Genomic DNA, 57,671 nt, shown 5'->3' with positions numbered 1-57,671 from the left:
CAGCTTCGGGCGCGACTATCTGATCCCCACGCCGTTCGATCACCGGGTTCTCTTCCACGTCGCGCCCGCGGTTGCCGAAGCCGCCATGAAGAGTGGGCTTTCGCGCATCGAGGTCGATCTCGACGAGTACCGAGATCGGCTCCGGGCCTCACTGGGCCCGGGCCGCGAGGTCATGCGCTGGATGACGACCCGCGCCCGCCGAAAGCCAGCCCGGGTCGTGTTCCCCGAGGGTCACAACGACACGGTTATCCGGGCTGCGGCGGCGCTGGTCGAGGACGGCGTTTGTCGGCCGGTGCTGCTCGGGAGACCACCACGTCTTTCGGAGAAGGCCGAGATGCTGGGCGTGAGCCTGGATGGCGTGGAGATCGTCTACGCCGCCGACCTCGAAGAGAAGAGGATCGAGTTCGCCGAGACGCTCTTCAGGCGCCGCGCCCGTAAGGGCCTGACGCTCGCCGAAGCGGAGTGGAATCTCTTCAAGCCAATCTTTTTTGCGGCCAGCATGGTCGAGGTTGGCGAAGTCGACGCTATGGTGGCTGGCATCGAAGCGAACTATGGCGAGATTTTGCGGCCCGCACTTCAGGTCGTCGGCCCCGCCGAAGACGCGAAGAGGGCGGCGGGTCTCTACATGCTCGCGTTCCCGAACCGTGAGCTGCTCTTCTTCGCAGACACGACCGTGAATATCGACCCGGACGCGGAGACGTTGAGGGATATCGCCCTTCAGACAGCTTCCTTCGTGCGTGAGCTGGGCATCCGGCCGCGGGTCGCTATGGTGAGTTTCTCCAACTTCGGATCCGCTCCGCACGAGGAGTCGAAGCGCGTGTCGGACGCCGTCGATCTGGTTCGAGCGTCCGACCCCGACCTCGAGATCGATGGGGAGATGCAGGCGGACACCGCCGTCGACGCGATCAAGCTCCGGGACACCTATCCGTTCACGCGCCTCAAGGGCCCGGCCAACGTACTCATCTTCCCTCGACTCTCGGCGGCCAACGCAGCCTATAAACTGCTCGACCGTCTGGGGGGGGCTGACGTCATCGGTCCAGTACTGCTCGGAATGGCCAAGCCCGTGCACATCCTCCAGCGCGGCTGTTCGGTCCAGTCCGTGGTGAATCTGGCTACGGTCGCATCTGTGGACTGGCAGGCCAGAAAGAATCAGATTTAGCTCGCCTGCCCCGGACGAGCGTCGTCCGGGGTGTTCGTATTGGAGCAGCATTCCGCGAGGGAGTAAACAGTTTGCAACAGCACGGCTTGGACCCGAAAAAGGCGGTCCATTGGAATCTGTCCCCGACCCTCCTCTACGAGGCGTCGTTCGCCCGCGGCGACGGACGACTCGTTCACATGGGTGCTCTTTCGGTAGGTACAGCGCCGCACACGGGCCGCTCGCCCAACGACCGCTTCGTCGTCCGGGACGAGGTGACCGAAAACGTCGTCGACTGGGGCAAGGTCAATGTGCCGATGACGCCCGAGCACTTCGATGCGCTGCGTGCCGACATTGTCGAGCACCTGAACGACTCGGACCTCTTCGTGCGCGACGCGCGAGCCGGCTCGGACGAGACGAACGGCCTGAATATTCGGGTGATCAGCGAGAGCCCGTGGCACTCGCTCTTCGTATACAACATGTTCCTCCGCCTGTCTCCGGAGGAGCGCGAAGGCTTCGAGCCGCAGTTCACCGTCCTGCACGCACCGCACTTCAAGGCTGACCCGGCGCGGCACGGTTCGAACTCCGAGACCGCGATCGTGGTGAACTTCGCGGCCCATGAGGTTCTCGTAGCCGGCTCGCGGTACGCCGGCGAGATCAAGAAGTCGATCTTTTCCGTGCTCAACCACATGCTACCTGAGGCTGGTGTCCTTCCCATGCACTGCTCGGCCAACGTCGGTTCGGGCGGTGACGTCGCGCTCTTCTTCGGCCTGTCAGGCACCGGAAAGACGACGCTGTCCGCCGACCCTTCTCGCGGCTTGATCGGTGACGACGAGCACGGGTGGAGCGACGACGGCGTCTTCAACTTCGAGGGCGGCTGCTACGCGAAGACGATCCGTTTGTCCCCTGAAGGTGAGCCGGAGATCTACCGCGCGACTCAGATGTTTGGGACGATTCTCGAGAACGTCGTGCTCGACGAAGACACGCGAGAGATCGACTTCGACGACGGCTCGATCACCGAAAACACGCGGGCGTCGTACCCGATCCACTACATCCCGAACGCTGTACTGCCCAGCCGTGGCGGACACCCGAGCAACGTGATCTTCTTGACCGCCGATGCGTTCGGAGTCCTGCCTCCGATCTCGCGGCTGACGCCCGAGCAGGCGATGTACCACTTCCTTTCCGGATACACGGCGAAGGTCGCGGGCACCGAGCGCGGCGTGACCGAGCCACAAGCGACCTTCAGCGCGTGCTTTGGGGCTCCGTTCCTGCCCCGCCACCCGAGCGTGTACGCCGAGATGCTGGGTGAGAGACTGCGTGAGCACAGTGCCAAGGTGTGGCTCGTGAACACCGGCTGGTCAGGTGGTGGTCACGGCGTGGGGAGCCGCATGAAGCTTTCCCATACCCGTGCCATGGTGAACGCCGCGCTCGCGGGTGATCTCGAGGGTGCAGAGTTCGCACCGGATCCGGTCTTCGGTGTCGACGTGCCGATCTCCGTTCCAGGTGTGCCAGCCGAGGTGCTACGTCCGCGCGACACCTGGACAGACGGTGCGGCGTACGACGCTTCCGCTGCTAAGTTGGCGGCGATGTTCAGGGCCAACTTCGAGCGGTTCGCGGACGACGTATCCGATGAGGTGAAGGCGGCAGGGCCGCGGTAGTTGATCACCCCTTCCACTGCGATACGGTCAGCGAGTATCCGTCCGGGTCGTGGAGGCTGAACTCCACTGAACGCGCCTTCTCGTTCAGGTGCGGCTCATCGATCAGCTCTGCGCCCATCGTCTTCGCCCGCTCGAAGACCGGGTGCACGTCTTCCACACTGAAGTACAGCACAACCCCACTACCGGGGGCTCCATCGGGAACTGCCAGGCCAGGGTGCTCTTCGATGTCGGTGTGGTGGAGCGTGAGCAGCAGGTCGTGGCCCGACATGATCATCTCGAACTCTTCGCCGCCGTGGCCGCTCGTCGCGCCCAGCAACTCCTGATACCACGTCGAGCTGGCGGGGACGTCACGGACGACGATCATCGGGTAGCATTTCATGTCGGTTCTCTGGTCGTGTCAGGCTACTTGGCGTCTTCGCGCCCACAGACCACCAAGCCCCGCAAGGAAGCTCACGGTCAGGAGGCTCAACCAGATGGCGCTGCCAGGAAGGTGTGGCCCGGCCTCCACCGTTCCCATCAAGCGCTGGACCCACGAGACGGTCCACGCTCCGAGCCCGACGCCGAATGCCTGCTTGAACGCCACGGGGACTTCCTGCTCGGAGGTCCAGAAGCGTTGGAACGCATCGGCTCCAAACTCCTGCTCGAGGTCGAGAAACAGGTAGTCGTCGAACCCTGCGAAGGATGATCGGGCGCTGGAGCTCCCCAGCGACGTGACCGGCGAGCGATCGATGATCCGTTGATCTTCCCGGTTCACCGAGAGATGTGCGGGGTCCGTAATCAACGCGAGGCAAGCATCAGCTCGGCCCGCCATGCATTTCTTGATCGTCAGGCTACGATTGCCGCCATATCCTTGCGTCGTGAGCCAGTAGCTCATCCGGCGCCGATTCATCCACCACGGAGCGGCCCCCTGTTGAGCGAAGAACCGTGGAGATCCTGAAGCGAATCGCATCGCCCCGTTTTCCAGCCATTCCTGGATCTTCGGGCCGGCCAACCCGAAGCGTGCGTACGGCCGGCAAGCCGCCAGGAAGTTGGACCGGTCAGGATCCCTGCGTGAGAGGTCTTCCCAACTCGCGAGACTCCGCGTGAGCGTCGGTACGAAGTCGGTACCATCGACGACTCTCACCTGGAGGCAATACGGCTGTCCCTCGTAACTCCCGACGTACGTCTCCTTGGGGTCCCTCGCACGTCGCAGATCGGCCAAATCAGGGAGTCCGGCGTGCTGGAACGGTTGATAGAAATACCCCAACGTGACACGCGTATCACGGCGGTCGAGTGCGTCGACCTCACGTCGCACGTATTCGTGAAACGCCTGTCGGATCTCGTCTTGCAGGTCCTCATGAGAAGGGAACCCGATCGCGAGCTTGCCCTGGGCGGTCCTTACTGCCAACGCAGGCAGCGAGTCTGCCCACCGAATGCGCTGAAGAGTTCCATGCGCTACTCGCAGGTCGGCCGACGCAGCGTCCGCGCGAGTCTGGACCGTCTCCAGCCCGCCGCGACGTCCGGGACCAAAACCTGCCGGGGGCAGCAGCCATATCGTGATCGTCGCCGCACCCAACAGGAGCATCGCGACCCAATGTCTCATCCCAAGCGCCATCTCGTGCTCCTCACTGCTAGGGAGGCAAAGAGCAGAACCCACAGCGCCGTGAAGAGCTGAGTCATGCCGAAGCCTGCGTGGACGTTAGGACGGCTGGTGAGAATCAGGTCTCGCCACCGGGTCGACAACTCTCCGGTGGACAAACCGGATACGTGGCGAAGGACGTCCCCGGGAGTCTCGGCTGAGGTTCCGAGAAGCCGTGCCCAGGCGCCGGTCCCCCCGGCCTCCAAAGCCACCGACAGCATGATGGACTTGGCGCGCTGAGAACTCGGCTCCCAATAGAATCGAGGAAGGCTTTCGATCAATTCGTCACACGCTTCGATCGATCCCAGATCGGTGCACTGCCCTTGAAGGTCTTCTTCCCTTCGGTGGAACAGGTGCGCGAGCCGAACAACCATTGCTTGCCGCTCGGCGGGGGTGTACCAGACACGTTCGGGGTTTGGGCCCAGGTCCAGGCCGAGCACGGCCCAACACGCTGCGGGGTCCTCCTTCAGGCAGGAGCGAGCCGCCTGAACCGGCATCGTCGCCAACTCTCGGTACACCCTCGTGCGCCATTCCCTGGGCGCCTTGAAGTCGCTGGCGACCCTCCATCCGGAGAGTCCCGTTTCCGTTTCGATCACGCGATGCGTGAGCGCGAGCCACACCATGCCGTCGATTCGCTCTTTTACGCCCTGCCTCGAGAGGGCGCGTACGCTCTCTACCCGATATTCGGGGCCCTCGACGTGGATCGGCTGTAGCTGCGTCTGCCATTGGAAGGTGAACCACACGTCGTCGAACGCGCCGTGCCGCTCCACTCCGAGGTAGTGCTCCCTCATGACCTCGCCGAAGAGCTCTGATGCCATTTCGACCTGGTCCGGCAGTGTCACGATCCTCAGAGACGCGACGACAACCGTGTCCAGAGTGGTCGGAAACGCTTCGCGAGTGACCTCCAGGCGATGTTGCTGCGTCCGGCGAAGCGCTGCTCGGGCCTCACGGGACCGCTCCACAAGCGAGTCGATCTCAAGCAGAAGCTCATACTGCGTGTTTGCCGTTGGCGCCGTCTGAGCCTGCTGGGGCGTTGGCACCAGACACAGGAGGACCGCGCCGAGTGACACGCGTGCGCCGAGGCTAGACATCGATCAACGTCCAGTTGCCCATGAACACCTCGAAGGGGCCAGAGGCGTTCATCAGCCAGGAGACGGCTACCTCGACCACGTTGGTTCGGGCGAAGAACCGGTAGTACTCGTCGAGCACGCCCGTGGCGATGTTTCCGAGCACGACGAATACGAGGATTACCGCGCAGATGCGAAGCGTCGTCTTGACCGTGCCCGCCGCCATCGCGAAGAGAAGCGAGTAGGACAGCAGTACTGCGAGGAAGAATCGGAACGCGAGCTCGTTCGGATACGCATGCAATTCAGAAGGCAGGCTCAGCGAAGCAGCTGCCACATGCCCGCCGATCCACATTGCCACGGCCGGAAGGACCGCGAGCAGAGCACCCGCGCCCATCTTGAGCATGGCGTATTCCGTGCGCCGCAGCGGAAGGCTGAGCGCATACACGTGCTTCAATTGGTGATCCCAGTTCCAAGCCGAGAGACCGAGCGTCACTCCGATCACCCCGGCCAGTACCGGAAAGAAGGGAAGCCAGAACTGTGCTTCCGACAGCTGGCGGTAGGCCTCGAGCGTGCCCGAGTCCATGCCCGCGACGGTCCCCATTCCTTGCACGGTGAGCAGGGGAAGCCCAAAGGACGCGACCATGAAAGGAATCAAGGCCAAGCGGACCTGCTTCCAGTGTAGGTAAAGCATGGGCTGGTACACGGCTCAGCCTCCGTTCTCTTGTGTGGGTCTTGAGGACCGGAGCAGCTCCACGAAGCCTTCCTCCAAGTCCAAGTCCATGACGTCGCGCACCGTGGCGCCGACGGCGTCGAAGTAGTGCCGCATCGGTGGTTCCCAACCGCGGACGATCCACGTCTCCATGGACCCCATCCCGTTCGCGCGATCGCGGCTCAGAATCGTGAACGGGGGTTCGTCAGCCGACTCGGGGGCGTCCGCGATGCGGAGTCGTTTGATGCCGTTCTTGAATTGCTGCATGGGTAGCTCCGCGACGAGCTGTCCGTCGTCCATGACCGCGACCCAGTCACAGAAGCGCTCGAGCTCGTGCACGAGGTGGCTGGAGATGAACACTGTCGCGCTGACCTCCGACACGTAATCGAGTACGGCGGTGAAGACGTCGCGTCTCACCACAGGGTCGAGGCCGTCGGTCGGCTCGTCCAGGACCAGCAGTTCAGGGCGTTGTGAGAGGGCCAGCAGAATGAGCAGTTTGCCCGTCTCACCTTTGGACATCCGCGAGATCTTTCGGTCCGGGTCCAAGTGGAGGCTTCCCAGCAACTCCTTACACCATCCCTTGTCCCAGCTCTCGTAGAACGAGGAGTGGTACCTCACCTGCTCAGCAACGGTCAGTGCCGGGTAAACATGCGGCCTTTCCGGTACGTATCCGACCCTCGCGAGGATGGACTTCATGTCCTTGGGCACATCCCGACCGAGCACACGGATCTCGCCGTGGTCGGGCTTCATCATGCCCATGAACAATCGAATGGTCGTGGTCTTCCCGGATCCGTTCGGTCCCAGAAAGCCGTAGATCGAGCCAGCGGGGACGGAGAGCGAGACGTCCTTCAACGCGAACGACTTGCCCGCTTTCCAGCCGACTCCGGTGAGCTCGATGGCGTTATTCAATGATCTCGGCTCCAACTCCCAAGAAACTGCTCCGCCATTGGCGTACCTCAGATGCCTCGGAAGGGGCTCGCTGCGCAGTTTTTGACCTCATGTGGCCGGAGCCCGCGGGGCGCAGGTGGGTTGCTCCCAAGAAACTGTCCTTTTGTTCGGGGTTCCTTCGGGCCCCTAACAGCGCCGTAGATACGTGCCCAGTTTCTGACCCCATGTGGCCGGAGCCCGCAGGGCGCAGGTGCGGTGCTCCTAAGAAACTGCCTGGTTTGAAGCGGTTTTGGGGGTGGAAGGGGGTGATTCTAGAACGAGTCCGGAGTCGATCTGCACGAGGTCGAAGCCGAGGGACTGGGCACGTTTGCGGAGGCCGATGAGGGCGCGCTTGCGGTGGCGCTCGTCGTAGAGCGCAGCGGGCTGATCGCGGTAGGGCGTGTGGTCGCGGAGCATGCAGTAGATGATCACGGCGAGCTTACGGGCGGTGGCGGTGATGGCCTTGGCTTTGCCGATGCGTCCGGCGAGGCGCCGGTAGAAGGCAGCGAGGGCGTGGTCACTCCGGGCGATGCTCATGGCGGCGATGCGGAGGGTCTTGGCGGCCCGGTTGGCGGAGGGTTGGGTGGCAGACCCGAGGAGCTTGCCACCGGAGATCTTGTTGTGGGGGGCGAGGGTGAGCCAGGAGGCGAAATGGCCCGGGGAGGGCCAACGGCTCATGTCGAACCCGATCTCGGAGATAATCTGTAGCGCACCGTAGGGCCCGATGCCGGGCACCTCGGTGATGTCGACGCCGCCGGCGAGCACGAAGAGCGGTGATCGGATGTCGAATTGGGGTTCGTTCTTGCTGCGTTTCTTGGTGCTCGGTCGAGCGGCGAGTTCGCGGTCGGGGGTCGGGCACTGGGCCTGGAGCGCGCGGATGAGTGCTTCGATCTGCTCGTCACAGGCGCGGAGCTTGACCTGGTAGACGTCGTAGAGTTCGATGGACTGGCGCAGCGCGAAGACGAGTTCGGGTCGGTAGTGACCGGTGAGGGACGCGACGAAGTCCTTCTCAGGGGCCTTGCAGCGGTAGTCGCGATGGCGAGCGAGCACGGTGGGGTCGGTCTGGCCGGCGACGATGTCGCGCAGGATGGCCATGCCGGTGACGCCGGTGACGTCCGTGATGACGTTGTGGAGCTGGAGGTTCATCAAGGTCATCGACTTCTGCATGCGCTGGATGTGGGCCGCGCATTCCTCGACGAGCGTGCCGCGGTGACGCACGAGCGTGCGGATGGCCGTGATCTCGGGATCGGGTCGGAAGCTGCCGCGCAGGAGCCCGAACGTGTGGAGCTGCTGGAGCCACTGGCAGTCGACAATATCGGTCTTGCGACCCGGTACGCCTTTGACGTGACGTGCGTTGACGAGCAGGACTTCGAAGCCACGATCCTGGAGGATCTCGAAGAGCGGGATCCAGTACACGCCCGTCGACTCCATGGCGACGGTCTCGATGCCGCACACGTCGAGCCAGTCAGCGAGTTCGTGGAGGTCCGGCGTGAAGCTCCTGAACTCGCGCACCGGTTGATCGTCGCGATCCTCGGGGACCGCGACCCAGTGGCTGGCTGAGCCAATGTCGATGCCCGCCGCGTTCAGGTGGACCCGCTCGAGGAACTTCGCCTCCCGCTTCCGTCGGTTCCGACGACTTCTCTTCTTCGAGGCGGTGGGCCTGCGCTTCATGGGTCGCTCCTTGGCTCTGGGACAACGAAAGGAGCATCGAAGGACAGGAGTGCGTCTCGTCTACACTCTCCCAAACGGGATCACGACTTGCGTGTCACCAATGATGTATTCGCGACACCCCATGGACCATGCTACCTGAACGGGGACATGCCACCAGTGGCGGACCGGCCTCAGTCCTCCCATGCTCCGCTCAGGGTATCAGGTACTTAGCCCGCAGCCATAGTCCAGTTTCTGCCTCATGTCGCCGGAGCCCGCAGGGCGCAGGTGCTTTGCTTCTGAGTAGAAGGCGCGCGAAAGCTCCTCCGCATGGATCCCCAACCGCGCCCCGTCCTGGAGGAGCTTTCGCACCAACCGTTGGGCCGTCGCGGCCCGCTCCTCGTCCCGCAGGAACGAGGGCACTTCTTGAATGAACGTGCCCTGGCCGTGTCGCTTCTCGACGAAGCCGTCGGCGGCCAGGTCGCGGTACGCCTGGGACACCGTCGCAGGGTTCACACGCAGGCTCCTCGCGAGCACGCGGACGGAGGGCAATGAGTCGCCGGGACCCAGGTCACCCGCCGCGACCGCGATGCGAACGCGCGCGGCGATCTGCGCGTAGAGCGGTGTCGGGCTACGCGGGTCGATGTCGTCGAACAGCATGGGTGTGCTCAACCCCCCCCGGCGGTTGCGACGGTGCGCGCCTCCGGCGCGCAGATGACCATGCCGGGCACCCAACCGGGCGGCACCTCGGAGCCGTAGCCGAGTCCGCAGACGCGGTCCATCCCAGGGTGCGTGAAGACCGCCGCCCAGCCCCGTGTGTTGGCGATCACGAAGTTGACTTCGATGCCTTCCGGTTGCTCGAACTCGAGGGCGTCGAGTCGCGTCGTGTAGCTCATGTTCTTCGAGTAGTGGATCTCCTGGCGCGTCGCCATCTGCTTGATGGTCGACTTCATGAGCGACAGCAGCTCATCGGGATCGGGAGGGACCTCCAGCGTTACAATCGACTCGGCACCGGTCAGCCATGCGGGTACGGGTCGAGTCTCGTCCGTTTCCTGGAGCTGGTAGGCCCGCACGAGGTGGACGCCGGACTCGCCCGTCCAGCGCCCGAGCATTTCTCCGGCGTTGATGTCCATCGGCTCGAACCGGTCGGGCACGTGCACGACCGCCACGGCATCACCGGCTGCGTTGATTGCGGTCCACTCGCTGGTCCCGTCCGGGTCCGTGTCAGGCTCGCGGATGAAGAGCGTGCCGTCCCTCGCCATGCGCACGATTCGGTAACCTGGCGAGAGGCGAGGCTGCGGGAGTCGGTCCAGGGCTGCTTTCACACGAGCTCGCGCGCTTGCCGCGAGCGCACCGTCGACCCAGAACCGGCCATACAGCCAAGCGTCGAGAGAAAAGGTCGAGTCTTGCGAGAGGTCGTAGCCGTCCATCTGCCCGCCGTATTCGCCGTGCACATCGAAGGTAGAGACGCGTCTCGTCGACCGATCGAGCACGCGTAGCGAGTCCGTACCGTGCGCGTAGATGCGGGACAGGTTCCGGAACTCGCCCGGTCCCTGTCCGACCCGTCCGAAGGAACCGACGAACACACCGTCCGAATCGTAGAAGGACACTCTGGACGCTCCGCCGTCCGAGACTGCCACCCTTCCGTCCTCTAGCCGTAGGACGCTCTCGACGGAACCGAACAGGTACTCTTCGTCTCCATCGATCAGTCCGATCTCGAGCGTCGGCCCGGACAGGGTGAGCAGCGGGAGCTCTGCGGGCGCCGTCGCTTCGGTGGCGGGTTCAGACGGAGTGCAAGCGACGCCGAAGAGCCAGACGGAGAGCACGGCGTATCGCATCATTGAGAGTCCCTCTTTTCTCTTTCGACCCACGATGCCACTCGACCGAGCGGCGCGACGACGACCCTCACCCATCACGAACCTCCAAAAAAGTGCGCGCTCCATTGACGACACATGATTCGACGCCCTGCGGGCACTTTTCGATGCGGATCACGTTGGAGTTTCGGCGCGGGAGGTGTGTAGGTGTACTAGTGTACCAGTCCACTAATACACTAAGACAGTGCGCCGGGGACCGCAAGGGTTTCCTGGGTCGAGCATGAACGAGACGGATCGAGAACGGTTGTCGTGCGCGGCTTGCCAGTCTATCGTGCCGTCGTCATGAGCGACCAAGAACCCCTCCCCGCGGCCGCCCCGGATGATCCCGAGGTGCGTTCGGCAGACGCCTTGCAAGCGGCGCTCGGTGACGAGTTCGATATCAAGCAGAGTCTCGGCAAGGGCTCGATGGCCACGGTGTACTTGGCGAAAGAAAAAGGGCTAGGGCGGCTCGTCGCGATCAAAGTCCTCTCGCCGGTTCACGCGAAGGACCAGACGGCGCTCAAGCGCTTCGAGCGCGAAGCCAAGGCCGCTGCATCGCTGGGTCATCCGAGCGTGGTCCAGGTCTACCGCTTCGGTCGGCTGCCCGACGAAACGCCGTACTTGGTGATGCGCTTCGTCAAGGGCCGCACCATGGAGGAGCGGCTCAAGGCCGAAGGCCGCCTCTCTCCGGCGGTCGCGAAAGAGGTCCTCCATGACATCGCGTCTGCCCTAGCGGCTGCCCACGCGGCGGGCATCGTTCACCGCGACGTCCGTCCGGCCAACGTGCTCTGGGACGAGGATGGCCAAAAGGCGCTGCTCGCCGACTTCGGAATTGCCGCGCTGCTCGTGACCAGTGGCGAGGAGGCCACCCGCCTGACCAAGACGGGTCAGATGATCGGCGATCCGAAGTACCTCAGTCCCGAACAGCTACTTGACCAGGATCTCACCGAATTGGCCGACATCTATGCGTTCGGTGTGCTCGGTTACGAGCTCCTCACGGGCGAGGGGCCCTACGACGCACGCACGAATACGCAGTGGATCACGGCGCACCTCAACCAGGATCCAAAGGATCTGCAGCAAATGCGTCCCGAGGTCGATGCGGACCTCGCGGATCTACTTCGTCGCTGCCTGAACCGTGAGCCGAAACACCGGCCGAGCGCGGCGGACGTGGCCCGGGCGCTGTCGGTCGATTCGGGACCTGCCGTGCAGTCTGCCATCGCCACGAGTGGGAGTGTGGAGGCGGCGGCGGATATGCGGCAGCTGATCAGGCGGCGGGTGCCCCAGGTGGTGATTGTGACAGGGGGCATCGGGCTCGGCCTGATGTCTCTAGTGAACGAGCTCACTGCCGATCAGGGATTGTTGGATCGGATCTTCTACCTGTTGACGCTGCCGTTCGTGGCTTGCGGAGTCGCGGGAGCGACGGTTGTCGCGTGGTTCCACGGCGAACGGGGCAAGCAGCAGACGAACGTTCTCGAATGGATGCTGCTCAGCGTGATCGGCGGGATTTGGGTCACCGTGAGCGCCTGGATCTTGCTGGCGGGGTGAGCGGCCTCCCCGCCGCCTGATTCGCGCAAGCAGAGAAGAGTCCATTTAGCCCGGCTATCGCGGTCGGGTACGGGGGGCAAGTGGGGCTGATGGTCCGATGGCGGACGGTGCGGCGCGCCGGTAGCTTGGTGGGCTTCATCGATCAAAAGCGGCCCAGGGGGGGGAGCACATGAAGTCGAAGCTGGTTCTGATCGGGTGCTGCCTGACGCTGACCGTCGTGGCCCAGGTAGCCTCGGCGCAGGCTCCTGCGAACGTCCCCGAGCACGCACCAGCCCGCATCCACCCGCTGCCCACGTTGCGCGAGCAGGCGAAGGAGCAGCAGGCGTGGCTCGAGATGCGAATGGAGCGGATTCTGCCGGCGCTCATGGCCGAATACGACGTGCGCATGTGGATCCTGTCGATGCGCGAGTACGCCGAGGATCCGGTGTTCTGGTCCATCACCTCGCCGACGACGTTCGCCGCCCGCCGTCGTTCCATCTACGTCATCACGCGGCGTGACGATGGTTCGCTGGAACGGCTGGCGCTCGGTGGTACGAGCCAAGGGGGAGTGTTCGAAGCGTTCCGCTCGACGCGCCCCGCGCCCACCCAGCCCACGGCTGAGCTGGTAGGAAGCGAGCAGTGGAATCTGCTGCGGGAACTGGTGGAGGATCGCGACCCCGAGAACATCGTGCTCAACATCGACCCGGTGTGGGCCTTCTCTGACGGGCTGCACGCGGGTGAGGCGGAAGAGCTGCTCGAGGCCCTGGGCGACGAATACACCAAGCGGGTCAAGCGCGAGCCCCGCCTCGCGATGAACTACATCGGGCTGCGACTTCCCGAGATGATGCCGCGCTACCGCAAGATCGAAGAGACCGTACACGCCATAATCAGCGAGGCGTTCTCAAACTCCGTGATCACGCCCGGCGTGACGACCACGGAGGACGTCGTCTGGTGGATGCGCCAGAAGCTCAGGGACCTGGGATACACCACCTGGTTCCAGACCTCCGTCGACGTGCAACGACGGGGAGAGATCGCGCGGGGCGGACCGGTGGTCATCCAGAAGGGGGACCTGCTCTGGACAGACTACGGCGTGGTGGGTCTCAACCTCCACACGGACACGCAGCACCTCGGCTACGTGCTGAAAGACGGAGAGACCAGCGTTCCCGCCGGCCTGGAGCAGTGCCTGGCGAACTCCAACCGACTCCAGGATATCCTGCTCTGGCACATGGAGCCGGGACTGACAGGAAACCAAATCCTCGCGAACACGCTCGGTCAGATGCGCTCAGAAGGGATCGACGGGACCGTGTACACGCACCCGATTGGGGACCACGGTCATGGAGCCGGCCCGCTCATCGGACGTTGGGACGGGCAGGAAGGTGTACCCGTCCGCGGGGACGCGGTGCTGCTGCCCTCGACCTGGCACTCGATCGAGTTGCAAGCGACGACGCCGATCCCTGAGTGGGGCGGCAAGCCGGCCTCGTGCCGGCAGGAAGAAGAGGCGTACCTGGACGAGCAAGGCGAGCGCCATTGGGTGTTCCGTCGCCAGAACAGATTCCACCTGGTTTGGTAGGCCCAAGCTGACCTTCCCGCACCTGTGAGCGCACCCAAGACGGGGAAGGCGTTCGACCGCTCGATCGTGGAGGGGCCGATCAGGGGAGCCGTGTGGAAGCTCGCGTGGCCCACGATGCTCCAGAACATCATCGGCGGCATGCAAGGAATCGTCGATCACGTGATGGTCGGCAACTACGTCGGCTACACCGGCAACGCGGCGATCGGAGTGTCCTGGCAGATCTTTCTGGTCGTCATCGTCTTCATCAGCTCGCTCTTCACGGGCATGGGTGTGCTCGTCGCGCGATTCACGGGTGCAGACGAACCCGACAAGGTGAACCGCACGGTTTACCAGGCGTTCCTCACCGCGGTCATGCTCGTCGTGGTGATCATGGCTCCCATCGGATATCTCGCGTCCCCGTTGCTGCTCGACCTGGTCAACGCGGCCCCGGAGGTGCAAACGGAAGCGCTGCCGTACCTGCGCATCATGTTCGTTTTTTCGTTCGGCATGCTGCTCTTCTTCATGCTCGGTGGCGCCCTTCGTTCGGCGGGTGACGCCAAGACGCCGCTCCGACTCGGCATCGCGCTCACGATTCTGAACATCACGCTCAACGTGATCTTCATCCGAGGCCTGGGCCCGATCCCAGCCTTCGGCACCAGAGGTGCCGCGATGGGCACGGTCATCGCGGGGGCGCTCGTGAGCGGGTATGCGATGCTGCGGCTCTTCAGTGGCACCTGGGTCGTGTCGTTCCATAGAGGAATGAACTTGATGCCCGATTGGAAGATCATCCGGCAGCTCTTCAAGTTCGGCCTGCCCACGGGTATCCAGGGCATCGCGATGAACATCGGGGGAGTGTTCCTGCTGGCCTTCATCGGGTCGCTCTCGATGAGCGCACAGGCCCAGGCCGCGTATGTGGTCAGCTACACCCAGCTCTTTTCGTTCATCACGTGGACATCGGTCGGCATCATGGGCGCGACGGCGGCGGTCGCGGGCCAGAACCTCGGGGCCGGCAAGCCCGACCGGGTTAGCGAGGGGGTTCGCACAGCCGCCGTCTTCGGTCTCCTGCTCGCGGCGGGGATCGGTGCTTCATTCGTGATCATCCCGAGCGTGCTGCTCGGCATATTCGGCATGGACGATCCGGTCGTGCTGGGGCTGGGTGTCGAGTTGCTCCGGTATCTTGCCGTATCGGGCCTGTTCATCACGGTCGCGCTGGCGTACACCGGCGGGCTGCAAGGCACCGGCGATACCAAGAGTCCGATGTATATCTCGATGGTATCCCAGCTTATTCTCCCACTCGGCATGTGCTTCACCATCCAGACCTTTTCGACACTCGATCCCGTCGACATCTGGCTCGCGATCGTGCTCGGACACTTTACCCGAGCCCTGTTGAGCGTCCTCGTCTTCCGGCGCGAGAAGTGGCGGGGCATCAAGGTCGATCTCGGGGAGGCGAAGGCCTGATTCGTAGGGGTCACCCGGTCCAGGACCGAGAGCCCGACGAGCGCAGCCGCCGGTGGCTCGACCCGAAGCGGGCCGGCCCCCATTATAAAACCCCTTCCGTCCCTCGATCAGACCGTCCCTCGATCAGACAGCGACGCCGCGTATGGCTAAGCAATATTGGCTCATGAAGTCGGAGCCCTACGTCTACTCCATCGACGACCTGGAAAAGGACGGATCGACCTGCTGGGAAGGCGTACGCAACTACAGGGCGCGTAACAACATGCGGGATATGAGCGTGGGGGACGAAGTGTTGTACTACCACTCCAACGACAAGCCCCCTGCTGTGGTCGGCCTTGCGCGTGTCTGCAAGGAGGCGTATCCGGACCACTACGCCTTCGACCGGAAGTCGAAGTACTTCGACGCCAAGTCGGACTCGGACAACCCGCGTTGGTGGATGGTCGATGTCGAGTTCGTCGCAAAGTTCGACGAGTTCGTCGGTCTCCCGGAACTCAAGGCGGATCCTGCGCTCGCGGAGATGGAGCTCATCCGGTACGGGCGTCTCTCCGTGCAAGCGGTGACGAAGAAGGAGTTCACTCACGTGAAGAAAGTGGCAGGCTACAAGGGGTGAGGTCCGCGGGTGTGGAGGTCGGACACAGCACCATCATTCGCGGACAGGGGGCGAGGGAAACGCTGACCGACATCAAATCGTAAACCCCATCCAGGTGAAGACCCATGCGCAGCAACCTTCGTTCGATTCCCATTCTCGTGGCTCTGGCCGCGTCGCTGGCCGCGACGCCAGGCGCAGTGGATGCGCAGCGGTTGGCGACGGACGATCCCGTGCTCCGGCAGATCTGGGATCAGGCGATGGACAACTCACACTTCGAACAGCTCGGGACAGCACTACTCGACTCGATCGGCCCGCGACTGACCGCGTCGCCCGGTATGGAGCGCGCGCAGGACTGGGCGGTGAAGACCTTCCAGAGCTGGGGCATCGAAGCATGGACGGAGCAGTACGGCACCTGGGAGGGTTGGGACCGAGGAGTGAGCCACATCGACCTGATCGAGCCGCGCGTTCGCTCGCTGGAGGGGCGCATTCTGGCGTGGAGTCCTGGTACGGGTGGAGAGCCGGTCGATGGAGAGGTCACGTACCTGCCGACGATCGACTCGCCCGCGGACTGGGAGTCCTTCCTGGGCACGGTGAGCGGCAAGTGGGTGATGCTGTCGTTCCCCGAGCCGACGTGCCGTGCGGACGAGCAGTGGGCCGAGTTCGGAACACGCGCGTCCGTGCAGAGCATGTCGCAGGCCCGGCAACAGGGTCGGCAGGCATGGAATGCGAGCCTGAGTGCCACGGGCTCGACCGACGGTCGCAGGCGCGACCTTCACTCCGCCCTCGAAGGTGCCGGCGCTGCGGGCATCATCACATCTCAGTGGCCGGGCTCGTACGGGACGACGCGCGTCTTCAACGCGTACAACCGCGAGACGCCCACGTTCGAGTTGGGCTGTGAGGACTACGGTCTGGTCCACCGGCTCGCGAAGGAAGGACGGCACCCGATTCTGCGCGTAACCGCGGAGGCCGAGAACCGGGGCGAGGTACCGGTCTACAACGTGTTCGCCACGATTCCCGGGACGGAGCTGCCGAACGAGTATGTGATGCTCTCCGCGCACTTCGACTCGTGGGAGAGTGGCTCCGGCGCGACCGACAACGGTTCCGGATCGCTGCTCATGATGGAGGCGATGAGGATTCTGAAGGAAGTGTATCCGAACCCGAAGCGTACGATCCTTGTCGGTCTGTGGAGCGGCGAGGAGCAGGGCCTCAACGGATCACGCGCGTTCACCGAAGACCATCCCGAGGTGGTCGAGGGGCTGCAGGCGCTCTTCAATCAGGACAACGGCACGGGCCGCGTCGTGAACATGGGCGCGCAGGGCTTCACGAAGGCGGTGGGTTCGCTCGCTCGCTGGCTATCGCAGGTGCCGTCCGAGGTATCGGGTGGCATCGATCTTCGACTTCCCGGGAATCCGGGCGGCGGCGGCTCCGACTATGCGTCGTTCGTGTGTCATGGGGCGCCGGCTTTCAACCTCGGCGCGCTTTCCTGGGACTACACCTCGCACACCTGGCACACCCATCGCGACACGTTCGACAAGCTCGTCCTGGACGATCTGAAGAACAACGCGGTGCTTGCGGCGTCACTGGTCTACCTGGCTTCCGAGGATCCCGAGCGCGTGAGCCGCGAACGCCGTACGGTGATCACCGGTCGGGGTGGGGGTCCGGGTCAATGGCCCACGTGTTCCCCGGCGGTGCGCGCTTCAGGCGACAGCCCGCGCATGTAGCGCCGGATCGCGTTGCGTCCTTTACGGACTGCTAAGAGCACCGAATTCGATGATTAAGAACTACGTAGGTGGCGAGTGGCGCGACGCCTCTGCCACCGACTCGTTGGCCGTGACGAACCCCGCGTCGGGTGAAGAGATTGGACGGGTCCCACTCTCGACCGCGACCGACATAGATGCGGCGGTGCAGGCAGCTAAGGCCGCCTACCCGGCATGGCGCGACACCCCGGCGCCTGAGCGCGCACGGGTGCTCTTCCGGCTCAAGACCCTGCTGGAGGAGCACAAAGAGGAGCTCGCACGTCTGCTGGTGACCGAGCACGGCAAGGTGCTGCCCGAAACACGGGGTGAGATCCAGCGTGGCATTGAGAACGTCGAGCACGCGTGTGGCATCCCGACGCTCATGATGGGCGATACCGTAGAGCAGATCGCCGTCGGAATCGACAGCGCGTCTTGGCGCCAGCCGTTGGGAGTGTTCGGCATCATCACGCCGTACAACTTCCCGGTCATGATCCCACTCTGGTTCTGGCCGTATGCGGTCGCGACCGGGAACAGTGTCGTGCTCAAGCCGAGCGAGCAGGATCCGCTCACGCACCAGAAGATCGTCGAGCTCGTCGAGCAGGCCGGCCTCCCGCCCGGGGTGCTCAACGTCGTGCACGGGGCGAGGGAGACGGTCGAGGCGATGTGCGACCACCCGGACATCGTCGGCGTGTCCTTCGTGGGCTCGAGCGATGTCGCGAAGATCGTGCATGCACGCGCGTCGGCGTCCGGCAAGCGGGTGCAGGCGCTCGGCGGAGCGAAGAACTACATGATCGTGCTTCCCGACGCGGACATGGACGCCGCCCACGAAGCGTGCTCCGCTTCGGTCTTCGGCTCGACCGGGCAACGCTGCCTCGCCGGTAGCGTGATCGTGGGAGTCGGCGACGCGCACGCACAGATCAGAGACCGTATGCTCGATTCGGCCGCGTCCATTCGGCTCGGGGACGGGCTGGAGGCCGGGACCGACATGGGTCCGGTGATCTCGGCCGCGCACCGTGATCGGGTGAACGCCTTCATCGATCAGGGCCGATCCGACGGGGCCAAACTCTCGCTGGACGGGCGCGGCGCGACCGTCGAGGGACTCGAAGGCGGCTTCTGGGTAGGGGCTACGGTCTTCGAAGACGTGCCGCCGGACATCTCCATCGCGACCGAGGAGGTCTTCGGACCGGTCGCGGGCATCAACCGCGCCAAGGACGTCGATGAGGCGGTCCGCATGATGCACGCCAGCCGTTACGGCAACGCGTGTTCGATCTTCACCACGAGCGGCAAGGCGGCGCGCGACTTCCGGTATCAGGCCGGCATCAGCATGATCGGCGTGAACATCGGCGTCGTCGCCCCGATGGCGTTCTTCCCATTCGGCGGCTCGAAGGGCTCGTTCTACGGGGACCTGAAGGCACAGGGCCGCGACGGCATCTCCTTCTACACCGATCAGCGGGTCGTCATCTCACGCTGGTGAGCGACTCCGAATCCCAGGGCGGGTGACATACCATGACTGTTTCGACGGTGAGCGCGGGCGCCACGAGCGCCGAGATCGTAAAGGGACAGCGGGAGTACCTTCTGCCTTCGCTGCTGCACATGTACTCGGAGCCGCTCGCGCTCGTCGAAGGTGAGGGAGTCCGGGTCCGTGACGCGGATGGTCGGGAATACCTCGACCTGTTCAGCGGCATCCTCACCACGTCGGTAGGCCATTGCCACCCGCGTGTCGTCGAGGCGATGACGTCGCAGATGAACCGGCTCGGGCATATCTCGACGCTCTACGCGAACGAGCCGCAGGTGGAGGCGGCGAGGCGCATTGCCGACATCGCTCCGGGGGCGCTCAAGCGCACGTTCTTCAGCAACTCGGGCACCGAGGCGATCGAGACCGCGCTCATGATGGCGTGCCTCGCCACGGGAAGGACCGAGATCATCGCACTCCGGGTCGGCTATCATGGCCGCTCCTTCCTGGCCACCAGTGTCACCGCGCATTCCGGGTGGCGGCCACTCGCCACCCCGGTGGCGGGAATCAAGCACGCGATGTCTCCGAACGCGTACCGCTGTCCGTTCAAGCAGCCTTGCGACGACAGCTGCGTAGACAAGTTTGTGGACGACCTCGAGGAGGTGATCTACACCACAACCAACGGCCGTCCAGCCGCCTTCATCGCTGAGACGATCCAGGGCGTGGCGGGCTATGTCGTGCCTCCCCCGGGCTACTTCCAGAAGGCGGCCGAGGTTATCCGCAGTTACGGTGGCCTGCTCATCATCGACGAGGTGCAGACCGGCTTCGGTCGTTGCGGAACGCACTGGTTCGGCATCGATCACTGGGGTGTCGAGCCCGACATCATGGTCATGGCGAAGGGCATCGCGAACGGTGCTCCCGTCGGTGCCACGATCACGACGGACGAAATCGCGCACGGGTGGAAAGGCAAGACGATCTCGACCTTCGGGGGCACGCCAGTCTCGATGGCGGCCCTGTGTGCGACGCAGGACGTGTTGCGCGAGGAGAACGCGCCTGCCAATTGCGAGGCGCGCGGTGCTCAGCTGCGGGCCGGTCTCGAGCAGATCCAGAGCCGCCACGCCTGGATCGGGGACGTACGGGGCATGGGCCTCATGCAGGCGGTGGAGATCGTGAAGGACCCGACCACGAAGGAGCCAGATGTCGAGCGGACTTCGAAGCTGGTCGAAGCCACGCGGGACGAGGGCGTGCTGATCGGGCAGGGTGGGCTGCACGGTACGGTTCTTCGAATCGGGCCATCGATGCTGATCAGCGAAGAGGACATCGCCGAGGGTGTGCAGAAGCTCGGCGCGGCGTGCGACAGGGTGGGCTGAAGCCCACGCCATGCCAATTCTCGGAATGCCCCTGGACGCCTGGATTCTCCTTCTGGTTTCAGTCGGCCTCGGCCTCGGCCTCGAAGTCGCTTTCCTGAGGGCACAGAAGCGCCATTCAGCCGCACGCGATGAATAGTGCCGGAGCTGCTCAGGACGACGCTGGGGGTGTCACCTGACGTCCCCTACCGTCGTCGGAGTCCTGGTCGGCTACCTGCTCGTTCTGCTCGGAATCGGCTTGTGGGCGAGCCGGGAGTCCGGCGACCTCAAGGGCTATTACGTCGCAGGGAAGCGATTGCCCTCATGGGTGATCGCGTTCAGCTCGAACGCCACCGGAGAGAGCGCTTGGCTCTTGCTCGGGCTTACCGGGATGGGCTATGCGATCGGGGTGCACGCATTCTGGGTCATCCTCGGTGAGGTCCTGGGCGTCGCCGCGGCGTGGATCTTCGTAGCACGACCGTTCAAGGAGTATACCGACCGCTTCGATTCCATCACGGTTCCCGATTATCTGACCGACCGGTTCCGAGATACGAGCCATGTCTTCCGGTGGCTGTCGGCCGTCATCGTGCTGAGCATGGTCATGGCTTACACAGCAGCCCAGCTCACCGCGTCGGGGAGGGCGTTCGACTCGTTCCTGGGCACCGGATACACGCAGGGCGTGTGGATCGGACTCGGCATCGTGCTCTTCTACACGACGGTCGGCGGCTTCAAGGCGGTCGCGTACTCTGATTTCGTGCAGGGCGTACTCATGCTCGGCTGCCTGATCATGCTGCCGATCGTCGGCGTCATCGCGGCGGGCGGATTGAGTGAAATGTTCTCAGCGCTCGGGGCCGCCGATCCCGCGCTTCTGCGACCGATGGGTGAGTTCGGGCTCGGGCCCGCGGGGATCGCGAGCGCGATCGGGTTCGTCGCCATCGGGCTCGCGTTCCTGGGCTCACCCCAACTGCTCATGCGCTTCATGGCTGCGCGAGATCAGAAGCAGATCGTCGACGGCGGCAAGTGGGCGGTGCTGTGTATCATCGGATTCGACATCGGTGCGGTGTTCGCGGGAATGGCAGGCCGCACGCTCTTTCCGGGCCTCGTCGGCCTCGAGACCGAGACGATCTTACCAAAGATGAGCACCGCACTGTTCCCGGCATTTTTCACGGGAGTCTTTCTGGTGGTCGTGCTCGCCGCGATCATGTCGACCGTCGACTCGCTGCTCATCCTGGCGTCTTCGGTAGTCGTCCGGGACGTGGTCCAGAAAGCGCTCGGATCCAGCTGGAGCGAGCGGAGGCTTTCGACGCTGGGCAAGGCGGTCACCGTCGTCATCGGCGTGGCCGGGCTCGCGGTCGCGCTCCGCGAGGTGCGGATGATCTTCTACTTCGTGCTCTTCGCCTGGTCGGGCATTGCGAGCGCGTTCACGCCTGTCATTCTCTGCTCGCTTTTCTGGAAGCGCACGACGAAAGCCGGCGCGGTCGCCGGCATGATCGGCGGCTTCGTCGTCACCGTCGTTTGGGTCATTTGGTTCAAAGAGCGCTTCTACGACTTGTACGAAATGATCCCGGGCTTCGTGGCCGGATTCGCGTGCACGATCGGCGTGAGCCTGATGACGGAGCCGAATGCAGAAGCGGTCGCGGAATTGGAGTCGGTGCACCAGGCGGTTGGGCCCGTATTCTGACCGAATGGAGCTGCGGCTAGCTCCCCGCTGGCCGCATCCTTGAAAGCCCCGTACGATGATGCCGTACGGTCCGCGTACGTCGCGTTCCCGAGGTCCCAGGGGGTGAAAATGAGCGAGATCAGCCGGAAAAACTTCCTTGGACTCGGCACCGTCGCGGCCGCCGGATTGGCCTCGGGTTGCGCTTCGGGAGCGGATGAAAGCGGGCTCGCGCCCGACGTGGTCGTAGTGAACGGCAACGTGCTTACCCAGGACGCTGCTCAACCGACCGCGGAGGCATTCGCGATCAAGGACGGTCGATTCGTCGCGGTCGGTACGAACGACGACGTCCAGAACCTCATCGCGAGCGGCACCGAGGTCATCGACGCCGCCGGCGCCACCGTGCTTCCGGGCTTCATCGACGCCCACTCGCATCCATCCGGCGCGGGGCTCAACGCCTTGAAGAACGTCGACACGAACCTGGGCAGCATCGCCCGCATGCAGGAGGCGCTCCGGGCTCGAGCCGCCGAGACGCCGCCGGGAGAGTGGATCGTCGGTTACATGTACGATGACACCAAGCAGGAAGAGGGTCGCCCCGTGAATCGTCTCGACCTCGACGCGGTGAGCACGGAACACCCCATCGTCGTCGGGCACCGGGGTGGTCACACAGGAGTCTACAACTCGAGGGCCTTCGCAACGGCAGGTGTGACGGTCGATACGCCAGACCCGTTCGGCGGGCGTTTCTATCGGGAAGACGGCGAGCTGACGGGAAAGGTCGCAGAGCGCGCGCGCGGTGTCTTCAACGTCTCGTCGACGTCGACGCGAGAGGAGCGGGCCGCTGGGGTCGCGCTCATTTGCAGGCAGATGAACGCCCACGGTCTGACCTCCGTGCATCAGGCGGGCACGAGCTCTACGGCCTTCACGGCGTACCAGGATGCCCGCGAGGCGGGTGATCTCACGTTTCGCGTCTACGCCATGGCACGAGGCGGCACGTTCCCGTCGCTGAACCGCGCTGGAATCCGCACGGGCTTCGGCGACGAATGGTTGAAGGTCGGCCCAGTGAAGTTCGCCGCGGACGGGTCGGCGTCGGAGCGCACCATGGCGATGAGCACGCCCTACGCTGGGCGGCCTGACGACTACGGCATCCTGACCATGACGCAGGAAGAGGTGCACGAGGCGGTCGAGGAAGGGCACCGCTCCGGCTGGCAGGTCGCAATCCACGCGAACGGCGACGTGACCATCGACATGGTATTGAACGCGTACGAGCGCGTGCAGCGCGAGTGGCCCCGAGCAGACGCTCGCCATCGCATCGAGCACTGCTCGCTCGTCAATCCGTCACTGTTACAGAGGATCGCGGACGGCGGCTTCATCCCCGCTCCGTTCTACACGTATGTGCACTATCATGGCGAGAAGTGGATCGAGTACGGTGAGGAGAAGATGGAGTGGATGTTCGCCCACAAGTCGTTCCTCGACTACGGGATCCCGGTCGCCCCGGCGTCCGACCACAGCCCGGGTCCCTATGAGCCCCTGATGGCGATCCAGTCGATGGTGACCCGGAAGGACTTCTCTGGGCGCGTGTGGGGCCCGAGCCAGCGCATCACGGTGGATCAGGCGATCAACGTGTGCACCGTGAACGGCGCCTTCGCGTCCTTCGACGAGGGCGAGAAGGGCACGATCACGGCGGGTAAGCTCGGCGACTTCGTGGTCCTGGCCGAGGATCCGCACGATGTGGATCCCGATCGTATCAAGGAGATCCAGGTCGTTCGCACGGTGGTGGGCGGCACGACTGTGCATGAGGCGTAGGGCTTGGAGGACCCCCACTTCGTCGCCCTCCAGACGGCGCTCGCCGGACGGTATTCCCTAGAACGCGTGTTGGGCCGCGGGGGAATGGGCATCGTCTACCTCGCGCACGAGGTGGCATTGGATCGACCGGTGGCACTGAAGCTGCTGCCGCCGGAGATGGCAGCGCAGGAGGACGTACGAGACCGCTTCCTGCTCGAGGCACGCACAGCCGCGAAGCTCTCGCATCCGAATATCGTACCGATCTTCGCGGTGGACCAAGTCGACGAATTCGTCTTCTTCGTGATGGCGTTGGTGGAGGGCGAGACGCTCGGGGAGCGCGTCCGCTCCCGCGGGCCCCTGAGCGACGCCGAGGCGACACGGCTCATGCGCGAGGTCGCTTGGGCGCTCGCGTACGCGCATCTGCAGGGCGTCGTGCACCGAGATGTGAAGCCCGACAACATTCTGCTCGAAGTCGGCACCGGTCGCGCGCTCGTCACCGACTTCGGGATCGCGCAGGTGAGTGCGGAGACGGAACGAGAGGACACCGACCGCGTCCTGGGGACGGCCGAGTTCATGAGTCCGGAGCAGGCGAAGGGTGCCTCCGTCGACGGGCGCAGTGATCTCTACTCACTGGGTGTCGTGGGCTTCTACGCGGTCTCGGGTAGGGTGCCGTTCGAGGCGAGCACCGCGGCGGCGGTATTGGGCATGCACCTAGCCGAAACGCCCCCTCCGGTGGCCTCGCGGGCGCCACAGCTGTCGGCGTCGCTGGCACGCACGATCGACCGCTGCTTGCGTAAGGACCCGGACACTCGGTTTCCTGACGGAGGAGCGATCGCGGATGCTCTGGCGCAGGAGGCCGCGATCGATCGCCCGTTACCGGTGCCGTTGAGGGTCTTCATCAAGCATTTGCGGGAGATGACTAAGTCTTTCTCGGGGCTCGCGATTTTCGCGCTTGTCTTCCTTCTCCCCAGCCTGGTCGAAGGGATCGTCGAGGGAAGCTCGGTTGTGGTCGTGGCCCTCGTGGCAGCCTTGGCGGCTCTCTTCGGCCTGGGCGGGCCAGGGCTGCTGGCCTACCATGCTAGAAAGTTGCTCAGGGCGGGCCATACGGTGGAAGACGCACGCATCGCTCTCGAGCAAGACGTGATGCAACGCAACGAGGAGTTCCAATTCGAAGTCGGTCTGAGGACGACCGGGGTCGACGTCCTGTTGAAGTGGGTTTCGCTGGGAGGGTTCGGCGTCGCGGCGCTCACCGCAGTGCCGCTATGGCTCTCTTCCGGCGCCTCCAGCTCTCTCTGGACCATCCCTAGCCTGGCGTTGGTGACGGGGCTCGGTGTGGGCGCGCTTCATGTTTCCCGAACGAGGCGTCGGGCGGACATCGCTGGGGAGCGATTGCTCAAGCTCTTGCGCGGTCGGCTCGGAGATTGGGTCTTCAAGCTCGGCGGGTTCCGCCTCAAGGGGCGAGTTGCCCTGGGCGCCAGCACATACCGCCCCACCGAGATGGCGATCGGACTGGCCGCCGACCGGCTGTACGAGGAGCTTCCGAAGGAGACGCGCCGGTCCCTGTCAGGCCTACCGGACACCGTTCGCGGATTGGAAGCCGATGCGCGGTCTCTTCGTGGGCAGGTCGCTGAGCTCAACGGTGTGCTCGCCGAGCTGGGCGACGACCCCGCGGCGCCTGGGCAGGACGCCCGGGCGAAGGTCCGGGCCGACGTGACTGCGACGCGGGACGAGGCCGCATCGCGGCTGCGGGAGGCTGTCAAGGCGCTCGAGACGATCCGGGTCGGTCTCCTGCGCATGCATGCCGGCGAGAGCGTGCTCCAGAGCGTGACCATGGAGTTGAAGGCGGCCAAGGAAATCTCGTCTGACCTGGAGAGCCTTCTCGAGGGGCATCGCGAGGTGGAACGTCTGCTCGCTCAACGGCGAGCGACCGGCACGTTCACGATCGTCGACGAGTGAGATTGCGTGCCGGTCTGGTCGACCGTGTTACTCGAATATGATGTGGTGAACTGACGAGCGGATGAAGGGGCAGGTATGGGTGCGCGCGCTCTGGCCACACAATCCGAGCAGGAAGGGTTGCGCGGGTGCCGCTCAGGCGACGCTAGATGACAGTGTCTTGCCCCTCAGCCACTCCTCTGGGGTCATCGTCCGCTGGCGTTCACGCGGGTTCATGCGGAACCACCGAGCGACGAGCAGGATCTCGGCGGCTTCCTCGGGCTCGAGTCCGGAGAGCCCTGGATCGGTCTCGCCGTAGACCTCTTCGATCTGGCGCGCGAGCCGCTCCCGTGCACGCGCTCCTTTGGGATAGGGGAGATCCTTGCGAATCCGGCCGCGCCTCATCAGGTAGATGCGGTCGTCTCCACGGAAGCCCGGGACGCGATAGGTGAACGTCAGGTCCTCGACGCGTCCTCGAAAAGCGAGCAGCTCGTCCCGGAAGTGCCTGAGCCGCTCGAGGCGATCCCGCAGTAGCGCCGCGTACTCGAAGTCCATGCGAGCCGCGGCTGCGCCCATCTGCTGCTCCAACTCTCGAAGCGGCTGCTCGGCGCGACCCTCGAGGAATCGACGCGCGACGTCGACGGCTTGCCGGTACTCGGCCGCTGTGGGGCGCCCACAACACGGCGCCAGGCAGCTGTCGAGGTCCGCCCGGATGCAGCGTGGCATACGCCCGCCTGAGAAGATCTCGAGTTGATCGTCGAAGAAGACCGGGGTCGTCGACGGGCAGTCGCGGAGCCGGAGCACGTGAGCGAGCTCGCGGATCGTGCGGGCGAGGGCGCCGACCCTGGGGAACGGACCATAGTACGTCGCGCCGTCTTCGGCGATGCGCGTAACCGGCAACATTCTTGGAGCCTGCTCACGCGTGACCTTCACGAACGCGTAGATGCGCTTGCGCTTGTGTTGGACGTTGAAGCGCGGCTGCCACTTCTGGATCAGCTTCATCTCGTGGATGAGCGCCGCGAATTCGTTGGGGACGTACTCCCAAGAGACCCGCCCGGCTTCGCTGATGAGCTCCCATGCCTTCTCGCCCTTGGAAGCCCGGAAGTAGGATAGAAGCCGGGTGCGCAGGTGCACCGACTTTCCGACATACAGCAACTCATCCCCTGGACCGTACATGCGATACACGCCCGGGCGGTTTTCCGCCTGGGCTCGGATGTGTTCGCGAAGCGTCGGGTTGGGGCGCATGCGGTGCGTCGTTCTAGCGGCGTGGGGTGGCGCTTTCGTTCTTTCTTCGGGAAACTAGAGACGGTGGCCCTGCGCCGCCAACAGTGTCCCGTTCGCCCATTCGCGACTCTCTGCGTCATCTCGATACTTACCCCATGAGCACTACGGTCCCCGGAAAAACGATCAGGGATCCTCTCTGGAACACGATCCGGCTCGATCCCACAGCCGTGGGGATCGTGGATACCCCCGAGTTCCAGAGACTGAGGTACATCCGTCAGCTCGGGCTCGCGCACCTCGTCTATCCCGGTGCCACGCACACGCGCTTCGATCATGCACTGGGTGTCTATCATCTGACGATCACGGCGTTGCGCCACTTGCGAGATCGGGGCGGTGTCGCCTCGGAGGCATGGGAAGGCGAGGAGCTGGTGCCTTATGCAGGCCTGCTGCACGACATCGGACACTACCCGTTCTCTCACGCGCTGGAGGAGTTGGAGGCCGAACAGCTGCCGATGCATCACGAGGAGGTGAGCCGGCGGTTCTTCTCCTCGCCAGCGTTGCGTGACGCGCTCGCACCTCTTGGCCTCACAGCTCCGGATCGGATCCACGAGCTCATCTCGGGTGAGAGCCAGCTCCCGCTTCGAGGGCTCGTGAGCGGCGGTCTCGATCTCGACAAGATGGAGTACCTGCGCCGCGACGCTCACTTTTGCGGAGTGCCCTACGGTGAGGTTGATGTGTGGCGGCTGATCCAGGGCCTCGCGCTGCTCGCGGATCCGGAGACCGGAGCGTTCGAGGTCGGTGTGCACGAGAAGGCGATCGCCGCGCTCGAGTCGCTGCTGTTCGCCAAGTACCAGATGTTCAGGAACGTCTATTGGCACCACGGAGTGCGCGCCGCCACCGCTTTGTACAAGCGCATCGTGGAGGAGTCCGTCCGGGCGGGTCTTCTCGATCCGGAAGAGCTGATCGGTCCGACCGACGAAGAGTTGCTGTACGAGATCAGCCGGCGCTCACAGGAGGACGACGGAGAGATAGCGGAAAGAATTGCGACTCGGTGGTTGCCGGCCCTGAGGCAGCGCCGTCTCCCGAAGCGGGCGCTCGAACTCACTGCCGCGGACCTCGCCGGACGGCAGGTAGAGGATTGGGCCGTCGGTGACTCCCCGTGGAAACGGGTGGTCGAGGACGACCTCGCCGCGGAACTCGGACTCGAATCGGGTGAAGTCGTCATCGACTTCCCAGCGAAGCCCGAGATGTTCCAGCTCGACGTCCTCGTGGAGCGGCGTGGTGGCGAGATAAGCCGTCTCGGGTTGGCGGGGCTTCCGGGCCTGCTGGACCTGCCGAGACTCGCGCAGCAGCTGTACGCGACCGCCCGAGTGCTGAGGGTCTTCACCTTCGAGCGGCGGGAGATCCCGGCCGAGCAGGTGCTGGAGCGGATCACGCGTCCCGTCGGCAGCGTCTAGACTTGGAGTTCGGCAGTCGCTGACTCGCCGATCACCCTACCAGAACGATCACCCTACCAGAACTAGTGCGACCGTGATGTTGTCGTGCCCACCCGCTTCATTCGCCGCGGCCACAAGCGCTTGGGCCGCGACCTCGAGGACCTCGAGATCCGGAGCGACGCCCAACTGCTCCCGAAGTATGCGCTCGATGTCCTCGTCCTCGAGCATGCCGACGAGCCCGTCTGAACAGAGCAGATATACGTCCCCGACTACCGCGGTTCCATCTTGCACATGGGGTACCGGCGGATCTTCCAGCCCGACGCACTGCGTGAGGATGTGGCCGAAGGGGTGACGCCTCGCCTGCTCCGGTGTCAGCTCTTTCGCATCGACTCGCGCCTGGACCCAAGTGTCGTCCTGTGTAAGCTGGACGAGCGCGCCAGCCCTGAGACAATAGGCCCGCGAGTCGCCCACGTGCCCGAGCACGTACTCTTTCCTGTCGAGATCGAGGGCCATCGCCGTGAGGGTCGTGCCCATTCCTTCCAGCTCTTCGTCCTGCGCGCACGCCTTCCGGATCGCCTGGTGAGCCGACATGACGGATTCCAGCATGGTCGCACGCATTCCTGCCGACAGGCCCTGAACGGGAGGGCCTGATCCGAGCCTCTCCTCCAGCATCTCCGCAGTTTGGTCAGCCGCGATCCGACTTGCGACATCACCGCTCGGGTGCCCACCCATACCGTCCGCGACGATGGCGATGCCGCCGGACGGGAGCAACGCGAGACTGTCCTCGTTTCGCGTGCGAACCCGCCCGATATCGCTGAGGCCGACAAAAGTGGTCGTGTTCGGCACGTAGAGCGTTCAAGTGACCTGCGAAGGGGGCTGCTCCAGGAATGGCAAAGTAGAAGCACCGGCGCTCGTGCGGCAACCAGGTCGTGGAATGCAGCTCCAACGCGAGGAACCCCATCGCGGGACTGGGTTACCAGTGGGCGAATCCCCCGGAGCGCCTCCGCTGGGAACTATGAGACCAGCCCAGACGTACCAGAAGTGCTGGAGTTTAGTTGACAGGCCGGGCTCCCGCGGGCACCTTAAATGGCTGAAGATTCGACGAAATTTTGGACCTCTACCCACAGGCCCTCTGTATCGAGGGTCGGTGAGCCAGGACTTGAAGGAGAATAGACACGATGGCCGCTGCCGATACCAGCAAGCGCAAGCGCCGGGGGAAGGGCAATCTTCTCTCGGGCTTCGACGCGAGCGTGGAGGAGCAGAGCGCCCTCGATCAGTACCTCCGAGACGTGAGTCGCCACGAGCTCATCACTCCTGACAAGGAGAAGGAGCTCGGCGCTCTGGCCCAGAAGGGCGACCAGGAGGCGATCCAGGAGCTGGCGCGAGCGAACCTACGCTTCGTGATCAGTGTTGCTAAGAAATATCAGAATCGCGGCGTCTCTCTCACGGACCTGATCCAGGAGGGGAACGTCGGACTCGTTACCGCTGCGCGGAAGTTCGATCCCGAGCAGGGCGTGAAGTTCATCAGTTATGCCGTCTGGTGGATTCGTCAGGCCATCCTGGCGTCTCTCGCCAACCACGGTCGGGCGGTTCGTGTTCCGCTCAACCGGGCGAGTGACCTCGCTCGGATCTTTCGCGAGAAGGAGCGCCTGAAGCAGGAGAAGGGGCGCGAGCCGACGACAGAGGAGTTGGCCGAGGCCACATTCTTGACGCCTGAGCTGGTCGAGTCCCTGCAGACGCTGAACGCCGCAGAGATCCGTCTCGATGCGCCGATCGGTGACTCGGAGGACTCACAGCTCGTTGAGCGCTTCATCACCGAAGAGGCGGCGGAGCCCGAAGTCGAGGTCGAGAGCCGCTTGCTGACCGAAATGATCACTGAGGCTCTGTCCACGCTCGAGGTACGCGACGCGAAGGTCCTGCGCCTGTACTTCGGTCTCGAGGGCGAGCGCGAGCATACACTCGAAGAGATCGGGAACATGCTCGGCGTGACCCGTGAGCGGATCCGGCAGCTGCGCGATCGTGCGCTGCGACGTTTGCGCGACGGCGAGAAGGGCACTGCGCTGGAGTCTTTCGCTGCGTAATGATTGAGCCGGCCGTGATTCGGTCGGACTCTGTGGCCCCCCGTTGGAAGTCGTTCCGGCGGCGGGCTTCGCGCATTTGGGAGTTGCGTGCGTGAGGGGCAGGGTACACGAGGCTGGTGGAGGTGTGTACCGCATCCGATTGGAGGACCACCGAGACGTCGAAGCGTCGTTGCGCGGGCGGCTCAAGCGGCAACAGCGCACGGGGAGCCGCGTCGTCATCGGGGACGTAGTGACGGTGCGTACGTCAGGTGACGCGTGGACGATCGAGAGCGTGGAGGAGCGTTCGACGGAGCTCGTGCGCAGAGGGCGAGGCGGGCGGGCGCCGAAGCTGCTCGCGGCCAATCTGGACAAGGCATTCATGGTCGTCGCGGCCAAGAATCCAGACGCCACGGTCGAGTTGATCGATCGCTTGCTGATGCTTGGCGAGGCGAGCGGGATGCTAGCGATCCTGGTCATCAACAAGCTCGATGCGTTGGGCGCGCCCGACGTCGAAGCGCTGTTCGCGCCGATGTACCGGGCCATAGGCTATGAGGTGCTTCCCGTCAGTGCCGAGACTGGCGAGGGACTCGAGCTACTACGTCGGCGGATGTGCGACGGCACATCGACCCTGATCGGACCATCTGGTGTGGGGAAGTCGTCGTTGCTCAACGCGATCGATCCCGAGCTCGGGCTGCTAACGGGCGAACTTTCGCGGAAGACCAGGACCGGGCGGCACACGACGGTCAGCTCCCGTATCATACCGCTCGCTTGCGGTGGGCTGGTGGCGGATACGCCTGGTTTCGGAGACGTCGCTTTGTGGGGCGTTGCGCCGGAGGAGGTCGCTGGCTGCTTCCCAGAGTTCGCGGATCCCTCCGAGCTGTGCCGGTTTCGCGGATGCACCCACGTACACGAGCCGGACTGCGGTGTGAGGGCTGCGCTGGAAGCGGGTGAGATCTTCGACTCCCGGTACCGGAGCTACCTGACCGCGCGAGCCGAGGCAGAAGAAGCGCGCTGAGGTAGTGCGCCCTGTTCCGCAGAGGTCCCTAGAAGGGTGATCGGAAAGGGGGGTGGGCCCAACATCATGGTTGATATGATCTTACGCCCCTGTGGGTTGGGGTGGCACGGCCCCATCTCCGTCGTTGGAGCGTCTCAGAGGAGCTACGGCTACGCCTTCGCCCCTCCGCGACCCACGCTGCGCGCGGGTGCCCTCTGGGGCCGTGGCACTCGGGGACCCATGCGACAGCACGGGTGGCGGCCCGCCCCCCTTTCCGATCACCCTTCTAGGCCTGCCCGCGGCGCAGGGGGGTGACTCTCGGAGTCCCCGACACGGGATCCGTCGTGACCGATACCGGCCACGCATAGACGCTGGCCAGCGTCGGCTCGGTCATGACCTCGGCAGGCGTGCCCTCGGCGGCGACCCTCCCCTGCGAAAGCAACAGCAGGCGGTCGGCGAACCGGGCGGCGAGATCGAGGCCGTGCGTAACCACGACGACGGTGAGTCCCGAGTCCGCCGAGCGTCGGAGTAACTCGAGGATCGCCATCTCGTGACGGATGTCGAGGCTTTTGGTCGGCTCGTCGAGCACGAGCGCCTGCGGCTGTTGCGCGAGGGCTCGAGCGATCCGCACGCGCTGGCGCTCTCCCCCTGAGAGCGTGGTCACGTCTCGGCTCACGAACTCAGTGACGTCACACTCGGCTAGAGCTGCGGCCACGGCCTCCCTGTCGGCGTCACTTTCACCGGAGAGAGGCCCAAGATGAGGATAGCGGCCCATGGCGACCATCTCGCGGACCGTAAGCGGAAACGACAGAGTTTCCGACTGCGCGACCGCGCCGACCGCTCGTGCCAGCTCACGACGGTCCCACGTGCCCACCTCGCGGTCATCGATATAGGTGCCGCCCGAGGTCGGCTTGAGCACACCCATCATCGACCGCATGAGCGTTGACTTGCCCGATCCGTTGGGCCCCAACACGGCGTAGAGGCATCCGTCCGGAATGGTCATCGAGATGCCGTCTAGCGCTGGACGTTGTGCGCCGGGATACCGCACTACGAGGTTCCTCGCCTCGAATCTCATGTCGCGACTAGAAGGCTGATGAAGAAGTACAGCGGGCCGCCACCCGTGCATAGGCACGGGTCCCCGGGTGCCACGGCCTCATAGGGGAACCCGCGCCGAGGGCGCGGGTCGCGGAGGGGCGAAGGCGTAGCCGTAGCTCCTCCGAGACGCTCCAACGACGGAGATGGGGCCGTGCCACCGCAACCCACAGACATGCGTGTCCTTTCATCCTGGTGTTGGGCACATGGCGACCAACGCTTTCGCGTCGGTGCCCGCGCGGCTGATGCTGCGTCTCTCCTCGTCGGACCACCGCCTTCGGCGGCGGTGCCCGCTCGGCTACGACTCCTCGTCGTTCCTTGCCTGAACGCGCGCAAGCACCATGTGCGCGGCCCACTGTACTTCTTCATCAGCCTTCTACGCTCCGGCGCAGGAGCACGAGGAAGATCGGGACACCCACGAAGGCGGTGATCACACCGATAGGGATTTCCCTCGGAGCGAGCGCCAAACGCGCGATCAGGTCAGCGAGTGTGAGAAACGCGGCGCCACCCAGGAAAGAGAGCGGTAGTAGCGCTCGGTGATCCGACCCGATGAGCAGGCGGACGGTGTGTGGGACGACGAGACCGACGAAGCCGATCACGCCGGCCACTGCGACGCCGGCCGCGGTGATCAAGGCGGCGATGACGAGCGCGGTGCGTTTCACCCCTTCGACGTCGGCCCCCAGGTAGTTGGCGGTCTCCTCGCCGATCGCCATGAGATTCAGCGGGCGGGCGAGTCCGATCAGGACGACTGCGGCTGGCACCGTGTACACGGCCGCGAGCAGCACGCTCTGCCAACTCGCGTCGAGGCTCCCCATCATCCAGAATACCGCGCTCTGAACCGTGCGCGCCGAGGACACCGAGAGTATGAAGGCTATGCACGCGGAGAAGAACGCCGCCACTACGACGCCGGCGAGCAGCAAAACGCGCACGTCCATCGCGTGGCCGGTGGCCGTCGCCACTCGGAATACCACCACGATTGCCAGGAGCGCTCCCGCGAAGGCGGCCAGGGGCAGACTCCACGATCCGAGTCCTGCCCAGCCCAAGGCGAGCACCGTAACGGCACCGACCGACGCACCGCCGGAGATGCCGAGGATGTATGGTTCTGCCAACGGATTGCGCAGCAGTGCCTGGAAGGTGGCCCCGGCAAGCGCAAGACCTCCCCCGACGAGCACCCCGAGTAGTGTTCGGGGAAGGCGGAGTTGGAGCACGATGTCGCGATGCATCTCCACGTCCCCGGTGGTGAGGGCCGCGAGCACCTCGGCGGTGGTCAGCTCCACCGAACCGAAGCGGATGCCGGCCAGAACGCTGGTCAGCAGCGTCACTCCGAGGAGTGTCGCCAGCGTGATCCGGCTCATCGCAAGGAAGTGCCGTGCAGCAACTCCGCGACGCGCCACGCGGCATCTAGCACGTGGGGACCTGGAATCTCGAGAGCGGAACCGATCTCGACGATGCGCGCTTGCGGCGTGAGTGTCGCATCGAACTGGGACGCCTCGCTCACGAAGACAACATCGATCTCCCTCGCGCGTAGCTCCTCGGGGCTCACCGCGGAATACAGCGATTGGAGATCCCCGAAGGCGTTGTCCCCGCCCACGAGTCGGATGATTTCGTCGATGTAGGTGTCCGGACCCGCGACCCACGGGGGCGTGCCGCCGAGCACGTACACCGTGCGTAGCCGTGGAAGCTCCGCGACCCGCTGCGACAGTTCGGCGAGACCGGCCTCCAGCACACGGACCAGCGAGTCGGCGGCAGCGTCGGCTCCGGTTGCGCGACCCAGAAGGATCACACCGGCGTACACGTCTTGAAGGCGGTCCGGGCGGACCGCGATGTGCATGATACCCAGCTCGTCGAGCCGTGCCGGTGTGCGCGAGTCTTGTTCGCCGTGGAAGCGGATGACCAGGTCAGGGCTCAGCGCCACGATCTCCTCGAGGTTGGGCTTCAGACCACCGCCGACGGATGGGAGGTGCGCCAACCACTCCTGGTCGTCGAAATCGGTGCGCCCGACGAGCAGTGAGTCGACCCCCAAGGCCCTCAGCGTCTGGGTGGCAGACGGGACCAAGGAAATCACGCGGGTAGCGGGCGCGGCAAAGAAGCGTTTCGACCCTGACGCATCGACGACGCTGATGCCCTCAGGAAGGCTCTGCTCGGGAGAGGTCTCGCCTCTGCACGCGGCGGCGAGGACGCTGACCGCAATTAGAAGGCTGTTGAAGAAGCGAAGAGACTTGCTCGGTGCGTGGCGCGGCATCAGCCGCCCGCAGCGGCGGATCGCAAGCAGGAGTCCTCGGACGTACGGACCCAGGTTCCACTCCGCTGGGCGAGCGCCGCGAACCAGCGACGCTCCGAACCGAAGACGTCGAGCAAAACCTCTTCGTTGCCGTCACCGTCCCAATCCAAGTGATCGAAATAGCGCGGTGCGCCCTTCCCCTCACTGTCGACCGGACGGTACCACATGTAAGTGGGCTCGTACCCCCCCTCCGACGCGCGTCCCATCAAGAACAGCGAGTACGCGCCAGCGCTTGGAGCGGACATCCCGAGCTGGTCCCGATACATGAAGGTCGCGGCGATCGCCTCTCCGGGCGCGCCGACCATCTGAAAGGCCTGGATATCCGCACGTGCCGAGAGCAGTCCGTCAGGGGGCCATGCCGCACCCAAGCGAGGGATCGCGGCCGAAGCGAGACTCGTGGAGGCGATCCGCTGATCGCGGTCGTCAGCGTGGACCCGATAGGGGTCGTATGTCCGGTCGGACGCCACATCCGCAGGCAGAGCCATCAGCAACTCGGCGCTCATGGCGTTCGGCACCAGCTCGACCGTCCCGGAAATCGTCGGTCGCGGTACGCAGAAGTCCTCATTGAGCCCCGTCGCGGTGGCTGTCAGGCGGCCGACTCTGACACCCTGCGCAAAGAGCACCCACTCGGAGCCGGGCGCGAGCAGTTCGGCGGTGAAACGGTCGCGGAATCCGGGGACATCCTCGTCGCTGGTGAAGGCGCCGAATGCGTCGCCTTGGATTTCGCCCACCACGGTCAGGGTCGCCTGGGAGCCACTGCGCGTGCCCGCGAGGAGGATGGGCCCATCCGGGAGCTCGGGGAGAAGATCCGCTTCCTCTGTCAAGGAGGCAGCGCGACCCGGCGCCTCCCCGGCCAGCTCGGCCTTCGTCTGAGGGGGCTTCAACCGTACATCGACCCCACCCCAGCTGACGTTGTCGCAGCCCGAGGCCACGGTTAAGATCACCGCAATCGCTAGGGAATTCCTACGCATGGGGCCTTCGGTGGAGGGACGGCTCAGGGCCTCGAAAACTAGTGCGGACCCCTCTGGGGGCAAGCTGAGAACGCGGTGGCGCGCCATTCTGGCTCGCCGCCGCGAAGTGTTCTAGGGCAACTGATGAACCAACGGGATTCGCTTCAGTTCAGGGAGGTCATGGGCCGATTCCCGACGGGGGTAGCAGTGGTCTCCGCACATGCGGACGGGTCCGCGATGTGGGGCGTTACCGTGAGTTCATTCACGTCGGTGTCGCTCGAACCCCCTCTCATCCTGGTCTGTATCGATAGAGGAGCAGCTTCGCACGACAAGCTGATCACCGCCGAAACGTTCGCGGTCAGCATGTTGGCCGAGGACCAGGCCGATGTCGCCAGGCGGTTCGCCGCGGAGCCGGCGGAGACACGTTTCGAGGAGGTTGCGTGGCGTAAGGCATCGGACGGGAGCCCCGTTCTCGATGGGGCCGCGGCTTGGTTGGAGTGCGTGACCAGCGGGGTGATGCCGGGTGGGGATCACTCAATCGTGCTGGCTCGCGTTATCGCGTCCGGTTCCTCGGACCGTGGGGCACTGCTCTTCTTCGGGAGCGGCTATGGCAAGGTGGCGACGTGAGTACGCGTAGTCGCCGAGCCGAATGGCTGCCACCCTTGCTCGTGGGAGTCGCGTGCGCGACCGCGGCCGAGATCGCCGTCGGGGTGCTGTTGTACGCCGGGGCGGGCCTCATGCGGTCGCTCAGTACCGTCTTGGTAGTGGAAGCGTCGGCGCTCGCGATCGGTCTGTGGAGCGCGCCCGGTCCTGGTCCGGATCTCGTGAGCCGCCTACGCCGCCGGTGGGTGCTCTGTCTGGTCTCGTTCCTCGCGGCGGCGTTTTATGGGACGTCGTGGAGCGTGCTTCGGGAGCTTGGGGATACCGCCATCGGTCAAGGATTCGGCCTCGCCATCATGGCCGCATTGCCGTTGTATGCCTGCGGGACCGTGCTCGGCGGTATGACCACTGCCGCCATGACCGACGGCAGAGGTCCCCGGGCGGGCCCGGGCGCCGCGGCCGCGATAGGCGCAGCGATCGGCTTCGCCCTCACCGGGCTCATGCTTCCGAGGTCGCCGGTGCCTTCCTACCTGCTCATCGGATGCCTCGCGCTGCTCTCCGTGGCCGGCATGGTGTACGGGGTCGTGCTGGGCGCTCGCCTCCACATCGAAGTAAAGGCGAACCGCTCCGCCAACGCCTTTCCGGTGCGAGTGGAGGACCGGCGACTCTCGGAGGATGGCCTCGTGTGGCGCTTCTTGCTCGAAGGTGAGCACGTGCGGCGGGCGATCAGCCTCTCGGCCGAGAACGCGGTCGTTCCGTGGGACATCGCGGTGGGACGCGGGCTCATGCCTCCACTCGAGGCATCCTGGCGCGTCCTGGTGGTGGGCGGGGGTGCGTCGTCACTGCCTCGCATGGTCGTGCTAGAACACCCGACCGGATCAGTCGACGTGCTCGAGCGTGTCGGCGCCGTGGTGGAGCTAGGGAGAGAGCACTTCGAGACCGGGTTGGGCGTGGGACGCACTGAGCGCTCGTCGGTCGCCGTCGGCAACCTCGACGATCTCGTCGAGGGACTTTCGGGGGGCTACGACTTGGTCGTGGTGGACGGTGCGGCACTCGCGTCGTTGGGGGGTGCCGGGGGGCTGTCCCGCCGAGCGAAGTCAGCGTTGGGGCAGCGGGTCTCGGCCGGTGGAGTGCTGGTGTGGGGACCCCACTTCGTCCCTGCCACCGAGGCGGTCGACGGTTGGTCGACGGTGACGCTGGTTCGCGCGCGTGAGGGCGGTGAGGAGGAGGTACTGCTCGTAACGGGACCTGAAGCAGTACTCCGTGCGACCGATCTCATCGAGGGATTTCGAGCCCGGAACGGGGGCGCTGCCATCACGTGATCGTCGCGCACCTCTCCGACCTCCATCTGGGATTTCGCGCATACGGACGCGTAGAGCGAGGAGTGAACCTACGTGAACGGGACGTCGCCGCAGCGTTCGAGCGAGCGGTGCAGGAGCTCGTTCGGATCGCGCCGGATGTTGTCGTCGTGGCAGGGGACGTCTTCGACCGACCCGACCCGCCGCCGGGCGCGGTGGTCGCCCTCGCGAGAGGCCTCGAGGTGCTTCGCTCCTCGCTACCGGAAGTGCCGGTGCTGATGGTCTCGGGTCCGAGGGACACGCCGCGGCGCCCTGCTGACCCCGGTGCGCTCGCGGTGCTCGACACCTTCCCCAACGTTGAAGCGGCGACCGGCCTCACGCGCTCCATCCTTGTGGAGCGACTCGACCTGCACGCCTGCTTGGTCCCGTACCGGGCCACCGTTCGACACCCTGCTGCGGTCCCAGAATCTGATCCCAAAATGCGCTGGAACCTACTCGTGATTCATGGCTCTACCGACTCGGCCGGCGAATGGGGCGTGCATGTCGATCCCGACGAGTGGGACTACATCGCGTTGGGAGGGGAGCACCGGCGTCGCGACGTGATCGCCAACGCTCGATACCCCGGGTCGCTGGAGCGCGTCGCGCTCGATCCATGGGACGAGGCTGCGGACGAGAAGGGATTCCTAACGGTCGACCTGGAGCGGGACGAAGTCGTCTTCCATGCCATTCCCGGCCGGCCTGTCGTCGCGCTTGCTCCGATCAAAGTCGTATCGGGTGACGCCGACCGCCTGCGGCGGCGTGTGCGGGAGGTCATGGCGGAGGTTCCTGGAGGTATCGACGGCAAGATCGTGCGTTTGAGCCTGGAGGGAGCATCTCCCGAGGATCTGTTGGCTCTGCAAGGAGACCAGCTTGCGGGGTTGCGACAGCGCGCTCTTCACCTCGCCGTTGAGGCCGGCAGGGAGCCGCGCGTGCCCCCGGCGGCCTGGCTTCCCCTCGACGCGCCGGGGCTTCTCCGCGATGCGCTCGAAGGCGAGCTCGAGCGGGATGGCCTGCTTGCCGAGGCCACGCGGAAAGTGATCATGGAGCTGGTGCCGGACGATCTCGTGGGCACGCTGGAACGTGAGCCGGTCGGGGCTCTCGACTCCCTCGACGGGGACGTGCCGGGAGTCGGCCGGGTCAGCACGTCCCTCCCGAAAGGGCTGACCGGCGTGATTGGGGGAGGAGCCCAAGCGCGTCAAGCCGTCGAGGAACTGCTCGTGCAGGAAGGTGGTGACGGGTCTCCCGGACCGCTGCGACGGCTTTGGAGCGGGCGTGGGGCGGAAACACTCGACGAGACCATCGCGCTCGCCGTAGAAGCGGTCGCGGCCAGCCGGGGTCTCGCCACCGTGGACGCCGCGCTATTGAGGGCTGGCGAGATTGCCGCCGTCCATCCTGTGGCACCGGTTAGGCTCGTGGAGCGACCCGAACGCGGCGCGGTCCGCGTCGACCTGGAACAGGTGGCTGCCGAGTTCCGTTCCGCGGAGAGAGACCTCCGCGGGCTCAGGGCCGATGTTGTGGAGGCCGACGGAGATCTCGAGGTCGCGACGATGGGTTGGTTGCGTGAACGCCAGGATGCCGAGACCACGCTCAACGCCTACCGGGATCGTGCCCGCGAGGTGCGGACCCGCCTGAAGAAGATGGAGGCGGCGGGACCCGACGCGCCGTGCCCGACGTGCGGTCGCGTGCTCGAGAGCCACTACCAGGAGGTGCTGGCCGAGCTGAACGAAGAGTGGGAGTCGGTCGTCCAGGATGGGAGCTGGTGGAAGAGCAGGTGGGAGCAGCTCGAGGCCAAACCGTCGCATCTGCAGGAGCTCGAGGGAAAGTCGCTTCGCTTCCACGCAGCGCTGGAGGCCGGCTCCGAGGGAGTCGAGCTGCTGCGCGCGCGCCTCTCCGAGCTCACCGAGCGGGAGATCGTTTCCGTGCCGCCGACTCGGGCCCGCGGCGCGCTGAGCGCGGTCGTCGACGCGCTGCGAAGGGTGCGTTCAGCGCGTTCCGCGAGGGCCACCGAGCTGCTGCTCGACCGCTCTTCGCGGTTCCTGTGCCGAATCTCCGGTGGCCGGATTCTGACCGTGTCGCTCGTGGCGGGCCAGGCGGTTCTGAATGGAGATCGCGGCGTGCTCGAGCTCGTTTCGGAGGAGGACCGGGCGACCGCCCGCATCGCGGTGCGCCTCGCGGCCGCTTCGCTGGTGGCAGCGGACGGGAAGCTGCTCGGCTCCCTCGTGCTGTCAGAGCCCTTCGACCGACTCGACATCGAGGCCCGAATCAGGACGCTTGTGCTCACGAAGACGTTGTTGAGCGAGATCCCCCGCGTGATCCTGTTCAGCGGTGGGGAGGCGGTAGACGCGCGGCCCGAGTTGTTCGATTCTATACTCGAGGTTCGAGACGAGGCGTCCGGTGTTGGACCGGCTTTGCGGCCGGCCGCTGCGGGTCCCGGAAGGACTTTGTTGAGGGCGCCTGCCAAGCCCGCCCGTGGAACCGCAACCTTTCGGGGCTAGCTCTCGTCGTACGGTGGTGTAGGTACGGAGTGTCTGTGGGCCCTCCGAGTAGTGACTCTAAACGCTGTTGGTGTGATGATTATTTGGATTGAAGCCGCCGTGGCGCTCGTCATCGGCGGCGTCGCTTTCAAGCTCTGGTACCGCCATTGGCGCGCGAAGAAGATCGCGTCAGCCCGGCGCGTTGAGCGCCCGAACTCAGACTATTCCTCGGCCGGGGTGCGGAACCAAGAGGATCGAGAGCGCTGGGCCGGTATCACCCTGCCCAAGCTCCATCCTCTCAACCAGGAGGAAGTACATCGGTTGCTTCTGGTGGTGGACTCGGACGGCATCCACGCGTTGTCCCCCAAGGACCGGCTGTTCCTGGACAACATGACAATTCCGCGACTGGGCTAGTTGGATGGTCCTGGGACCTCAGCGAGCGCGACTTTCCCTAGCCCGCGCCGCGTTGCAGTAGACCTCGTATAGCTCGGTCGGCTGGTTGGCGTACAGCTCGACGAATCCGCACGAGCCGCAGACGCTTGCGTGGACCTGGGTGCTCGCGCTGCGGGCCAGAGCTCCGAAGTCGGGGTGCCTGTCGACGCCCACCACGACGCGCTGGCCGCCGGGGTCGGCGAAGAATGCACCGTCCAACATGTGATCCGACGCGCACTTCGCACAGCGGTGGTAACTATTCACGTAGGCCTCCTTCATAACGGGCTTCTTCGGTCGCTAGCTGCCCAAGGCTGCGCCAGGCAAAGCGAAGAGCGAATCGGTTGTCACGTTCTTCCAGGACGTCCGCCACGATGGCGCCGAGCGCGGGCGCGAACTTGAAGCCGTGACCGCTGCCGCCGCTCGCGACTACGAGACCCTCGCGGTTGGGGTCCGCGGCGATGAACAAGTCGCCGTCGAAGCTGTCGCAGTACATGCACACGTGTCGATGGACTACTGGCGCGTCGGCCAGCGCGGGGATCGACTGACGCAAGAAGTCCCTCGTCCGAGCTTCGTGGTCGTCGGCAACAGTCCCGCGGCCATCCGGGTGCGTGCGAGTTCCCGGTCCATGGTGTGCCACCTTCACGCGGCCGTCAGGGAGCGCCGGGAAGCCGTACCACCCGCTGCCCGAGATGTCCGCAGCCCATGGGGGGAAACCGTCACCGCGGAACGAATCCGGATTGTCCGGCTGGAAGTGGAGAACGGGATGACCCGTGGGCCAGAGCACGTCCGAGAGCCACGGCAGCAAGCCAGGTGTCCAGGCCCCGGCGGCGACCACCACTCGGTCGGCCTCGATGCGATCTGCTTCGGTCGTGACGACTCCGTGGACCCGGGACCCCCGTGACATGAGCTCGCGCAACGACCCGGCCAGAAAGGTCACGCCCGACTCTCTGCAAAGTGACAAGAGTCGCTCGACGACCGCGCCGCTCTCCGCCCAGCCTGCCCTCGCGTTCAGGTAGCCGTCGGGATACCGCGTGAGGTCCCACTCGGGATAGCGACGCGCCGCACTTCGGGCATCCAGTCGCTCGGGGGTGTAGCCCCGGGCCCTCAGTACTTCGTAGCTCTCGTACTCGAACCCTCCCGGGGCCATCAGGGCCGGCGCGAGAAAGAGAAAGCCGTCCTCGTGGTAGAGCGGCCTCGACCAGTCTCGATTCCAGCGATCCCAGCCCTCGAGCGCGAGTTCCGCGAGCTCGTGGTAGAAGCGGTCGGACCCATAGTCCATCCGCACGACCTTGCTCACGTCGGTCGAGGATGCTGCCTCGTGGGGAATGGGCCCCGGGTCGAGGACCGTCACCTGCCACCCCCGGCCACTCAACTCGAGAGCGGTCGTGATTCCGAAGACACCGCCCCCGACGACCAAGACTCGTCCAGGGGTGGCGTTCACGATGTGGTGCCGACTGTCACGAGCGGCTCGCGGAGCGTGTGGATAGTATGTGTGCGTAGATCCTGCACCCCTCCAGACCGCCATGCAAATCAGAATCCTGTCCGCCGACGATGTCCGGGCGTGTGTAGACATGCCCGCCGCGATCGACGCGATGCGTGAAGCGTTCGCCGCGCTCTCGGCGCATGAGGCGACCGTGCCGATTCGCCTGGCGCTGGAGACCGAGTACGGGGTCAGCCTCTTCATGCCTGCCCATCTTCGAGAGAGCGGGAACGCCGGGGCGAAGGTCGTCTCGGTGAACCCGGGCAACTCCGCCCGGGGTCTGCCCGTGATTCACGCCGTCGTGTTGGTCCTCGATGTCCCGACGGGTCGTCCCACGGCGCTCATGGACGGCACGTGGCTCACGGCGCTTCGTACGGGGGCCGTGGGTGGGCTCGCTGCGGATCTGTTGGCACGTCGGGACGCCAAGACCGTGGCGCTTTTCGGGGCGGGCGTGCAGGCCCGGACGCAACTGGAGGCGGTTCGGTGCGTCCGCGAGATCACCGAGGTACGGGTGGTTTCGCCGAGCGGAGCATCAGCGGATCGCCTGGCCGCTGAGGTCACGGGCGTACGCGCGGTGCGCGTCGACGATCCGACCGAGGCCATCGCAGGAGCAGACATCATCATTGCCGCGACCAACAGCTCCACACCGGTCTTCGACGGTTCCCAGGTGGAGCCCGGGACGCACGTCACCGGCGTCGGCTCTTACACGCCAGACATGCGCGAAGTCGACACCGCCCTCGTGACCCGCGCCCGGGTCATCGTCGATCAGCGTGAGGCGGTGATGGAGGAAGCAGGCGACATCGTTGGCCCGATCCGCGACGGTGTCGTTGACGAGACGGTCATCGTCGCCGAGATCGGCGAAGTCGTGCTGGGGCGAGTGCAGGGCAGGACCGCGGACACCGACATCACATTCTTCAAGTCGGTCGGGAATGCGGTGCAAGACGTCGCCGTGGCAGCCCGCGTGCTCACGGCGGCCGAGGCTGAAGGGCGGGGCCTGGTCGTCGACCTCTAGCTGCCGAGCAACCTCCATGCCTCTGCCCGAGCCTGGTACGTCTCGATCGCTTCCTCGTCGGAGTTCTGGATCGCAGCTTGAGTCAGAGCCAGGTAGCTCCAGGCGTAGTAGTTCGGAATCCCGATCGTGGCGAGGTCAGGCCAATGGGTCCAATCGTCGGGGATCCCCGTTCGGTGCACGAAGACATCGTCAAGCAGTATTCGAGTCCGCGGAAGGTCCATCCATGCACCGATGACGTTCGCGTAGGGTGTCGGCTCCATCTGCATGAACCTCTCCGGCGCTTGATCCTCGAGAGGGCCGTTGTGGAGCCGGAACGCGAGCCCCTGGCGAACGAGATAGCCGTTCACGCCGAGTGACGTCGCCGCGTTGCCGCTCGATGCGAAATAGATGGGGCGTTCGTCGATGACTTCGTTGATTAGCGTGAGGGCATATTGCTGCCACGGCATGAGGGCCGACCCCCCGGCTAGAGTCGCGACCACGTTCCCCAGCTGGATTTGGCTGTCGTTCTCGATCGGCACGACCATGCGAGCGACGCGTTCGATGTCCTCGTCGGACAACGGCATGATCGACTTGGTAGGGGGTCGGATTGGCCCGTCGACTACGAGCGGGATCTTGCCCGCGGCCTGACTCGGGTCCGTCACGTATGCAGCGTCGGTGTTCTCTGCCGTGTACGGCCGCTGGCATTGGATGCGAGACCAATCCGAAGACGGGTCGACCCCAGGGGGGCAGGGTGCTGTGAGTCTCTTGAGCTGACCCGTGTACCACTCGGTGTTGAGGTAGGACGTTACGATGACGGTCACGTCTCGGCGAATGCCCTCGACTTCCTGCAGATACCACAGCGGGAAGGTGTCGTTGTCCCCGTTCGTGAAGAGCACTCCGTACGGCTCGACGCTCATCAGCAGGTTGTGGGCCCAGTCTCGCGCCGCGTAGTCCTCCGCCCGGCTCGCCCATGAGAAGTTGAAGACGAGCGGGATCAACGCGAGGCTCAAGATCGGGCTCGCCTTGGCGAGGCCGACGCCCATCTCACGTGCCGATTCGCGCCAAAGGGTCGCGATGCCGATGCCGGCCCACAGTCCCCAGACCGAGAAGCTCACGACGAAGAAGTAGTCACGTTCGCGCACTTCGTGAAGGTCGCGATCCTGGACTGGAGCCTGAAGCGAATAGCCGTACTTGAAGTTGAGGTAGTAGAGGAGCGCGAACGTCAGCGTCGCGAAAAGCGTCGCGACGAACACGAAGCTCGCCCGGTCGCGACGGGCGTGCTCGATCGCGCCCCACACCCCGAGGCCGGTGAAGAGCATCGTGAAGGGAAGGCGCAAATTCGCGAAGACGGTCGTGGTCCCGTCGAGCGAGCGAGCCCACTGCCAGTCGAAGTACTGTAGATAGTTGACCAGCTGGGACGACAGCGGCGCGAGGCGAGGCAGCAGCCCTGGCTTGTCGTACTGGGTGCGGTTGAGTGCTTCGGCGAGAGCGGCGCAACCCGCCTTCCCGTAGGTGACGACCGCGCCAAGCGCCGAGCCGATGTTTGGGCAGGTCGGAGCCGCCTCGTTGATGACCGGGTCCAGTCCGGCGCGAATCGGCAAGAAGAGGTGGATCGAGAGCCCGAGAATGACTACTGCGCTGCCGGCGGCGTACAGGCGCCAGTTGAGCAGCGTCTGGGGGTGCACGAAGAGGATGAAGAGCCCGATCGCCGGCGCCGCCAAGAACGCCATGAGGTGGTTGCCGACGCTCAGCGCCAGAATGAAGGCCATCAGGATGAGCAGGTTGTCATCCTTGCCGCGCCCGAGACGCTCCTGCCACCGGAACGCCAACCACGACAGAAGCGCGATGGTGAGCAGCGAGACGGTGTACACCTTCTCATTCACGTTGGATTGGTTCCACACCGTGAAGGCGGTCGAGCTGACGAGCACCGCCGCGGACGCGCCGATGATCCGGAAGCGCCGGTCCTCTGAGAAGAAGCGCAGGATGTGGTGCACGACGAGGAACCACATCGCGTGTGCACCCGCACTCATGAGCGCGCTGAACAGGTTGATACGTACGGCTACCGGCAGGCCCAGAGGAGCCAGTAACACGGACCACGAGCGAGCGAGCACGACGAAGAGCGGATTGCCGGGTGGATGCGGGATCCCGAGGATATGCGCCGTGGCGATGTACTCACTCGCGTCCCAGAACGCGGTTGTGCGCGAGAGCGTCAGCGCGTAGAGCGCGAATACGAACAAGCCAGCGAGCGCGGCCTCCCAGTATGGAGGGCGCAACTCAGCGTCGTTTCGGGCGGCGCCGCCGCCACGATTCACGGTCGCTGTCTCATTGCTCATCGCATTTATCAGTCGCGCTTTCGTGCCGGCTGCGTTGCACGCAGCCCTAAAGATAACCCGCGACCGGCGTCGCGCGGGGAAGCAGCCAGCGGTCGCGGTGGGGCTTGCTACGCTACTCGGGAGGCGTGAGGTGTAGACACCCCCACGGGTCTACTTCGACTCGCCAACCCGGCGGGACCCACGTCGTAGCACTGTATTCCTGGACCACGAACGGACCGACAAACTCGTGACCAGCTCCGAGTTGGTGCCTCCACACGCGGGATGCTTCGATGCGCTCTCCAGCGAAGGCGACCTGCGTCGATGCGCTCTGGACGGGCCTCTCCGCGTCGGGAAGTCGAGTCACGTGCACGGGAGGCGGTGGCGCAGTGACGACGGCCCGGAGCGTGACGGCTTCGACCGGAGCGGTCTCCCGTCTGTGTCCGTACCGCTCCTCGTGGGCGTTGTGAAAGCGCTGGATCCAATCCGATGCAGGTACCCTGAGCTCGAAACTCTGTCCGGCGTACCTGGCGTCCACCCAGAGCTCTGCGGTGAGATCTCCTTCCGAGACGCCCTCGTCCAGCATCTCCGAGCGCGCCTGGCCTTCGAGCTCCGCGAGAGTCGCGTCGAGAGACCTCTGCGTGTCGTCGGCATCTGCGGAGAGCAGGACCGTGCGTGCGGTCTCACGGCTCACGGGTGAGGCCAGCATGCCGTACGCGGACAGTAGCCCCGGGTCTGGCGGCACGATCGCCTTGAAGGCCCCGAGCCTTCGAGTCAACTCGGCCACGTGGAGGCCCCCGGCGCCGCCGAAGGCCACAACGGCGAAGTCTGCCGGGTCGTAGCCACGCTCCACAGAGATCACGCGTAGCGCCCGCTCCATCGCCGTATCGGCGACCGCCAGGATGCCTTCGGCCGCGTCGTCCACGTCTGTGCCCAGTTGTGCCGCCATCGCCTCCAGGGGCGCCCGGATCGCTTCTCGATCCAACGCCTCGGTACCGCCCAGGAAGGCGTCAGCCGGCAGCCGGCCGAGCCATACGTGCGCGTCCGTCACGGTGATGCCGGAACCGCCGCGCCCGTAGCAGATAGGCCCGGGTTGCGCGCCCGCGCTCTGTGGACCGACGCGGAGCGCACCACCGGCGTCGAGCCGTGCCAGGGATCCCCCCCCCGCGCCGACGGTGTGAATGTCGATGACGGGAATCGCGGTCGGCTGCCCGGCGATCTCGAACTCGCGCGTCCGGAGTGGCCGACCCGGACACAGAGACACGTCGGTGGACGTGCCCCCCATGTCGAACGAAATCACGTGGTCGTGACCTGAGCGACGTGCCCAGGTGAGCGCACCCACAACCCCGCCTGCCGGTCCCGACAGGACGGTATGCACCGGCTCCCTGCGCGCTCGATCGACAGGAATCGTGCCCCCGTTCGAGCCCATGATCGTGACCCGCTCGGCGCCCGCTTCGTCGGACAGGCGGCCGAGGTATCGGCTCATGATCGGTGCGACGTAGGCATTCACGACCGTGGTGGATGTGCGCTCGTACTCGCGGAACTCCGGAACCAGATGACACGAGACCGAGAGGGGCAAACCGGTCGCCTCGACCGCGCGTGCGACCGCTTCTTCATGGCTCGGGTTCGCGTACGAGTGAAGCAGCGAGATCGCTACCGCGTCGGCCCCGCGCGCGAGGATGCGATCGGTGAGGCCGGCAAGCTCGGAGTCGTCGAGCGCTTCGATCAACTCGCCGCGCGGGCCGAGGCGACCTGTGATGCCCAGGCGGTCATTCCTGTCGACGAGTGGGGGAAGCCTGTGCCCGACCAGCGCGTACAGCTGCGGCCGGTTTTGGCGTCCGATCTCGATGACGTCCTCGAAGCCCCGGTTCGTGACGAGCACGACCTTGGCCCCACGACGTTCAAGGAGGGCGTTGGTCGCAACGGTGGACCCGTGGAGGAGAGAGAACGGCTCGTCCGCGTCCAGGATCTTCGCGATGCCGTCGAGAACGGCTTGAGCAGGATCGTCCGGCGTCGAGGGCACCTTGAGCGTCTTGATCCTGCCCTCGCTAAGCAGCACCAGGTCGGTGAATGTGCCGCCCGTGTCGACCGCCAAGAGGGCCGTTGACGCTGTCGAGGCGCGTGCGGACATTGGGGCGCTCATGCAGATCCTTCCTTCGTTCGATCGGTTCAAGGCCCTCGCCGGCGTGGCCGGCTTGGTGCCCGTCTGGCGCGAGTTCCTATTCGACGTCGACACCGCGGTGACCGCCTACTCGAAGCTGGCGGAACCGCCCTTCGCCTTCCTGCTCGAGTCCGTAGTGGGCGGCGAACAATGGGCCCGATATTCGTTTCTGGGAACCCGTCCGGCGGGCGCGTGGAGACTTCACCGCGGCGCGGTTTCGTGGTGGACGCCTGGGGGAGGCTGGAGCGCGGTCGAGGTAGACGATCCGCTCGACGACTTGGATGCTCGCCTGCGTGCGCGGGTCCCCGCCGAGGTGCCGGGTCTGCCGCGCTTCTGGGGCGGCGCGGTCGGGTACTTCTCCTACGACGTGGTCCGTGAGATCGAGAATCTTCCGAACGCGCCGGAGGACGACTTGGGTCTTCCTGACGGAGTTTTCCTTTTCACGGACGTCGTCCTGGCCATCGACAATCTCCATGGACGAGCGATGGCGATCGCGGCAGTGCCAGTCGAGAGTGGTCTCTCCGATGAGGAGCTGAGGACTCGTTACGAAGACGCATCGACGAAGACGAAGGACGTGATCGACCGCCTCGCTTCAGGGCCCGGGCCCCCACCGCTCGCGTTGGGAGACGAGCCCGATGTGGACCCTCCTTTCGAAAGCGCGTCGACGCGGGAGGAATACGAGCACGGCGTGGAGCGGATCCGTGAGTACATCCGGGCCGGAGATGTCTTTCAGGTCGTGCTCAGCCAGAGACTCGGCATCAGATTGCAGGCGACTCCCTTCGATGTCTACCGGGCACTGCGGAGCCTGAATCCGTCGCCCTACCTCTACTTCCTAGAGCTGGACGGTGTGAGCCTCGTCGGCGCGTCCCCTGAGGTGCTCGTGAGGGTCGAAGACTCGACCGTCACGGTTCGACCCATCGCAGGGACACGGCCCCGCGGTCGAACGCCGGAAGAAGAACGCGCCTTGGCGGAGGATTTGCTCCACGACGAGAAGGAGCTCGCAGAGCATCGAATGCTCTTGGACCTGGGGCGCAACGATGTCGGTCGCGTCGCCGAGTATGGTTCCGTGACGGTGCCGGAGCTGATGGTCGTGGAGCGGTACTCGCACGTGATGCACCTCGTGAGTCAGGTCGAGGGTAAGCTGCGGTCTGGGCTCGGCGCGATCGACGTGTTCCGTGCGTGCTTCCCAGCGGGGACGCTGTCGGGCGCTCCCAAGGTGCGCGCCATGGAGATCATCGACGAGTTGGAGCCGGTGCGGCGCGGTCCATACGGCGGGGCAGTCGGCCACTTCAACTACGGGGGCATGAGCATGGATACCGCGATCACCATCCGCACCTTGGTCGTAACGAATGGGAATGCCTACGTGCAGGCGGGCGCGGGTATCGTTGCCGATAGCGACCCGTCGCGAGAGTACGAGGAGACGCTCAGCAAGGCGCGAGCGCTACTCCGGGCCGTGGCGATGGTGAGCGAAAGCTAGTGTCCGGCCTGCGCGCCCAGCTTCTCATAGAGCAGCACCAGCGCGCAGATTCCTTTCTCGAAGTTCTCGACGGAAAGCCACTCGTTGGGAGCGTGCAGATTGCACCCGGGGAGCGAGAAGCCCAGGAGGAGTGCAGGAGCATCGAGACGCTCTTCGAACTCGACGACGATCGGGATCGAACCGCCGCCACCCATGCGCACTGGCTTGGTGCCGAACGCTTCCTCCAGCGCGTCGGCGGCTGCCTCGAAGTACGGACCCTCGATGCTCGCCTTCCAAGGGCGACCGCCGTGAAGTTCCTTCAACTCCACAGTCACGCCGTCAGGGGTGACGTTGCGGAGGTGCGCTTCCAGCAGCTCTCTTACCTTGGCGTCCGTTTGATCCGGAACCAGGCGAAAGCTCACCTTGGCCATTGCGTGGTTCGGCAGTACGGTCTTCGCGCCCTCATCGGTATAGCCGCACAGCATGCCGTTGACGTCGCATGTCGGTCGGATCCACAGACGCTCGAGCGTGCTGAAGCCCTCCTCGCCCCCGAGAGCGACGACGTCGAGCGCTTCCCGGAACTCGTCGTCCGAGTGGGGAAGCGCGGCGATCTGCTCGCGGGTCTCGGGGTCCCAGTCGACGACGTCGTCATAGAAGCCCGGTATCGCGACACGGCGTTGATCGTCGTGCAGAGAGGCGATGATCTGCGCCAGCGCGTTGCCGGGATTCGTCACAGCGCCACCGAATTCGCCCGAGTGCAGGTCGCTACGGGCGCCGCGCACGTGGATCTCGAAGTACGCGAGGCCCCTCAGCGAGAAGAGGAGGGAAGGCAGCCCCTCGGCGAACATGCCCGTGTCCGAGATGACCACGACGTCACACGCGAGACGTTCCAAGTGAGCCTCGACGAACGGGACGAGATTCGGCGAGCCGACCTCTTCCTCGCCTTCGGCGAGCAACAGGACGTTGACAGGCAGCGAACCGCTCGTGGCGAGGTGGGCTTCGAACGCCTTCACGTGCATGTAGAGCTGGCCCTTATCGTCCGCTGAGCCGCGCGCGTAGATGCGGCCCTCGCGTTCGGTGGGCTCGAAAGGAGGCGAGGTCCAGAGCTCCAGCGGCTCCGGTGGCTGCACGTCGTAATGCCCGTATACGAGCACGGTCGGAGCGTTCGCGCCGGCGCCACGCCACTCACCCAGCACGACCGGATGACCCTCCGTGGCCATAACTTCCACCTCTAGTCCGGCTTCCTGCATACGCGCGGCCAACCACTGCGCCGACCGACTCGTTTCGTCGTCGTACTCCGACTTGGCGCTGATGGACGGAATGCGCAGGAAGTCGTACAGCTCCTCCCGAAAACGTCCGAGGTTGGTGTCGACAAAAGTCAGGGCGTCGGACACGGACTTCTAGATCAGTCCCCGGATGCCCCAACGGTAGACGAACGTCATCACTACGGAGAAGACCGCCCCGCCCGCCATCCCTCCTGCGCTCAGCGCCAATGGCTCGTACAGGTGGAAGATCCCGACGCCGAGCATGCCTCCGATGACCGCAGCGAACGAGCCAAGCACGGCGAGCACAACGGTGTGCCCCTGCGTTTCCTCGGGCCGCTTGACGAGTGCCTTCATCGTAAGACCGATTACGGCCCCCATCACGATCCAAATCGCTACACCGATCCAGTTCTGCATCTCGCGCCACTGACCCCGTGAATGCGTGCTCTTCCACATGATTTCTCAGGCCCGGCAAATCTACCCGAAGCCCCTGGGGAGAGCCAGACTCCGGACCGCACCCAAGAAGGCTGCAGCCTTCTTGGGTCGTTGACGCGCGTAGCGGGTCGCCCTTTCTTGGTCTAATGAGCGATGAGATCATCGACCTGACCAAGTATCTCAAGCGGGAATCGAAGGGGGAGGAGCCTGCACGGGGAGCGTTCGCGCTTTGGGGCGCGGATGGTGAACAGTCTCGGTTCGCCCTACCGCTGTGGCGAACCATCTACCTGACACAAGGTGAGCGCGGCGCGATCGTGTGGCGCGACACTTCTGGAGATGATGCTCCTCACGCGTTTCTCGTCCTCGACCTCGGTCAAGATCCCGCACGGCTGGAGATCGACCAAGACGCGATTCCGCTGTCGGAGGACGGTGAGCCGCCCGCCTTGCACGACTACGGAGCTGAGGGCGTCACCATCTTCCTCGGTGCGCGAGGGGACCGAATCTGGCACCTGGCAGTGGACGGCGGTGATAAGAGGGTTGGCGAACTCTCCGCGAGCATCCGGGAGGACATCCTCTTCTTGGCCGGCGAGTGTGCGGGGCTGCTCTTCTTGAGGGACTTCGCCGGCAAGGTGCCTTAGCAGCCCGGGCCGCTAGACTGGACTAGCCCTGGGCTAGCCCTCGCCCATCCTGCGCTTGAGTTCTGCCAGGCGCGCGTCGTAGTCCGGCTCCGGTGGCGGCGCCTCGTTCAGGTCGATGTGGTAGTCCGACTGCTCTGGACCCAGGTCCAGATTCGAGAACGCTTCGGCCGCCTCACCCTTGGCGTGCGCATCGTCGATCTTCCCGGCCATGCGGTCGAGTTCGCTGAAGAGTTCGTCCGCCGCCGATATCGACTCGCGTGCGCCCGACCGGCCGGCAGTAGCCGACAGCGAGTCACGTTTGGCCCGAGCCTCCTTGACCTTCGCCATCATCTCTTCGACTTCCTCTCGACGGAAGTCGCGCTCGGCCTTGAGTGCCTTCGCCTTCTGCTCGAGCAACTGTTGATGTTCCTCGTGCTTCTCGGCGAACTGAGCGGCGACGTCCGCCGTTTCGGAGTCGCGGATCCCGCGGGCCATCTTCTCGCGTCGCCGACAGGTCGCAGCCTGGACCTTCTCCTTCTCGGCCTCCGCCAGAGCTTTTCTGATCTGGCTCTCGAGGTTGCCGATCTCGGCCTTCACGTCGGTGATCTCGTCGACCATGCCACCGATCAGGCGATTGACCGTCTCCGGAACATGCTCCCGGTTGAGCTCCTTGTTGAAGTTCTCGTACGCTTCGCGGAACGCGGATCTCAAATTTTCGAACATTGCCCTGTCAGATGGGGGCGCTTCAGTTGAGGAAGGGCTCGATACGTTGGGCGAACGAGTTCCGCGCGCGGTGCAGGCGGCTCTTCACCGTTCCGAGGTTCACTCCCGTTATCTGAGAGATCTCCTCGTAGCTCTTCCCTTCCAGCTCGCGAAGGCGGAAGACGAGACGATGGTGCTCCGGCAGCTCCTTCACCGTGTCTTCGACGAGTCGCCGTAGAAACCGTTTCCGGTAGAGGTCGTCCGGGCGCATCGAGTAGTCCTCGAACTGCAGAGGACGGTGGTCGTCATCCCAATTGCTCGTGAGCCTCTGAAAGAGCACGAGTGGGCTTCTGGAACGGTTGCGCAGTTCATTCTTGGAGAGATTGCTCGCAATCGTATAGACCCAAGTCGAGAACTTCTTCGACGTGTCGAAACGATGCAGGTGCCTCGTCACTCTGATGAACGCCTCTTGCACGAGGTCCTGCGCCCGATCGCCATCACCGGTCTTGCGCGTGATGAAGTGGATGAGCCGGTCCCGGTACCGATCGTACAGACGCTGGAACGCGCCAGGACGTCCGTCCAGATGCACGGTGACCAGCTGCTCGTCGGTGAGATCCTCCAGCGGTGTGGCCTGCAGGAATTCACGGAGCTGTTTGGGGTCGGCGTTGACCATTGTTCCGGGGCTTCTCAGTCGCTAGTCGAGAATCATTCTCATTTCTGTACTGAAGATACCTCAGATCGGCCTGTTTTCCAGGCCGATCAGGACCCCTCCTTCGGAAAAGCCCTCGTAGAGAGCCTGTTCCGGTGCTGGAATCCGGTCGCGGGAAGCGAGAGCTTCCGCCGCCGCGCGTTCGATCTCGTCCGTCACCTCAGCTTCGATGGTCAGCAGCGTCTCGGTTCCGATACCGTGTTCTTCCAGGTAAGCCTCGAAGAGGCCGATAGGATCCCGTCGGCCCCAAGCCGCGAACAGCTCGGGCGCGAAGGTGTCCCTCGCCTCCCTTTCATCGTGGGTGGCGTGGCCGCCCATCCTGAAGGTGTCGGCCACGACAACCGCCGGCCCCTGGCCCGCCCGGCACCTTTCCGCGGCGATCCGGGTGGCGGCGAACACGTCGAGAACGTTGTTGCCGTCACAGATCCAATGCTCGATCCCGTACATCGCCGGCCAGTCGTGCAGATCGCCGGCACCATGCTGCTCGATGCGGGTTCCGAGAGCCACCTGGTTGTTTTGAATCACGAAGATGACCGGGAGATTCTGCACTGCTGCGAAGTTCATGCCTTCGTGACAAGCGGCGGTCTTGGTGGCTCCGTCGCCGACCCAGGTGAGGGCCACTCGGTCCTCTCCTCGACTGACCGCGGCCAGAGCGACGCCGGCCATGATCGTGACGCTCGTTCCCATGTGGCTGATCGGTTGGATGATGCCGTTGGGCAGGTCGCCGATGTGCAGGTCACGCCCACGACTCGGAGAGTCGCTGGTGGACAGGTACCCGCGGAACATGTCCGACAACGGCATGCCCATCATGTGTAGGGCGCCCGCGTTGCGAATCATCGGGCTCACCACGTCCCTTGCCGGAGCGAGCGCGCTCACGGAGCCTACTGTGACCGCCTCTTCGCCGGTGCCGAGCCACGCCTTGGAGATGATGCCAGTGTGGACCCATCGCTTGAGCCCGATGTCGTGAAGTCGAGTGCGCAGCAAATCTCGGTACATCGCGACCAGGTCGTTTTCGCCCAGTTGCGCCACGATCCGACTGCGATCGGCGTCGGCTTGAAGGCGCTCTGCGAACGAGCGGACCAGCGCCGGATCGGGGGTCCAGTCGACGTATTCGGGAGGATCGAATGCTGGATAGCGCTTCATGCCGCTAAGCTACCGGAAGCGGAGGTGGCGCGGTACGGGCCGGGACCTTCGCGCAAGCGAAAGCGGGGGAGGCAAAGACTCTCAATGGCACGAAGAACTAGCCCCCCCAGGGTGGGCCACGAGAAAGCTCTGCACTCGCCCCGCTCACGCATCAACTCGGAACCAAGGTTCCGAACGTACCTCCTATATACCGCGCACACGTCGGGGTGTCACTCTCAAATTGGTACGTTGTTCAAGAAACGTTGGCCATCCATGAAAGCCGTGCGTTGCAGCGAGGCTCGAGCGCTGTGAGATTGGTTCCGAGTGCCCCCCCACAAGGCCGGGAGCGAGTTGACTGTCTCCACCCCAACACGACGCGTCCAAGCCATCGTCGGATTGCGTCTGCTCGAGATGCTCCGAGATCAGGACCTCCCTGGCGAGATCCTAGAGGCGGAAGATCCGACCCAAACCATGCCTCGCCGGCTGGGCCTGAGCGACGTGGTCGGCCGACAGATCCGTACCTATCAGAGAGATGTGAAGAAGGGGGTTCGCCTCGCGGATGCGGAGGTCCTGGACCTCTTCCGGCTGATCATCCGGCGACCTGACGGCGAAGAGGTCTTCTACGGTGCCGGGCGGCTCCTCGCTTCGATGGAGCGCCCGAGCCGGTGGACGCGAGTCGTGCCTCAGCGCGTTCAATACGCTGTGGCACGTGGGAGGGTCAAGCGGCGCCTCAAACGACTCTTCGGCCGCCGCGTCGGAGGCTTCGGCCGAGGCCCATTCTCCGTGGAAGGGAGAGCGCTCGTTTTTATCGAGAGTGATCCGGGAGGAGAGGCGTGTCACTTCCTGTCCGGCTTCTGCCAGGAGATCCTCGAGCAAACCGGAGGAGGCGTGGTCCAAGTGAAACACACCCTGTGCCAGGCCCGCGGCGACGACCAGTGTCGATGGGAGGGGATGTTCATCGACGAGCCGGCCGAGGACATACAGTCAGAGGCGGACTCCTCCGAGCGCGTGGAGGCTGGTGAACGGTAGAGAAGGGGTCATATGGTGATGCTCGCGGAGCTATTGGGGGTCTGACGGGGTCCGCTTCAATCGTACTGGAGCAGCATGGAGATCGGGATCGGAATCGCCATTGGGGTCGTGCTCGGCGTTGCGGGCTTTCTGTTGGGACGCTCCGGCGCACATTCGGCGGGAGTCGGGGAGGGGCGCGCTGAGGCAGAGCGGCGCCTCACTGCAGCGGCCGACGCCATCCGTCGGGGTCGACGCCCTCAGGCCGCCGCCGGCTCGCCGGAGGAAGAGCTGTACGCTGCGCTGGAGCAAGGCTGGGCCCCTCGGGAGACCGAGCGACGGGCAGCTCTGAAAGAAGCGATCGGACGCGTGAGCGTGTTCCTGGATGCGAGCGTGCGCGTTCCGCTCGCGGGCGCAGGTCGCGAGGCACGTGCTGGTGAGCTGCGTGAACGCATCCAGCGCGCGCTCGGCGCCCTCGAGGACTTGAACTTCTTTCTGGAGGAGCCCGCCGGCGAGAGCGAAGTCCGCGACCTCGTGCCGCTCGTGCAGCACGTAGCTCGCGAATTTGCTGCTGACCAGGACCTGGCAGTCCGGATCCAATTGGCCGAAGCCTCGGTACGCGCCACGGTGAATGCCCAGGTGCTCATGGACAGCCTGTACCTCATCCTCCACAACGCCGGCCGCTTCGGAGGAGGTGCGACGGTCGACGTTACGGTCCAGGCCGTCGACGGTCGTGTTCTGGTCACCGTGCGAGACCGCGGCGAGGGCTTTACGGAGGAGGCGTTCAAGCGGGCGTTCGACCCGTTCTACTCGACGTCGAAGGAGGGGCTCGGGCTGGGTCTGCCCCACGCACGCACGCTCATCGAAGGCATGGGTGGACGCGTGGAGCTTCGCAACGCCCCGGAGGGTGGCGCTGAGGTCGAGGTATCGTTCGAGAGTAATTGAGCTGGGCCGGTTAGGGACCAGCGCGGCGCCCTGTCACTCCCACGCCGACAACGCTTGCGGCCACCAATGCGATTCCAATCCAACCCACGGACCGCAGACCTTGGTCCAGAAGTAGCGTCGCGAGGATCGCAGCCACGACCGGTTCGATCGCCGTCGCGAGAGAGGCTCGGCTCGCCTCGATCCTCGCCAATGCATCGAAGAATAGGAATTGCGCGAGCGCGATCGTGGTGGCGCCGAAGACCATGATCAGCCCCCACGCGGTCGCTGTGTCCGGAAGCTCGATTGCGCCCTCGGTGGACAGGAGGGTCGCGGTGAGCATGACGCACGCGCCGATCGTGCTGTAGACCACAGTCGGCACGGCGCCATAGCGCGCGCTCGCGAAGCGACCGAAGAGCGTGTAGGCGGCATAGCTGAGGCCAGCCAGCCCTCCCCAGGCCAGTCCGACCGAACCGAAAACCGCGGGCACGTCATCGGCGCCCGCGACGGAGAGCCAGACGCCGACGAGGGTCACGACCACGAGCGCCGCCCGAGTACGGGTAGGCCACTCGCCCAAGAGTGGCCCTGCCGCGGCAACCACGACCGCCGGTGCCAAGTACAGCAGCGCAACCGTCGTGGGCACTCCGACCGCATCGGTCGACAGATGGTATGCCAACTGGAAGATGCCGACCGCGACGCCGCCTCCGAGCCCGAGAATGAGAAGCCCGCTTCGGCTGACGCGCAGCGACGCGGGGCGTAGGACCCCGAACACGGCGACCAAGACCAGCGCGCCGACCGCTGGACGAAGCAGAGCCACGCTCTCGGGCGGCACACCCATGCGGAAGAGGTGCACCGCAAAGATGCCGGAGGACCCCCAGAGGCACGCCGCTACGATCGCCTCCAGGTACCCGAGCCAGCGACCTCCGGCAGGACTCTCGCTCACCGCTCCACGAGAAGCTCAGGCCACCTGGGTCTGTGGAGCCCGCGTGGGCGTCCTGGCGGCGACACGTGTGACTGTCGCCAAGTGCACGAGGGCGGTGAGCAGAGCGGCCGCGCCCAGCGTGTGGAAGGAGACCGGGATCACGGCCAGCACCGTGAGTACCGAGAGAAAGCCCAGTGACACCTGGGCGACGACCAGACCGGCAGCGAGCAACGCCCACGTACGTATGGCGGCGGTCGTGCCCTGGCGCACGACCCAGATCGCGAGCCACACGATCGCTACGAGCTCGAGCATCCCGACCACCCGGTGCCCGAAGTGGAGAACGATGGGCATGTTCACGAGCGGCGGAACGAGCCGGCCGAGACAGAGTGGGGCGTCCGGACATGCCATGCCCGCGTCCGTGTGGCGAACGAGGCCACCGATCACGGATTGGAGAAAGACTAGGACGCTTACTGCTGTGGCGAACTTGGTCACCCGGCTCGCGACCCCGGCGTCCAGCGGTGACGCTTCCCGTGACCAGCTCGTCGCCGACGCGAGGACCGTGGCCAACACGAGAAAGAGCAGGGCCAAGCCCAGGTGGGTGGTCGAGACGAGGTCCGGCAGCCGGTAGATGACGGTGAGTCCCCCTACCACTGCCTGGATGACGAGTAGAGTCATGCCCGCCAGGCAGGCCTTGAAGATCCACGGGCGGTCGGCGGTTTCCTTTCTGGCCAGCCAGGTCGCGAGACCGAACATGAGCAGGAGCCCTCCCGCGACGAGGCGGTGGAGGTGCTCCCAGAAGACGCCGCCCGACATCACGGGAAGCATGGTCCCGAAACATGTGGGCCAATCAGGGCAGGCCAGGCTCGACTCCGTCGCGTGCACGACGCTCCCCAGATACAACAGGAGGAGAGTCCACGCGACGGTCACGGTGAACGCACGCCTGTGAAGCATCTGGGGCTAGCCCGTAGCCACCGGTTCCCGGACTGAAGGCTCGGACGCGGTATCCGCGGCCACGCCCGCCTCGACCTGCTGGCGGTACGACTCGAGCGAGACGATGCCGCGCTC

General features: G+C 65.0%; 49 protein-coding genes (1 of these 49 running past the window's edge). 24 read left to right on the top strand and 25 right to left on the bottom strand.

All coding sequences use genetic code 11. The annotated features are described in order from the left end of the window. Both IIB36_00245 and IIB36_00240 read left to right on the top strand, forming a co-directional pair. Positions 1-1,159, top strand: the 3' portion of a protein-coding gene (locus IIB36_00245; GenBank protein MCH7530172.1) for an NADP-dependent malic enzyme. The gene continues 1,109 nt to the left of window position 1, outside the view; the window shows 1,159 of its 2,268 coding nt (coding positions 1,110-2,268); its start codon lies beyond the left edge, outside the window; it ends in the stop codon at positions 1,157-1,159. A gap of 38 nt (positions 1,160-1,197) precedes the next feature. Continuing rightward, on the top strand, positions 1,198-2,793 hold the full coding sequence (locus tag IIB36_00240) for a phosphoenolpyruvate carboxykinase (GenBank protein ID MCH7530171.1): 1,596 nt from the start codon (positions 1,198-1,200) through the stop codon (positions 2,791-2,793). Between the two features lie 4 nt (positions 2,794-2,797). Here IIB36_00240 and IIB36_00235 read toward each other — a convergent pair whose 3' ends face one another. The 8 genes from IIB36_00235 to IIB36_00200 all read right to left on the bottom strand — a co-directional run bounded on the left by IIB36_00235 (position 2,798) and on the right by IIB36_00200 (position 10,602). Beyond that, positions 2,798-3,172 carry a VOC family protein gene (locus IIB36_00235; protein ID MCH7530170.1) on the bottom strand — a complete coding sequence of 125 codons (375 nt, stop codon included), beginning with the start codon at positions 3,170-3,172 and terminating at the stop codon, positions 2,798-2,800. 18 nt (positions 3,173-3,190) lie between these two features. Beyond that, positions 3,191-4,375, bottom strand: coding sequence for a hypothetical protein (locus tag IIB36_00230; GenBank protein ID MCH7530169.1), 1,185 nt, complete (start codon positions 4,373-4,375; stop codon positions 3,191-3,193). Beyond that, a complete protein-coding gene (locus IIB36_00225; protein ID MCH7530168.1) occupies positions 4,372-5,502 on the bottom strand; it encodes a hypothetical protein in 1,131 nt (376 codons plus the stop codon). The genes IIB36_00230 and IIB36_00225 overlap by 4 nt, the downstream gene beginning before the upstream one ends. Next, a complete protein-coding gene (locus IIB36_00220; GenBank protein ID MCH7530167.1) occupies positions 5,495-6,181 on the bottom strand; it encodes a hypothetical protein in 687 nt (228 codons plus the stop codon). The genes IIB36_00225 and IIB36_00220 overlap by 8 nt, the downstream gene beginning before the upstream one ends. Positions 6,182-6,184: 3 nt before the next feature. Then, positions 6,185-7,096 (bottom strand): ABC transporter ATP-binding protein, encoded by a 912-nt coding sequence (locus tag IIB36_00215; protein MCH7530166.1) that lies wholly within the window; start codon positions 7,094-7,096, stop codon positions 6,185-6,187. A gap of 240 nt (positions 7,097-7,336) precedes the next feature. Then, positions 7,337-8,701 carry an IS110 family transposase gene (locus IIB36_00210; GenBank protein MCH7530165.1) on the bottom strand — a complete coding sequence of 455 codons (1,365 nt, stop codon included), beginning with the start codon at positions 8,699-8,701 and terminating at the stop codon, positions 7,337-7,339. A gap of 282 nt (positions 8,702-8,983) precedes the next feature. Next, a complete protein-coding gene (locus IIB36_00205; protein MCH7530164.1) occupies positions 8,984-9,421 on the bottom strand; it encodes a GntR family transcriptional regulator in 438 nt (145 codons plus the stop codon). 8 nt (positions 9,422-9,429) lie between these two features. Continuing rightward, a complete protein-coding gene (locus IIB36_00200; protein MCH7530163.1) occupies positions 9,430-10,602 on the bottom strand; it encodes a hypothetical protein in 1,173 nt (390 codons plus the stop codon). 315 nt (positions 10,603-10,917) lie between these two features. Between IIB36_00200 and IIB36_00195 the strand changes: the two genes are divergently transcribed. From IIB36_00195 to IIB36_00150, 10 genes are all read left to right on the top strand, one after another. After that, positions 10,918-12,159 (top strand): serine/threonine protein kinase, encoded by a 1,242-nt coding sequence (locus IIB36_00195; GenBank protein ID MCH7530162.1) that lies wholly within the window; start codon positions 10,918-10,920, stop codon positions 12,157-12,159. A gap of 169 nt (positions 12,160-12,328) precedes the next feature. Next, a complete protein-coding gene (locus IIB36_00190; GenBank protein ID MCH7530161.1) occupies positions 12,329-13,708 on the top strand; it encodes a M24 family metallopeptidase in 1,380 nt (459 codons plus the stop codon). Positions 13,709-13,732: 24 nt separating this feature from the next. Next, complete coding sequence (locus IIB36_00185) at positions 13,733-15,145, top strand: MATE family efflux transporter (protein ID MCH7530160.1); 1,413 nt, start codon at positions 13,733-13,735, stop codon at positions 15,143-15,145. Between the two features lie 142 nt (positions 15,146-15,287). After that, positions 15,288-15,752 (top strand): EVE domain-containing protein, encoded by a 465-nt coding sequence (locus IIB36_00180; GenBank protein ID MCH7530159.1) that lies wholly within the window; start codon positions 15,288-15,290, stop codon positions 15,750-15,752. A gap of 104 nt (positions 15,753-15,856) precedes the next feature. Beyond that, positions 15,857-17,452: a M20/M25/M40 family metallo-hydrolase gene (locus IIB36_00175; protein MCH7530158.1), complete on the top strand. Its 1,596-nt coding sequence runs from the start codon at positions 15,857-15,859 to the stop codon at positions 17,450-17,452. A gap of 49 nt (positions 17,453-17,501) precedes the next feature. After that, positions 17,502-18,941: a CoA-acylating methylmalonate-semialdehyde dehydrogenase gene (locus tag IIB36_00170; protein MCH7530157.1), complete on the top strand. Its 1,440-nt coding sequence runs from the start codon at positions 17,502-17,504 to the stop codon at positions 18,939-18,941. A 32-nt stretch (positions 18,942-18,973) separates the two neighbouring features. Next, positions 18,974-20,290, top strand: coding sequence for an aspartate aminotransferase family protein (locus IIB36_00165; protein MCH7530156.1), 1,317 nt, complete (start codon positions 18,974-18,976; stop codon positions 20,288-20,290). Positions 20,291-20,525: 235 nt separating this feature from the next. Continuing rightward, positions 20,526-21,947 (top strand): sodium/proline symporter, encoded by a 1,422-nt coding sequence (locus IIB36_00160; protein ID MCH7530155.1) that lies wholly within the window; start codon positions 20,526-20,528, stop codon positions 21,945-21,947. A 108-nt stretch (positions 21,948-22,055) separates the two neighbouring features. Then, on the top strand, positions 22,056-23,726 hold the full coding sequence (locus IIB36_00155; protein MCH7530154.1) for an amidohydrolase: 1,671 nt from the start codon (positions 22,056-22,058) through the stop codon (positions 23,724-23,726). Positions 23,727-23,729: 3 nt separating this feature from the next. Further along, positions 23,730-25,661 carry a protein kinase gene (locus tag IIB36_00150; protein ID MCH7530153.1) on the top strand — a complete coding sequence of 644 codons (1,932 nt, stop codon included), beginning with the start codon at positions 23,730-23,732 and terminating at the stop codon, positions 25,659-25,661. Between the two features lie 132 nt (positions 25,662-25,793). Here the strand turns inward: IIB36_00150 and IIB36_00145 are convergent, their stop codons facing one another. Continuing rightward, positions 25,794-26,882 (bottom strand): UvrB/UvrC motif-containing protein, encoded by a 1,089-nt coding sequence (locus tag IIB36_00145; protein ID MCH7530152.1) that lies wholly within the window; start codon positions 26,880-26,882, stop codon positions 25,794-25,796. 134 nt (positions 26,883-27,016) lie between these two features. Here IIB36_00145 and IIB36_00140 point away from each other — a divergent pair, with 134 nt between their 5' ends. After that, a complete protein-coding gene (locus tag IIB36_00140; protein ID MCH7530151.1) occupies positions 27,017-28,315 on the top strand; it encodes an HD domain-containing protein in 1,299 nt (432 codons plus the stop codon). A gap of 48 nt (positions 28,316-28,363) precedes the next feature. On the opposite strand, the gene IIB36_00135 is transcribed toward IIB36_00140, so the two are convergent. After that, on the bottom strand, positions 28,364-29,140 hold the full coding sequence (locus IIB36_00135; protein MCH7530150.1) for a serine/threonine-protein phosphatase: 777 nt from the start codon (positions 29,138-29,140) through the stop codon (positions 28,364-28,366). 332 nt (positions 29,141-29,472) lie between these two features. Between IIB36_00135 and IIB36_00130 the strand changes: the two genes are divergently transcribed. Together IIB36_00130 and rsgA are read left to right on the top strand one after the other, a co-directional pair. Then, on the top strand, positions 29,473-30,375 hold the full coding sequence (locus IIB36_00130) for an RNA polymerase sigma factor RpoD/SigA (protein MCH7530149.1): 903 nt from the start codon (positions 29,473-29,475) through the stop codon (positions 30,373-30,375). Positions 30,376-30,466: 91 nt separating this feature from the next. Then, entirely contained in the window at positions 30,467-31,369 is a 903-nt protein-coding gene (gene rsgA, locus IIB36_00125; GenBank protein ID MCH7530148.1) for a ribosome small subunit-dependent GTPase A, read from the top strand. Between the two features lie 265 nt (positions 31,370-31,634). Here rsgA and IIB36_00120 read toward each other — a convergent pair whose 3' ends face one another. The 4 genes from IIB36_00120 to IIB36_00105 all read right to left on the bottom strand — a co-directional run bounded on the left by IIB36_00120 (position 31,635) and on the right by IIB36_00105 (position 35,692). After that, positions 31,635-32,423, bottom strand: coding sequence for a heme ABC transporter ATP-binding protein (locus IIB36_00120; protein MCH7530147.1), 789 nt, complete (start codon positions 32,421-32,423; stop codon positions 31,635-31,637). Positions 32,424-32,808: 385 nt separating this feature from the next. Further along, positions 32,809-33,834, bottom strand: a complete 1,026-nt coding sequence (locus tag IIB36_00115) for an iron ABC transporter permease (protein MCH7530146.1) — start codon at positions 33,832-33,834, stop codon at positions 32,809-32,811. Beyond that, positions 33,792-34,682 carry an ABC transporter substrate-binding protein gene (locus IIB36_00110; GenBank protein ID MCH7530145.1) on the bottom strand — a complete coding sequence of 297 codons (891 nt, stop codon included), beginning with the start codon at positions 34,680-34,682 and terminating at the stop codon, positions 33,792-33,794. Before IIB36_00110 ends, IIB36_00115 begins: the two co-directional genes overlap by 43 nt. Next, positions 34,682-35,692, bottom strand: coding sequence for a hypothetical protein (locus IIB36_00105; GenBank protein MCH7530144.1), 1,011 nt, complete (start codon positions 35,690-35,692; stop codon positions 34,682-34,684). Before IIB36_00105 ends, IIB36_00110 begins: the two co-directional genes overlap by 1 nt. 123 nt (positions 35,693-35,815) lie before the next feature. Between IIB36_00105 and IIB36_00100 the strand changes: the two genes are divergently transcribed. The 4 genes from IIB36_00100 to IIB36_00085 all read left to right on the top strand — a co-directional run bounded on the left by IIB36_00100 (position 35,816) and on the right by IIB36_00085 (position 40,496). Next, positions 35,816-36,298, top strand: coding sequence for a flavin reductase family protein (locus IIB36_00100; protein MCH7530143.1), 483 nt, complete (start codon positions 35,816-35,818; stop codon positions 36,296-36,298). Beyond that, on the top strand, positions 36,295-37,593 hold the full coding sequence (locus IIB36_00095; protein ID MCH7530142.1) for a hypothetical protein: 1,299 nt from the start codon (positions 36,295-36,297) through the stop codon (positions 37,591-37,593). Before IIB36_00100 ends, IIB36_00095 begins: the two co-directional genes overlap by 4 nt. A gap of 62 nt (positions 37,594-37,655) precedes the next feature. Beyond that, positions 37,656-40,103: a hypothetical protein gene (locus IIB36_00090; protein MCH7530141.1), complete on the top strand. Its 2,448-nt coding sequence runs from the start codon at positions 37,656-37,658 to the stop codon at positions 40,101-40,103. A 75-nt stretch (positions 40,104-40,178) separates the two neighbouring features. Beyond that, positions 40,179-40,496, top strand: coding sequence for a hypothetical protein (locus tag IIB36_00085; protein ID MCH7530140.1), 318 nt, complete (start codon positions 40,179-40,181; stop codon positions 40,494-40,496). A gap of 18 nt (positions 40,497-40,514) precedes the next feature. Here IIB36_00085 and IIB36_00080 read toward each other — a convergent pair whose 3' ends face one another. Both IIB36_00080 and IIB36_00075 read right to left on the bottom strand, forming a co-directional pair. Further along, positions 40,515-40,778 (bottom strand): hypothetical protein, encoded by a 264-nt coding sequence (locus tag IIB36_00080; protein ID MCH7530139.1) that lies wholly within the window; start codon positions 40,776-40,778, stop codon positions 40,515-40,517. Next, a complete protein-coding gene (locus IIB36_00075; protein ID MCH7530138.1) occupies positions 40,771-41,955 on the bottom strand; it encodes an FAD-dependent oxidoreductase in 1,185 nt (394 codons plus the stop codon). Before IIB36_00075 ends, IIB36_00080 begins: the two co-directional genes overlap by 8 nt. Before the next feature lie 88 nt (positions 41,956-42,043). On the opposite strand from IIB36_00075, the gene IIB36_00070 reads away from it, so the two are divergent. Beyond that, positions 42,044-43,006 carry an ornithine cyclodeaminase gene (locus IIB36_00070; GenBank protein MCH7530137.1) on the top strand — a complete coding sequence of 321 codons (963 nt, stop codon included), beginning with the start codon at positions 42,044-42,046 and terminating at the stop codon, positions 43,004-43,006. Here IIB36_00070 and IIB36_00065 read toward each other — a convergent pair. Next, a complete protein-coding gene (locus tag IIB36_00065) occupies positions 43,003-45,318 on the bottom strand; it encodes a DUF2723 domain-containing protein (protein ID MCH7530136.1) in 2,316 nt (771 codons plus the stop codon). The genes IIB36_00070 and IIB36_00065 overlap by 4 nt on opposite strands. A 112-nt stretch (positions 45,319-45,430) precedes the next feature. Continuing rightward, positions 45,431-47,425, bottom strand: coding sequence for a hydantoinase/oxoprolinase family protein (locus IIB36_00060; protein ID MCH7530135.1), 1,995 nt, complete (start codon positions 47,423-47,425; stop codon positions 45,431-45,433). A gap of 10 nt (positions 47,426-47,435) precedes the next feature. Between IIB36_00060 and trpE the strand changes: the two genes are divergently transcribed. Further along, positions 47,436-48,932 (top strand): anthranilate synthase component I, encoded by a 1,497-nt coding sequence (trpE, locus tag IIB36_00055; protein MCH7530134.1) that lies wholly within the window; start codon positions 47,436-47,438, stop codon positions 48,930-48,932. On the opposite strand, the gene IIB36_00050 is transcribed toward trpE, so the two are convergent. Together IIB36_00050 and IIB36_00045 are read right to left on the bottom strand one after the other, a co-directional pair. Beyond that, the gene (locus IIB36_00050; protein MCH7530133.1) at positions 48,929-50,305 is read right to left on the bottom strand and encodes a dipeptidase; all 1,377 of its coding nucleotides are present in this window, start codon (positions 50,303-50,305) and stop codon (positions 48,929-48,931) included. The genes trpE and IIB36_00050 overlap by 4 nt on opposite strands. Before the next feature lie 6 nt (positions 50,306-50,311). Continuing rightward, positions 50,312-50,629 (bottom strand): hypothetical protein, encoded by a 318-nt coding sequence (locus IIB36_00045; protein MCH7530132.1) that lies wholly within the window; start codon positions 50,627-50,629, stop codon positions 50,312-50,314. A 125-nt stretch (positions 50,630-50,754) separates the two neighbouring features. On the opposite strand from IIB36_00045, the gene IIB36_00040 reads away from it, so the two are divergent. After that, positions 50,755-51,246 carry a hypothetical protein gene (locus IIB36_00040; protein ID MCH7530131.1) on the top strand — a complete coding sequence of 164 codons (492 nt, stop codon included), beginning with the start codon at positions 50,755-50,757 and terminating at the stop codon, positions 51,244-51,246. A gap of 33 nt (positions 51,247-51,279) precedes the next feature. On the opposite strand, the gene IIB36_00035 is transcribed toward IIB36_00040, so the two are convergent. Genes IIB36_00035 through IIB36_00025 form a run of 3 tightly spaced genes read right to left on the bottom strand, consistent with a single transcriptional unit; the run spans position 51,280 to position 53,779 of the window. After that, complete coding sequence (locus IIB36_00035; protein ID MCH7530130.1) at positions 51,280-51,948, bottom strand: hypothetical protein; 669 nt, start codon at positions 51,946-51,948, stop codon at positions 51,280-51,282. Between the two features lie 22 nt (positions 51,949-51,970). Then, a complete protein-coding gene (locus tag IIB36_00030; protein ID MCH7530129.1) occupies positions 51,971-52,600 on the bottom strand; it encodes a sigma-70 family RNA polymerase sigma factor in 630 nt (209 codons plus the stop codon). Positions 52,601-52,660: 60 nt separating this feature from the next. Continuing rightward, positions 52,661-53,779, bottom strand: a complete 1,119-nt coding sequence (locus IIB36_00025; protein MCH7530128.1) for a thiamine pyrophosphate-dependent dehydrogenase E1 component subunit alpha — start codon at positions 53,777-53,779, stop codon at positions 52,661-52,663. Between the two features lie 330 nt (positions 53,780-54,109). Between IIB36_00025 and IIB36_00020 the strand changes: the two genes are divergently transcribed. After that, positions 54,110-54,787, top strand: a complete 678-nt coding sequence (locus tag IIB36_00020; GenBank protein ID MCH7530127.1) for a hypothetical protein — start codon at positions 54,110-54,112, stop codon at positions 54,785-54,787. Between the two features lie 75 nt (positions 54,788-54,862). Next, positions 54,863-55,708 carry a HAMP domain-containing histidine kinase gene (locus IIB36_00015; GenBank protein ID MCH7530126.1) on the top strand — a complete coding sequence of 282 codons (846 nt, stop codon included), beginning with the start codon at positions 54,863-54,865 and terminating at the stop codon, positions 55,706-55,708. Between the two features lie 10 nt (positions 55,709-55,718). On the opposite strand, the gene IIB36_00010 is transcribed toward IIB36_00015, so the two are convergent. Continuing rightward, a complete protein-coding gene (locus tag IIB36_00010) occupies positions 55,719-56,627 on the bottom strand; it encodes a DMT family transporter (protein ID MCH7530125.1) in 909 nt (302 codons plus the stop codon). A 15-nt stretch (positions 56,628-56,642) separates the two neighbouring features. Then, complete coding sequence (locus IIB36_00005) at positions 56,643-57,557, bottom strand: heme A synthase (GenBank protein ID MCH7530124.1); 915 nt, start codon at positions 57,555-57,557, stop codon at positions 56,643-56,645. Positions 57,558-57,671 lie beyond the last annotated feature (114 nt).

The organism is Gemmatimonadota bacterium, assembly GCA_022560615.1.
In the GTDB taxonomy this organism is placed as follows: Bacteria; Gemmatimonadota; Gemmatimonadetes; order Longimicrobiales; family Gaopeijiaceae; genus UBA1138.
The sequence above is the reverse complement of the archived record's forward strand: the minus strand, read 5'-3'. Positions and strand labels throughout refer to the sequence as shown.

Coding starts and splice junctions, on each gene's coding strand:
- IIB36_00235 (MCH7530170.1), bottom strand. CDS start 3,172: ATGAAATGCTACCCGATGATCGTCGTCCGTGACGTCCCCGCCAGCTCG.
- IIB36_00230 (MCH7530169.1), bottom strand. CDS start 4,375: ATGAGACATTGGGTCGCGATGCTCCTGTTGGGTGCGGCGACGATCACG.
- IIB36_00225 (MCH7530168.1), bottom strand. CDS start 5,502: ATGTCTAGCCTCGGCGCACGCGTGTCACTCGGCGCGGTCCTCCTGTGT.
- IIB36_00205 (MCH7530164.1), bottom strand. CDS start 9,421: ATGCTGTTCGACGACATCGACCCGCGTAGCCCGACACCGCTCTACGCG.
- IIB36_00200 (MCH7530163.1), bottom strand. CDS start 10,602: ATGATGCGATACGCCGTGCTCTCCGTCTGGCTCTTCGGCGTCGCTTGC.
- IIB36_00195 (MCH7530162.1), top strand. CDS start 10,918: ATGAGCGACCAAGAACCCCTCCCCGCGGCCGCCCCGGATGATCCCGAG.
- IIB36_00190 (MCH7530161.1), top strand. CDS start 12,329: ATGAAGTCGAAGCTGGTTCTGATCGGGTGCTGCCTGACGCTGACCGTC.
- IIB36_00180 (MCH7530159.1), top strand. CDS start 15,288: ATGGCTAAGCAATATTGGCTCATGAAGTCGGAGCCCTACGTCTACTCC.
- IIB36_00175 (MCH7530158.1), top strand. CDS start 15,857: ATGCGCAGCAACCTTCGTTCGATTCCCATTCTCGTGGCTCTGGCCGCG.
- IIB36_00170 (MCH7530157.1), top strand. CDS start 17,502: ATGATTAAGAACTACGTAGGTGGCGAGTGGCGCGACGCCTCTGCCACC.
- IIB36_00165 (MCH7530156.1), top strand. CDS start 18,974: ATGACTGTTTCGACGGTGAGCGCGGGCGCCACGAGCGCCGAGATCGTA.
- IIB36_00155 (MCH7530154.1), top strand. CDS start 22,056: ATGAGCGAGATCAGCCGGAAAAACTTCCTTGGACTCGGCACCGTCGCG.
- IIB36_00145 (MCH7530152.1), bottom strand. CDS start 26,882: ATGCGCCCCAACCCGACGCTTCGCGAACACATCCGAGCCCAGGCGGAA.
- IIB36_00140 (MCH7530151.1), top strand. CDS start 27,017: ATGAGCACTACGGTCCCCGGAAAAACGATCAGGGATCCTCTCTGGAAC.
- IIB36_00130 (MCH7530149.1), top strand. CDS start 29,473: ATGGCCGCTGCCGATACCAGCAAGCGCAAGCGCCGGGGGAAGGGCAAT.
- IIB36_00120 (MCH7530147.1), bottom strand. CDS start 32,423: ATGAGATTCGAGGCGAGGAACCTCGTAGTGCGGTATCCCGGCGCACAA.
- IIB36_00110 (MCH7530145.1), bottom strand. CDS start 34,682: ATGCCGCGCCACGCACCGAGCAAGTCTCTTCGCTTCTTCAACAGCCTT.
- IIB36_00105 (MCH7530144.1), bottom strand. CDS start 35,692: ATGCGTAGGAATTCCCTAGCGATTGCGGTGATCTTAACCGTGGCCTCG.
- IIB36_00100 (MCH7530143.1), top strand. CDS start 35,816: ATGAACCAACGGGATTCGCTTCAGTTCAGGGAGGTCATGGGCCGATTC.
- IIB36_00085 (MCH7530140.1), top strand. CDS start 40,179: ATGATTATTTGGATTGAAGCCGCCGTGGCGCTCGTCATCGGCGGCGTC.
- IIB36_00065 (MCH7530136.1), bottom strand. CDS start 45,318: ATGAGCAATGAGACAGCGACCGTGAATCGTGGCGGCGGCGCCGCCCGA.
- IIB36_00060 (MCH7530135.1), bottom strand. CDS start 47,425: ATGTCCGCACGCGCCTCGACAGCGTCAACGGCCCTCTTGGCGGTCGAC.
- trpE (MCH7530134.1), top strand. CDS start 47,436: ATGCAGATCCTTCCTTCGTTCGATCGGTTCAAGGCCCTCGCCGGCGTG.
- IIB36_00045 (MCH7530132.1), bottom strand. CDS start 50,629: ATGTGGAAGAGCACGCATTCACGGGGTCAGTGGCGCGAGATGCAGAAC.
- IIB36_00040 (MCH7530131.1), top strand. CDS start 50,755: ATGAGCGATGAGATCATCGACCTGACCAAGTATCTCAAGCGGGAATCG.
- IIB36_00035 (MCH7530130.1), bottom strand. CDS start 51,948: ATGTTCGAAAATTTGAGATCCGCGTTCCGCGAAGCGTACGAGAACTTC.
- IIB36_00030 (MCH7530129.1), bottom strand. CDS start 52,600: ATGGTCAACGCCGACCCCAAACAGCTCCGTGAATTCCTGCAGGCCACA.
- IIB36_00025 (MCH7530128.1), bottom strand. CDS start 53,779: ATGAAGCGCTATCCAGCATTCGATCCTCCCGAATACGTCGACTGGACC.
- IIB36_00015 (MCH7530126.1), top strand. CDS start 54,863: ATGGAGATCGGGATCGGAATCGCCATTGGGGTCGTGCTCGGCGTTGCG.
- IIB36_00005 (MCH7530124.1), bottom strand. CDS start 57,557: ATGCTTCACAGGCGTGCGTTCACCGTGACCGTCGCGTGGACTCTCCTC.